Origin of the sequence: Paenibacillus sp. tmac-D7 (assembly GCF_006519665.1) — a bacterium.
Classification (GTDB): domain Bacteria; phylum Bacillota; class Bacilli; order Paenibacillales; family NBRC-103111; genus Paenibacillus_G; species Paenibacillus_G validus.
The window spans coordinates 173,015-230,685 of record NZ_VIDW01000003.1 but is presented as its reverse complement, the minus strand read 5'-3'; the positions used below and the strand labels follow the sequence as shown (position 1 = coordinate 230,685).

At 52.5% G+C, this 57,671-nt stretch carries 49 protein-coding genes, 3 pseudogenes and 3 riboswitches (2 of these 55 running past the window's edge); of the genes and pseudogenes, 14 read left to right on the top strand and 38 right to left on the bottom strand.

The genetic code is table 11. From position 1 onward, the window contains the following. On the bottom strand, nt 1–301 hold the 5' end (the start) of the coding sequence (locus FKP33_RS03820; RefSeq protein WP_141333974.1) for an acyl-CoA dehydrogenase family protein. Its footprint begins 920 nt before the window's first position; 301 of the gene's 1,221 nt are visible here — the first part of the coding sequence; it begins with the start codon at nt 299–301; its stop codon lies beyond the left edge, outside the window. A 281-nt stretch (nt 302–582) separates the two neighbouring features. Between FKP33_RS03820 and FKP33_RS03815 the strand changes: the two genes are divergently transcribed. Next, on the top strand, nt 583–1,365 hold the full coding sequence (locus tag FKP33_RS03815; RefSeq protein WP_141333957.1) for a hypothetical protein: 783 nt from the start codon (nt 583–585) through the stop codon (nt 1,363–1,365). 112 nt (nt 1,366–1,477) lie between these two features. Beyond that, on the top strand, nt 1,478–2,008 hold the full coding sequence (locus FKP33_RS03810; RefSeq protein ID WP_141333956.1) for a hypothetical protein: 531 nt from the start codon (nt 1,478–1,480) through the stop codon (nt 2,006–2,008). A 175-nt stretch (nt 2,009–2,183) separates the two neighbouring features. On the opposite strand, the gene FKP33_RS03805 is transcribed toward FKP33_RS03810, so the two are convergent. The 4 genes and pseudogenes from FKP33_RS03805 to FKP33_RS03790 form a co-directional block, all read right to left on the bottom strand. Next, nucleotides 2,184–2,645 carry a hypothetical protein gene (locus tag FKP33_RS03805; protein ID WP_155614145.1) on the bottom strand — a complete coding sequence of 154 codons (462 nt, stop codon included), beginning with the start codon at nt 2,643–2,645 and terminating at the stop codon, nt 2,184–2,186. A 204-nt stretch (nt 2,646–2,849) separates the two neighbouring features. Continuing rightward, nucleotides 2,850–3,155 carry a hypothetical protein gene (locus FKP33_RS03800; protein ID WP_127604265.1) on the bottom strand — a complete coding sequence of 102 codons (306 nt, stop codon included), beginning with the start codon at nt 3,153–3,155 and terminating at the stop codon, nt 2,850–2,852. Between the two features lie 159 nt (nt 3,156–3,314). Then, nucleotides 3,315–3,500, bottom strand: a pseudogene (locus FKP33_RS27580) (DinB family protein); the annotation flags it as partial. Between the two features lie 27 nt (nt 3,501–3,527). Then, nucleotides 3,528–4,538 carry a linear amide C-N hydrolase gene (locus FKP33_RS03790; protein ID WP_181410036.1) on the bottom strand — a complete coding sequence of 337 codons (1,011 nt, stop codon included), beginning with the start codon at nt 4,536–4,538 and terminating at the stop codon, nt 3,528–3,530. Nucleotides 4,539–4,720: 182 nt separating this feature from the next. Here FKP33_RS03790 and FKP33_RS27575 point away from each other — a divergent pair. Both FKP33_RS27575 and csaA read left to right on the top strand, forming a co-directional pair. After that, a pseudogene (locus FKP33_RS27575) lies at nt 4,721–5,273 on the top strand (IS1595 family transposase); the annotation flags it as partial. A gap of 33 nt (nt 5,274–5,306) precedes the next feature. Beyond that, nucleotides 5,307–5,636 (top strand): chaperone CsaA, encoded by a 330-nt coding sequence (gene csaA, locus FKP33_RS03780; RefSeq protein ID WP_127604269.1) that lies wholly within the window; start codon nt 5,307–5,309, stop codon nt 5,634–5,636. Between the two features lie 148 nt (nt 5,637–5,784). Here the strand turns inward: csaA and FKP33_RS03775 are convergent, their stop codons facing one another. Both FKP33_RS03775 and FKP33_RS03770 read right to left on the bottom strand, forming a co-directional pair. After that, nucleotides 5,785–6,648 carry an AraC family transcriptional regulator gene (locus FKP33_RS03775; RefSeq protein WP_141333953.1) on the bottom strand — a complete coding sequence of 288 codons (864 nt, stop codon included), beginning with the start codon at nt 6,646–6,648 and terminating at the stop codon, nt 5,785–5,787. 178 nt (nt 6,649–6,826) lie between these two features. After that, a complete protein-coding gene (locus tag FKP33_RS03770; RefSeq protein WP_127604273.1) occupies nt 6,827–7,654 on the bottom strand; it encodes a methyl-accepting chemotaxis protein in 828 nt (275 codons plus the stop codon). Nucleotides 7,655–7,955: 301 nt separating this feature from the next. On the opposite strand from FKP33_RS03770, the gene thrC reads away from it, so the two are divergent. The 4 genes from thrC to FKP33_RS03750 all read left to right on the top strand — a co-directional run bounded on the left by thrC (nt 7,956) and on the right by FKP33_RS03750 (nt 11,982). Further along, entirely contained in the window at nt 7,956–9,347 is a 1,392-nt protein-coding gene (gene thrC, locus FKP33_RS03765; RefSeq protein WP_141333952.1) for a threonine synthase, read from the top strand. 360 nt (nt 9,348–9,707) lie between these two features. Then, a complete protein-coding gene (locus FKP33_RS03760) occupies nt 9,708–10,487 on the top strand; it encodes an amino acid ABC transporter substrate-binding protein (protein WP_054799497.1) in 780 nt (259 codons plus the stop codon). A gap of 74 nt (nt 10,488–10,561) precedes the next feature. Continuing rightward, complete coding sequence (locus FKP33_RS03755; RefSeq protein WP_054799498.1) at nt 10,562–11,221, top strand: amino acid ABC transporter permease; 660 nt, start codon at nt 10,562–10,564, stop codon at nt 11,219–11,221. A gap of 14 nt (nt 11,222–11,235) precedes the next feature. Further along, a complete protein-coding gene (locus tag FKP33_RS03750) occupies nt 11,236–11,982 on the top strand; it encodes an amino acid ABC transporter ATP-binding protein (protein ID WP_141333973.1) in 747 nt (248 codons plus the stop codon). A 60-nt stretch (nt 11,983–12,042) separates the two neighbouring features. On the opposite strand, the gene FKP33_RS03745 is transcribed toward FKP33_RS03750, so the two are convergent. The 18 genes from FKP33_RS03745 to FKP33_RS27420 form a co-directional block, all read right to left on the bottom strand. After that, nucleotides 12,043–13,668, bottom strand: a complete 1,626-nt coding sequence (locus FKP33_RS03745; RefSeq protein ID WP_127604280.1) for a PucR family transcriptional regulator — start codon at nt 13,666–13,668, stop codon at nt 12,043–12,045. 51 nt (nt 13,669–13,719) lie between these two features. After that, nucleotides 13,720–14,406, bottom strand: coding sequence for a cysteine hydrolase family protein (locus FKP33_RS03740; protein ID WP_219996636.1), 687 nt, complete (start codon nt 14,404–14,406; stop codon nt 13,720–13,722). Nucleotides 14,407–14,454: 48 nt separating this feature from the next. Further along, nucleotides 14,455–15,192, bottom strand: coding sequence for a biuret amidohydrolase (biuH, locus tag FKP33_RS03735; RefSeq protein ID WP_236595873.1), 738 nt, complete (start codon nt 15,190–15,192; stop codon nt 14,455–14,457). 52 nt (nt 15,193–15,244) lie between these two features. After that, a complete protein-coding gene (locus FKP33_RS03730; protein WP_141333951.1) occupies nt 15,245–16,411 on the bottom strand; it encodes a BMP family ABC transporter substrate-binding protein in 1,167 nt (388 codons plus the stop codon). Between the two features lie 42 nt (nt 16,412–16,453). Then, on the bottom strand, nt 16,454–17,368 hold the full coding sequence (locus FKP33_RS03725; RefSeq protein WP_127604284.1) for an ABC transporter permease: 915 nt from the start codon (nt 17,366–17,368) through the stop codon (nt 16,454–16,456). Continuing rightward, nucleotides 17,365–18,426, bottom strand: a complete 1,062-nt coding sequence (locus FKP33_RS03720; RefSeq protein ID WP_141333950.1) for an ABC transporter permease — start codon at nt 18,424–18,426, stop codon at nt 17,365–17,367. Before FKP33_RS03720 ends, FKP33_RS03725 begins: the two co-directional genes overlap by 4 nt. Next, a complete protein-coding gene (locus tag FKP33_RS03715; RefSeq protein ID WP_164751688.1) occupies nt 18,423–19,961 on the bottom strand; it encodes an ABC transporter ATP-binding protein in 1,539 nt (512 codons plus the stop codon). Before FKP33_RS03715 ends, FKP33_RS03720 begins: the two co-directional genes overlap by 4 nt. 317 nt (nt 19,962–20,278) lie before the next feature. After that, complete coding sequence (gene atzF, locus FKP33_RS03710; protein ID WP_181410035.1) at nt 20,279–22,063, bottom strand: allophanate hydrolase; 1,785 nt, start codon at nt 22,061–22,063, stop codon at nt 20,279–20,281. Continuing rightward, nucleotides 22,060–22,500: a cupin domain-containing protein gene (locus FKP33_RS03705; protein WP_141333949.1), complete on the bottom strand. Its 441-nt coding sequence runs from the start codon at nt 22,498–22,500 to the stop codon at nt 22,060–22,062. Before FKP33_RS03705 ends, atzF begins: the two co-directional genes overlap by 4 nt. Nucleotides 22,501–22,539: 39 nt before the next feature. Further along, nucleotides 22,540–23,223, bottom strand: a complete 684-nt coding sequence (biuH, locus tag FKP33_RS03700) for a biuret amidohydrolase (protein ID WP_127604291.1) — start codon at nt 23,221–23,223, stop codon at nt 22,540–22,542. A 329-nt stretch (nt 23,224–23,552) separates the two neighbouring features. Beyond that, entirely contained in the window at nt 23,553–23,885 is a 333-nt protein-coding gene (locus FKP33_RS03695; protein ID WP_127604293.1) for a hypothetical protein, read from the bottom strand. 14 nt (nt 23,886–23,899) lie between these two features. After that, on the bottom strand, nt 23,900–24,121 hold the full coding sequence (locus FKP33_RS03690; RefSeq protein ID WP_054796705.1) for a hypothetical protein: 222 nt from the start codon (nt 24,119–24,121) through the stop codon (nt 23,900–23,902). A 154-nt stretch (nt 24,122–24,275) separates the two neighbouring features. Further along, entirely contained in the window at nt 24,276–25,379 is a 1,104-nt protein-coding gene (locus tag FKP33_RS03685) for a 5-methyltetrahydropteroyltriglutamate--homocysteine S-methyltransferase (RefSeq protein WP_141333948.1), read from the bottom strand. A gap of 187 nt (nt 25,380–25,566) precedes the next feature. Continuing rightward, a riboswitch (cobalamin riboswitch) is annotated at nt 25,567–25,764 on the bottom strand. A 93-nt stretch (nt 25,765–25,857) separates the two neighbouring features. Then, a complete protein-coding gene (locus FKP33_RS03680; protein WP_141333947.1) occupies nt 25,858–27,024 on the bottom strand; it encodes a KamA family radical SAM protein in 1,167 nt (388 codons plus the stop codon). A gap of 218 nt (nt 27,025–27,242) precedes the next feature. Further along, nucleotides 27,243–27,379, bottom strand: a riboswitch (cyclic di-AMP (ydaO/yuaA leader). A 36-nt stretch (nt 27,380–27,415) separates the two neighbouring features. Further along, complete coding sequence (rpmG, locus tag FKP33_RS03675; RefSeq protein ID WP_127604297.1) at nt 27,416–27,565, bottom strand: 50S ribosomal protein L33; 150 nt, start codon at nt 27,563–27,565, stop codon at nt 27,416–27,418. A 27-nt stretch (nt 27,566–27,592) separates the two neighbouring features. After that, the gene (locus tag FKP33_RS03670; RefSeq protein ID WP_372813713.1) at nt 27,593–28,078 is read right to left on the bottom strand and encodes a hypothetical protein; all 486 of its coding nucleotides are present in this window, start codon (nt 28,076–28,078) and stop codon (nt 27,593–27,595) included. Nucleotides 28,079–28,418: 340 nt separating this feature from the next. Then, nucleotides 28,419–28,895, bottom strand: a complete 477-nt coding sequence (gene fur / locus FKP33_RS03660) for a ferric iron uptake transcriptional regulator (RefSeq protein WP_054796706.1) — start codon at nt 28,893–28,895, stop codon at nt 28,419–28,421. Nucleotides 28,896–29,294: 399 nt separating this feature from the next. Beyond that, entirely contained in the window at nt 29,295–29,348 is a 54-nt protein-coding gene (locus FKP33_RS27420; RefSeq protein ID WP_230876015.1) for a putative holin-like toxin, read from the bottom strand. Nucleotides 29,349–29,590: 242 nt separating this feature from the next. Here FKP33_RS27420 and FKP33_RS03655 point away from each other — a divergent pair, with 242 nt between their 5' ends. After that, nucleotides 29,591–30,679 carry an NAD(P)-dependent alcohol dehydrogenase gene (locus FKP33_RS03655; RefSeq protein WP_141333946.1) on the top strand — a complete coding sequence of 363 codons (1,089 nt, stop codon included), beginning with the start codon at nt 29,591–29,593 and terminating at the stop codon, nt 30,677–30,679. A gap of 112 nt (nt 30,680–30,791) precedes the next feature. Here the strand turns inward: FKP33_RS03655 and FKP33_RS03650 are convergent, their stop codons facing one another. The 7 genes from FKP33_RS03650 to FKP33_RS03620 all read right to left on the bottom strand — a co-directional run bounded on the left by FKP33_RS03650 (nt 30,792) and on the right by FKP33_RS03620 (nt 44,461). Beyond that, nucleotides 30,792–33,485, bottom strand: coding sequence for a GAP1-N2 domain-containing protein (locus FKP33_RS03650; protein WP_141333945.1), 2,694 nt, complete (start codon nt 33,483–33,485; stop codon nt 30,792–30,794). Further along, entirely contained in the window at nt 33,482–34,747 is a 1,266-nt protein-coding gene (locus FKP33_RS03645) for a TRAFAC clade GTPase domain-containing protein (protein ID WP_127604306.1), read from the bottom strand. Before FKP33_RS03645 ends, FKP33_RS03650 begins: the two co-directional genes overlap by 4 nt. 66 nt (nt 34,748–34,813) lie before the next feature. Beyond that, nucleotides 34,814–35,449: a hypothetical protein gene (locus FKP33_RS03640; RefSeq protein ID WP_127604308.1), complete on the bottom strand. Its 636-nt coding sequence runs from the start codon at nt 35,447–35,449 to the stop codon at nt 34,814–34,816. A 23-nt stretch (nt 35,450–35,472) separates the two neighbouring features. Continuing rightward, nucleotides 35,473–36,759 carry a vWA domain-containing protein gene (locus FKP33_RS03635; protein ID WP_141333944.1) on the bottom strand — a complete coding sequence of 429 codons (1,287 nt, stop codon included), beginning with the start codon at nt 36,757–36,759 and terminating at the stop codon, nt 35,473–35,475. Next, nucleotides 36,756–39,164, bottom strand: a complete 2,409-nt coding sequence (locus tag FKP33_RS03630; protein WP_141333943.1) for a hypothetical protein — start codon at nt 39,162–39,164, stop codon at nt 36,756–36,758. The genes FKP33_RS03635 and FKP33_RS03630 overlap by 4 nt, the downstream gene beginning before the upstream one ends. A gap of 54 nt (nt 39,165–39,218) precedes the next feature. Further along, nucleotides 39,219–42,608, bottom strand: a complete 3,390-nt coding sequence (locus FKP33_RS03625) for a tubulin-like doman-containing protein (protein ID WP_141333942.1) — start codon at nt 42,606–42,608, stop codon at nt 39,219–39,221. Nucleotides 42,609–42,679: 71 nt separating this feature from the next. After that, complete coding sequence (locus tag FKP33_RS03620) at nt 42,680–44,461, bottom strand: vWA domain-containing protein (protein ID WP_258313362.1); 1,782 nt, start codon at nt 44,459–44,461, stop codon at nt 42,680–42,682. Nucleotides 44,462–44,651: 190 nt separating this feature from the next. Here FKP33_RS03620 and FKP33_RS26955 point away from each other — a divergent pair, with 190 nt between their 5' ends. Genes FKP33_RS26955 through FKP33_RS03610 form a run of 3 tightly spaced genes read left to right on the top strand, consistent with a single transcriptional unit; the run spans nt 44,652 to nt 47,453 of the window. Continuing rightward, complete coding sequence (locus FKP33_RS26955; protein ID WP_164751690.1) at nt 44,652–44,822, top strand: hypothetical protein; 171 nt, start codon at nt 44,652–44,654, stop codon at nt 44,820–44,822. Further along, on the top strand, nt 44,791–45,765 hold the full coding sequence (locus FKP33_RS03615; protein WP_127604316.1) for a hypothetical protein: 975 nt from the start codon (nt 44,791–44,793) through the stop codon (nt 45,763–45,765). Before FKP33_RS26955 ends, FKP33_RS03615 begins: the two co-directional genes overlap by 32 nt. A 14-nt stretch (nt 45,766–45,779) precedes the next feature. After that, the gene (locus FKP33_RS03610; protein ID WP_141333941.1) at nt 45,780–47,453 is read left to right on the top strand and encodes a hypothetical protein; all 1,674 of its coding nucleotides are present in this window, start codon (nt 45,780–45,782) and stop codon (nt 47,451–47,453) included. A 142-nt stretch (nt 47,454–47,595) separates the two neighbouring features. Here the strand turns inward: FKP33_RS03610 and FKP33_RS03605 are convergent, their stop codons facing one another. From FKP33_RS03605 to FKP33_RS03585, 5 genes and pseudogenes are all read right to left on the bottom strand, one after another. Further along, nucleotides 47,596–48,381 carry a glucosamine-6-phosphate deaminase gene (locus tag FKP33_RS03605; protein WP_141333940.1) on the bottom strand — a complete coding sequence of 262 codons (786 nt, stop codon included), beginning with the start codon at nt 48,379–48,381 and terminating at the stop codon, nt 47,596–47,598. A 22-nt stretch (nt 48,382–48,403) separates the two neighbouring features. After that, nucleotides 48,404–49,555 (bottom strand): N-acetylglucosamine-6-phosphate deacetylase, encoded by a 1,152-nt coding sequence (locus tag FKP33_RS03600; protein ID WP_141333939.1) that lies wholly within the window; start codon nt 49,553–49,555, stop codon nt 48,404–48,406. A gap of 20 nt (nt 49,556–49,575) precedes the next feature. Further along, nucleotides 49,576–50,601, bottom strand: a complete 1,026-nt coding sequence (locus FKP33_RS03595; RefSeq protein ID WP_127604324.1) for a Gfo/Idh/MocA family protein — start codon at nt 50,599–50,601, stop codon at nt 49,576–49,578. Further along, the gene (locus tag FKP33_RS03590) at nt 50,598–51,620 is read right to left on the bottom strand and encodes a Gfo/Idh/MocA family protein (RefSeq protein ID WP_141333938.1); all 1,023 of its coding nucleotides are present in this window, start codon (nt 51,618–51,620) and stop codon (nt 50,598–50,600) included. Before FKP33_RS03590 ends, FKP33_RS03595 begins: the two co-directional genes overlap by 4 nt. A 135-nt stretch (nt 51,621–51,755) precedes the next feature. Next, nucleotides 51,756–53,322, bottom strand: a pseudogene (locus FKP33_RS03585) (ABC transporter substrate-binding protein). Between the two features lie 256 nt (nt 53,323–53,578). Beyond that, a riboswitch (cobalamin riboswitch) is annotated at nt 53,579–53,783 on the top strand. A gap of 152 nt (nt 53,784–53,935) precedes the next feature. Here FKP33_RS03585 and metE point away from each other — a divergent pair. Beyond that, nucleotides 53,936–56,230, top strand: a complete 2,295-nt coding sequence (gene metE / locus FKP33_RS03580; RefSeq protein ID WP_141333937.1) for a 5-methyltetrahydropteroyltriglutamate--homocysteine S-methyltransferase — start codon at nt 53,936–53,938, stop codon at nt 56,228–56,230. Between the two features lie 144 nt (nt 56,231–56,374). Here the strand turns inward: metE and FKP33_RS26950 are convergent, their stop codons facing one another. Continuing rightward, a complete protein-coding gene (locus FKP33_RS26950; RefSeq protein WP_181410034.1) occupies nt 56,375–56,542 on the bottom strand; it encodes a hypothetical protein in 168 nt (55 codons plus the stop codon). Nucleotides 56,543–56,790: 248 nt separating this feature from the next. On the opposite strand from FKP33_RS26950, the gene FKP33_RS03575 reads away from it, so the two are divergent. Then, nucleotides 56,791–57,671, top strand: partial view of a benzoate/H(+) symporter BenE family transporter gene (locus FKP33_RS03575; protein ID WP_230876008.1) — the 5' portion only. The gene runs 298 nt beyond the window's last position; 881 of the gene's 1,179 nt are visible here — the first part of the coding sequence; its start codon is at nt 56,791–56,793; the stop codon falls past the right edge of the window.

Sequence of the window (57,671 nt, the reverse complement as noted above, 5' to 3'; positions counted from 1 at the left end):
TCGTAGTTGAACCGCAGTACTGGGCGAAAGTTTCGGCCAATACCGCAAATCCGCTGCAACCGGCCCCAAGTCCGCCATATTCTTCCGGTACGGTAACGGCGCCAAACCCTGCATCGGCAATGGCTTGCAGGCTGACTCTGGGATAGACCCCTTCCCGATCGGAGATGTCGGCATTGGGCCGAAGAACTTGTTCGCCGATCAGCTTGGCTTCGGCATGCATTTGCTCAAAACCGGGCAAACAGTTCCACCATGCAGGAATTTTCATCAGCAGACTATCATCGATTGCTTTATCGACCGCCACACCATCCACTCCCTCATCAAAGTTATTTTTTGTCATCTTACATGACATTATTATTTCATGAATTTGAGTTTGTAGATATCTTCCTTTCCCAACTATTGATAATATCGTAACTTTTTTCGCAGATTCACCTTTTTATGTTACTATCCATTACATATACATAACTCATTTCCCGAACCATTGATTTTTTCCATGTTTCTCATTTATTCGTAAAACGGCCTACCGCAAGTCAAACCATCCGGATAAAATAACTGCAAGATGGGATAAAAAGGAGCGATCGCCGCATGCATACTACCGATATGATCAGTTCTGCCGATTTTGATTTCGTCATTGACGGTCAGCCTGCAACCCTTGAGGACATCTTCCCCGGGATGAAGCCCCATGATCGTGTAGGCATCGTGGTTCGCGAGTCCGGAGGAGGTATTGGCGCCAGCGCTTTGATCATGGCGGCGATGGCCAAAGTCTATGACTTTTATCGGCCTAAGCTTGGCAATACCCCCGGTAAGTTAAGGATTTATCCGGAGTTCTACGTGTTTCATGTCGGTCAGAGGCATATGGATCATTATTGGATGGATATATGGCCGCCGCACAAGGAAGTCGAGGTTATCGACGATCCCGAGCAAATTCTGGAAGCGATTAACGATCGCGCAATAACCCGTCTGCTCGTTCCGGACACCCCGCCCGTAACAGCCGTTACCCTGTATGAGGCCATTCGTGAGGATCAAATAAATCCGTCGGCGGCAACGTTTCTTCAAGAAACGGTGAGCAGCGCCGAACAGCGCATCCTATCCGCTGTGGCGTATTCTTCGACCGGCCGAACCCGCCGGGCCGATGTCCTCATACGAAGCTGTTTGGCTGCCGAACAGGTTGTCATCGCCTCGATCAACAGTTCCGAAAGCTTGACCACCGAGCAGCGCGAGCAGCTGTGCGCGAAACGTGATGCGTTAATGGAGGGCGGACGTGCAGCCGAGACTTATCGCCGTATTCCCTTCGACGAGGCCATCCGTATGCTAACAACTTCCACTTTGGCAAGCGGGGTTACCCTTCGTTATATAGCCCTCATGTAGCCGGCAAAGATAAACTGCGTTTCGTTTCCCGTTGCTTGATTCGGTAGAAAATGCAATTCTTGCCTCTTTCTATCCAATTCATATATAATTGGGTTGAAGGAGCGATCATATATTGTTAGTTAAAATGAGGCAAGAGGCATTCAACGCATTAGACGATGAGGCACTCGGGACTGCTTGTGTCGATCCGCTCATCAAAGCTTATAAGGAAATCCAGACTCGAGGAGACGATTTCAGCACAGGGCTTTTTAAAGAACTATCAAGAGGACAAAAAGCGTTATTCGTGTTTCGTGCTTATTACAATCACGTCATGAAATCTGATGCTAATTTTTATTGGTGGAGTGCTTATTTTATGGCGCAACCCGAGAGATGGTCAGGGCTAAAAAGCGGGTTGCGTTTTTTCGGTGATCGCAACACCCTGCATGTCTTAGAGAGTTTGGAAGAGATTCTTAAAAAAAGGAATCACCCCAGGAGTTTAGAAAATTTCGATGTTTCAGCTAATGATCTACATCATGATCCTGAATTGATGTCTCTTGTAAAACCTCTTTTCGATAACCTTCACGAGACCGTATGGATAACACATAAAATCATAGGTACATGTATACGAAGTAACCCCAATGACTTTGTGCAATTCGAGATAGATTAGGGTAGCATGAATAAAACCGGCTGCGATTGAACCGGTATTATCCCCTTCAAGTAGACAGTAAGAAGAATCATTTCTTACCGTTATACTTAAAGGGGATTTTTCATGGGCGAAATGTGTTGTGGGCATTACAAAAGGGCCGAAAGTAAACCCATCCGACAAATATGTAATCATCGAGTTATTTATTGTTTGGTGGATGGTTAAGATTTAATTCTGGATCATAAATATTATTCGTTTTCAAAAATATTTCTAAATCACAATGGATATTTACTGCGATTGCGTTATTCTCCTTTGTGAATATGAATAGAGTTGGATAGTACGTCTCCGTCCGACTAACAAACAATACTACCTGAGTAACTGTCCCAATTATCCATTGATTGCTTATTTTCAAAGGGGGAGCGAGTTCAATCTTTATCCCGATCCCGTTATCTGGCTCAATTTTGAATGATCCAACGGGTCCAGTAATAGAAGATAACCATTTCTCAACTTCACTTTGCAAATTTGTAGGGTTGTTTATTGTTTGGACAACCTCACCTTTCTCAATATCAAACACCTCAGCTCCATCAAAAGCGCGGACAGTTTGTACGTTAAAGCAAGTTAACGCAACAATAATGGCAATCATGTACATTAGGTGTTTCAAGCTAGTACCCCCGCCAATACTATTAGAGCATTACACTTCATCCACACCTATGATACCCCATGTTTTAACATTTGATGTTGCAGTTACTTTTTACTACGCTCCTGCTCTACTGCCCCTGTTTAATATAAATAAGCAGGCTGCCGCGGCAACCTGCTCGAAATGAATGATTCAGCTATAGTTCTTCGATAGTGTAATCATTTTACATTAACCTGGGTTTGGTTCAATTGAAATTAGACTTGGTTGTCCCCATCTTCGTTTCTCATATTGAATAAAATACTCTTCATTCTCATTAATTAACTTACTGACACCCTTTGGTAATGAAACCACCGTGCTGCGACCTTCAAGATTCCTTATTTCAATATTTTTTTCGTTTACCTTTACTACAGTTGCTACTTCTCCAGTGTGTGTTGTACGTGAATACCAGGCAAAAAAACTAAAAATCATTAAAGCAAAAATAAAAACCAGCAAACGTTTCCTCCACCTGTTGCCTTTCACTGCAAGTGTGTTCATAACCCCTCCAGTATTGATTTTTCGTAACTCTAATTTAGACTTTGTAAACTCATGGAAATTGTGCAGCCTGCCCGGTTGGATCCGCGGCAGGCTGCATCGTTAATTGAGCTATTGTTCTCCGTTACTTACCGTCCAGTAACTTATTTTTCTGTCTTATACTTAATTTTTACTGAACAGCTGATCTTTGTCAATCGCAAGAAACTGCCTGGGACATGAGGTCCAGGCTGTTTCTTGCCTCAACGCTTTACAACCCGTACCAGGATGTCCTAGCTGCCTGAGCATGGCGGTGACATTCCCTCGATGGTACGTCCCGTGATTCACGAGATGCTGGATGAAATCTATATAGCGGGCTTGACTCCTTTAATTCCTCCCCTATATTTTCTTGAAAGCGTCCGGATAGGTCGCGATAAAGTCGATCATCTCTTCCGTGATGCTCCAGCCGAACACCTCCGTCAGAATCGGATCTTTAAAAAAGCCGCTGACCGCCTGCTTGTTAGCCGCTGCACTGTAACGGTCGAAGTGAGCGATTCGGCTTCCACGGTCGTGAACAAGCTGCATGTTAAGTATATGGCCCGGCAAACTGGCGCTATAGTCGAAATCCGTCACTCTTACGGTTGTACATACCGGATTACGGCTTGTCGTAAAATGAATCTCCATTCGGTTCAAATCGTACACGAGACTAAACACCGTATCCGGTCTGCGCATCTCCCGCAGCCCTTCGAATGCGTCCTCGATGCTGATCGACGGAAGCTCAAACTTATTGGCAATCCATTGGTCTGCCTTACGGAACCGGTGCATGGAGTTGGCTTCGTAATCCCCGGTCGCTTCCTCCTGCTCGGCCGGCTCATGCCTGGTACGAATCGTTTCCTGGTACAGGGAATTAGCCATAACGGGACATGGAAGCGAGGCATCCTTGTACACAGCCATTTCGCCATTCAGAAATTCGATGATCGCCCGGTCTCCCCGCTTGTCGCACACCATATAGTGCAGATGCGATTGGTTCTGGGCAATGCGAACCCGGGAGGCTGCCTCCAGCACTTCGCCAACTGTCGCACACGTATCGAGCATATATTGAATCCATTGAAGGTCCGATACCGCCGGCCTCTCATCCGGGGCCGGATACGCGGCTTGCCATAGAGTCGTTTGTTCGACAACGAGTCCCTCCTCATTCATGCCGCCGTTCGGGCACTCCTTCCCGATTTGGGATACGGTCAAGTTTCCATATATGGACACCCAAGATGCCGGCTGATCCGGCGGCAGGATGAATGCTGTTTTGGCGAGCCCTCTCTGGTTGGTGTACATATACACCCCGTCATAAATAACATCTTGATTTTTGCCTACGAAGTTTGTTTCGCCTTTACAGATATGCCAAGCAGTACTCATGTTTACTCTCCTTTTCTTCCAAAGCCAATTTGATTTGACTTCAGTATACCGTTCCGTTTTCCCCGCTTCTTGACATTCTTTACAGCAATTCATTCCTTTCAAAAGAAAAGGCTATGTTAATTCTCAATGTTGATTTTTGATATACACGAACAATTGTTCTGCAATAATGGGTATAATCATATAGGAATATCTCTGACCGCAAGCCTCGTAAACGTGGTGGCAAAGCTAAGTATCGTGGCATCAGTAATGACCAAATATGTGTGTTGGTTGCTCGTGACCGTCAGAAGATGACTTTTTCTGGCGTACTTGGGCGTGAACGAATTCGGACAATGAAATTGGATGAGGCTATTGGCAGTCATTTAACTGAGTCAAATGTACTTTGTACTGATTCGTGGAGGGCATTTAGTTCCTATGTGAATTCGAAAGGCTTAGACCATTACCGCTTTAAGTCCGATGGAAAACAACGTGTTAAAGGAGTTTACCGCATTCAGAATGTAAACCAGCTATCATAATCGTTTGAAACGTTGGATCGACCGTTTTAATGGTGTTGTAACCAAGTATTTGCAACATTATTTGGCTTGGTTCCGCTACTTAGACAGCAAGGAATATGAGAACACAACGTCGAATAAGAAAAATATGTTGGTCACCTCTTGCCTGCTTACTGTAAAAGAGACAAACACCAAACTTCGACAAACTTCTTTTGTCTCAATTAAACGGGTAAGAAAGTTAAAGTAAAGTAATCTATAAAAGGTGGAGTGAATACACGTCGTGGCAACAATTGAGGATTTTTTAAAGTTAGATATCCGTATAGGTACTGTGACTAAAGCAGAACCTTTTCCAGAAGCACGAAAACCTGCAATAAAATTAGAAATTGATTTTGGTGAAATCGGTATCAAACGCTCTTCTGCCCAAATAACGAGAAGATATGAACCAGAACAACTTATAGGTAATCAAGTGGTCGCAATAGTAAATTTTCCAGTAAGGCGAATTGCTGGTTTTGAATCTGAAGTGTTGGTAATTGGAGGTGTTCCAGAGGAAGGTGATGTTGTACTATTAAAACCAGATGAACCAGTTAAAAATGGTACACCGATTGCCTAATAGAACATTCGGTAATGGATTTTCATTCAACAAACGGATATCTATAGTTGATTAACCGCCTTTTCAGTGGGCGGTTTTCTTATTGGTCCCCAAAATCAACAACAAAATTTAACATAGCCAAAGAAAAAGCCCGGCCAGCGCCGGGCATTTAAACAATCGGAACATAAATGTAAAAGGCCCCGGTTTCTGCATAATCGCTCTCATAAACCTCCATAAAGTCCATGCCGACCGGGTTCAGCATCAGTTTGGACACGCTGATCGATTTATACAAGTCATGAATGGCGGTCTGAAATACGCTGGCCATGCCTTCTTTATAGTGGAAAACCGCATATTGGGACGCGGGGAGCTCCAGTAAAGCCAGCTCGCCGCTTTCCCGCTCGTTCGAAGAGCCTGCCGAAAAACCGGAAAAGTAACGGATGTCCTCCTCCGGAAATCTGGAGTTGTTGAGCGTCACGTTATACAAGCGGTCCACTCCGTTCGGCGTTATCCAATTTCCCACAAATCCGGCTACAAATGCAGACACCCTCCCGAGCCCTTCCTCGGTTTCGGGGTTAAACCGGATCTCCTGTCCGGTCAATGTAACTGCCGGTAAAGAAGCATACGTAAAGTCCACGATGACATCTTTGTTCACATTTTTAAATTCGCGCTCGACGATATGCGGCCTCTCATAGTAGGGCAGCGCCCGACTGCTCCTTTTAAAGCCGGAGGGCGACATGCCGTACATGTTGGAAAAGCTGCGCGTAAACGATTCATGGGAAAGAAAGCCATACTGAAAGGCGATATCGATAATTTTACGGTCGGTTTGCCTGATTGCCTTCGCGGCTTCCGTCAGTCTGCGCGCATCGATGTAAGACTTGACGGTTTTGTTGGTCACCGCGCGGAATATGCGATAGAAGTGCATCGTGGACAGATGATGCCGACCGGCAAGGTCCTCCAGGGTAAGGTCTTGATCAAGATGCTCTTCTATGAAGGCAATCGCCTGGTTTACAATATCGATGTATGTCATCCGCATCCGAACCTTCCTATCCGAGCCAACCGACTTTGTATTCAACCTTTGCAAACAAGCGTACTATCCAAATCATAGCAGATCCCTCCAGCAGCAACAATCTATTCACGGAAACCTGGACTGCCGCTGTTATTGAGCTATCGTTCTTCGTTAGCAAAAAGGTTTGTCTACTATGAAAATTCACTTATAACAGCCTGGATAATTCTTCTATATCTTCAGCTGAAGTGACCAACCCATGAATTGCGGAGGAAATTTCTCCTGTCGCAGCCGACTGCTTGTGTGAGATTTCAGTTGCTTTTTTCACTGAATTAGCGATAAATTCTACTTTTTGATTGAGTAAACGGAGTATACCACGGATTTCATCTACAGATCTGGCACTATCTTCAGCAAGGCTTCTAATTTCTTTGGCAACAACGGCAAAGCCTCTTCCATGTTCCCCTGCTCTGGCTGCTTCAATACCTGCGTTTAAACCAAGAATTTTAGACTTCCCTGCGACTGAGTTGATGAATGTTAAGATCTTTGCCGTTTTATCAACTTGTTCGCTCATTTCTTTTTGCGCAGTGCCCAATAATTCCATAAAATTAGCTAACTCGAGAGCCGAGGAAGAAAGCTCTTGGGTAGATGCAGCAATTTCTTCCGAAGTAGAGGCGAAATGCTGAGCTACAGAACTTAGTTTTTGTTGATTTTCCAAGCTGATACCGATTCCAAAACCCCCAATAACTTTTCCATGCTCATCTGTGATGGGTACACTCTTTGCTTTAAAAGCAATGCCAAAAGCCTCTTTAGGCACACTAACCATTTGTGCTTTATTGGACTTCATAGCTAAATAAATAGCATCGCCTTCTGGAACAGCCATCCCGTCAATAGCACCAAGGTTCAGGTTTGAAGCAGGAAGATATAATAGAAACTTTTCGGTATCGGTTACTCCAATCATCACATCAAAAGGAATTCCCTCTTTTATTTTAGGCGCAAGTTTTACCCAATAATCGAGTAATTCATTCTTTTCATTCACCGTCCATCCCCCCCTAAAATAGTTTATATACTTAAATATAATCTATGATTGTATGCGCTTACATAATGGATAAAATTACTATATCGGATTTTTTTTTGACTGTCAATGTCAGTAGGATGCCTATATTTTCTGTCACATAATCTAAGGGAAATATACCCCCGAATATGCTAAGTTTAACCAATTCCTCTCGTTTACTGCGATTCGAATTCTCCTAACTGTCTGTAACGGCAAATTTTTTGTCGACCACTGGACCCCATATAAGTTACAATAATACTAACTCAATAGCAAAAGGGGATCATTTATGAAATATATCAGCACCCGGGGACAAGTATCCCCCACAGGATTTATCGACGCGATTCTGATGGGACTGGCCGACGACGGCGGCTTGCTCGTGCCTGAGCACATTCCGCAATTATCGGACGATACCCTTAAACAATGGCAGAAACTCACTTATCCGGAGCTCGCCCTAGAGGTGTTCTCCTTATATGTAAACAATGAAATTCCACGTGCGGATCTGAAGAAACTGGTCGACGACAGTTATGCGACATTCCGCCACGAGGATGTAACACCCGTACGCCGGCTCGACAACGGTCGATATGTGTTGGAACTGTTCCATGGCCCAACCTTCGCCTTCAAGGATGTCGCGTTACAATTTCTTGGCAATCTGTATTCCTACGTCTCCCGTAAAACGAACTCCATCATCCACATTCTTGGAGCGACGTCGGGTGACACAGGCGCTTCGGCGATCGAGGGCGTGCGCGGCAAAGAAGGAATCCGCATCTGTATCTTGCATCCACACCAGAAGGTGAGCAAGGTGCAGGAACTTCAGATGACCACGGTCAATGACGCCAACGTGCTTAACCTCGCCGTGGAAGGCACCTTTGATGACTGCCAACGAATCATTAAGGAACTATTCGCCGACGTTAGTTTCAAACACCGGTACCACCTGCGTGCCATCAATTCCATTAATATTGCCCGGATTCTCGCACAGACGGTGTACTACTTCTATGCTTACTTCCAGGTAGCGAACAAAGAGCATGCCGATAAGATCAGCTTCAGCGTACCGACAGGGAACTTCGGCGATATATTTGCCGGTTACCTGGCTCAAAGAATGGGACTTCCCATCCATAAACTGATCTTGGCGACGAACGAGAACAACATCTTGGCACGCTTTGTGAATGAAGGCGTATATCAACCGGGCGCTTTCCGAGGAACATACAGTCCGTCCATGGACATTCAAGTAGCAAGTAACTTCGAGCGATATTTGTTTTACCTGTATGCAGAGGACGCTGACACCGTGACCTCTCTCATGGCGCAGTTCAAAGCGGAAGGCCGCATCGTCATCACCGGAGACGTATTGAAGCGAGTGCAAGCCGACTTCTCGGCCTACAGCGTGGAGAACGAAGAATGCCTAAACACCATCAGTGCGTATTATGAGAAGTACAGTTATCTGCTGGATCCGCATACCGCCTGCGGCGCAGCAGCATCCGACAAGCCAGCGGCGGAGGGAGAGGTCACGGTTGTTCTGTCAACCGCCCACCCGGCGAAGTTCGACGAAGCCATCCGGCTGCGCAATATCAGTCAGACCTACCCCGAGCAAATCCAGGCGCTGTTCGACAAACCGCAAATCCAAACCGTTGTCGGCGGGTCCAACGAAGAAATAAAGAAACAGTTAGTGACGTTTTTTAATTAATCCTCAGCAAGCTGCGTGAGAAAGCCATCCTACGGGATGGCTTTTGTTGTTTGCTGCGTTGTCTTCGGCCATGTCAATTCCTCCAGTCAGCTACGGAATATTTACGCCCCTTAATATGACAATGTTTGATTAATTATTTTATTTAGTCTTTCAATCCGCCCCCATCCGATCCTTTTCCTATCTATATACTACTATTCGTTTTTCCGGTTCCCTACTCGTCCCCATTTAAACATTAGGAAATATATGACATTCATTATCAACTATCGACACTATTTATAAGAGTGTGATATCATATAATTCTTGATAAAGTGGTAACGCAATAAAGCAATGGATACTTAGTAAAAGGTGGTTTTTCATTCGATGAAACGTTTGGCAACTATGGTTATGGTTATCACAGCATCGCTCTCCCTCCTTGCAGGATGCTCCGGTTCGAAGGGCTCGGCAGGCGAGGACAACAAACTGGTGATTGGCATTGACGACAAATTTGCACCGATGGGGTTCCGGGATGAGAAGAATGAGATCGTCGGGTTTGATATCGACTATGCCAAAGCGGCTGCCGAGAAAATGGGCACCACGGTGGAATTTCAACCTATCGACTGGAAAACAAAAGAATCCGAGCTGAGCAGCGGGCGGATCGATCTGATCTGGAACGGATATACGATTACGGACGAGCGCAAAGAGAAAGTCCTCTTCACCAAGCCCTATCTCAAAAATGCACAGGTGGTTGTGACATTGGCAAAATCCAACCTGACCAAGCTCGATGATCTGGCAGGCAAGGTTGTAGGGCTTCAATCGCTTTCTTCCGCAGCAGATGCCTTGAATGACCACCCTATCAAATCCAGGATCAAAACCGTTACGGAGTTTTCGGATAACGTCCTCGCCCTGAGCGATCTGAAGATCGGCCGTGTCGATGCGGTGGTCATTGATGAGGTCGTGATTAAGTATTATATGGCCAAGGAAACGGGCACCTTCAAGCTGCTCAGTGAATCTCTTGCTCCGGAAGAGTACGGAATCGGCGTAAAGAAAGGCAACGACGCCCTGCTTCAGAAGCTGCAAAAAGCGCTTGACGAAATGAACCAGGACGGCACCGCGTCGAAAATCTCGCAAAAATGGTTTGGCGAAGACAAAGTATTAAAGTAAACAAAACCGAATGATGATCAGGCAAGCCGGATTTCTTCTCGGAAATCCTGTTTTGTTTTTGGGGGAATTTCTTCATGTCCGCAGATTACATCACCACCATGATCAAGCCGATGCTGCAAGGGGCCCAAATGACGGTCCTCTTGTTTCTAATCGCCATTGTGGTATCCATTCCGCTGGGCTTCGTGCTCACGCTAGCTGTAAAAAGCAGCATCAAGTCTATCGCTTGGCTCGCCCATTCCTATATCTACATCATGCGCGGGACGCCGCTGCTTCTGCAGCTGCTCTTTATCTGCTTCGGGCTGCCGATGCTGCCGCTGGTCGGCGAATATCTGGTGCTGGACCGGTTTACCGCTGCATGCCTGGGCTTTATCTTGAACTATGCGGCGTATTTTGCCGAGATCTTCCGCGGCGGTCTGCTGGCGATTGATAAAGGCCAATATGAGGCCTCACAGGTGCTGGGTTTGAACAAATGGCAGACCATGACACGAATTATTCTGCCTCAAATGTTCCGCGTTGCACTGCCTGCAGTGTCCAACGAGTCGATTACGCTGATCAAGGATACCGCGCTTCTGTATGCCGTTGCCGTTCCGGAACTGCTGCACTTTGCCCAGACGGCAGTGAACCGGGACTTTACGATCGTGCCTTTCTTTATAGCCGGTATGATTTATCTGCTCATGACGCTCTTGCTAACCGCACTCTTCAAATGGCTGGAACAAAGATTTAAATTTGAATAAAAGGAATGGCGAACGTGGCTATCATTGAAGTAACCAACCTCAAAAAATCATTCGGCACGCTGGATGTGCTGAAGCAGATTACATTTCAAGTAAATAAAAACGATGTGGTTGCGGTGATTGGCCCCTCCGGATCCGGGAAAAGCACGATGCTCCGAAGTCTGGTTCATCTCGAACAGATTAATGGCGGCAGCATCAACGTAGCCGGAGACTATCTTGTCAAGGACGGGGTCTACTCCAAGCCTCAGGAGATCAAGCGGATCACCTCCAAGATGGGCATGGTGTTCCAGCATTTCAATCTGTTCCCGCACCTCACGGTCCAGGAAAATCTGGAGCTCGCTCCCAAAATGGTCAAAAGAGAGCCGAGTGCGGAACTTCGCAGACGAAGCACCGGGCTGCTGGAAAAGGTAGGTCTCGCCGAACGGGCGTCGGCTTACCCGGCCAAGCTCTCAGGCGGCCAAAAGCAACGTGTCGCCATTGCCCGGGCGCTAATGATGAATCCCGAGATCCTGCTGTTCGATGAACCCACCTCCGCCCTCGATCCGGAATTGACCGGCGAGGTACTGCAGGTGATGAAGAGTCTCGCCGAAGAGCATATGACGATGATTGTCGTGACGCATGAAATGGGATTCGCCAAGGAAGTGGCCAATCAGGTGATGTTCATGGATCATGGAGAGATCATCGAAACCGGCCATCCGGAGCAGCTCTTTACAACTCCCCGGTTTGACCGAACGAAAGCCTTCCTGAACCGGAGTTGGCAATAGTTCCTCAGGCGCAGCTCTATCGAATGGATAGACTGCGCTTTTTTGCATGTCTGCTGCCCTCTATCCATTTAATCCGTCCAATTTGACGGCAATTTGCAGCTGCAGCCTCGTTTCCGGATCATCAAGATGAAATCCCAGCTCGTTGCGTATTCGTTCGATCCGGTAATTGACGGTATTATAGTGAATAAACAAACGCTCCGCAGTTTCTTTCACATTGCAATTACTAAGAAAATAAGTTCGCAATGTTTGTAAAAGCGAGCCTTGATGCTTACGGTCATATTCGATTAGCGGCTGTAAAAAAATTCGCTTATATTCCTCCAGTTCCTCGGTTCCTTGCAAGCGGTACAGCAAAAGATATATGCCTAAATCGCGATAATGAACAATCGCATCATTCACATGGCTTTCACGGCATACTTCCGCTGCGCGTTTGGCTTCGCGAAAGCTGGCCGGTACACCGCTTTGATCTTGAGCCTCCCGGCCCAAGCATAATGTCGCGCGCTTCTCCAGAAGTTTGGGGCGCAGCAGAGACCATACGTCTCCCAGCGCATCTTTTCTCCATTTCTGATCTTTCTCACCGCTGTTTATCAACGTGATAAGGACGACTAAGCTCTCTTCGAGAACCGTCCAAATCATATCTTTTTTACCGGCGGCATCCCAGTTTAATCTTCGGGCTATTTCCTGAAGGTCGCTCACCTCCGGCTTTCGTTCATGAAAGGTTACGACGCCTACCAAAAAGGACGATCCCTCGATGAACGGGCGTCCGCATGCTTCTGCCCTCATCCGCAAATCCGCGGGGGAAACGATGCGCCCGGCTATCCAATCCTGCAGAAATTGGTCGATATACTTGGCCTCAATTTTCTTCCTGACTTGCGAGTTGTTTATTTCAAAGCCGATTAGCTCGCTGGCCCAGTTCATCGTCAACGTATCGACAATTCCGTATTCGCTTTGCTGCTCCAGCATCAGCAAAAGAGACGGCTGCTGCACTTGTCCATCGGGCACCGATGTAATGTATACGCGAATCATTTGCTCCCCTGCCTGGATGAAACTGGTTTCAAGGGTTCGGTCCTCCCTGAGTCTCTCCCATCCGGCCTCGTCTACCTGCCTGCATAAATGCTCAGCTGAAGGTGAAGCCATCCAGCGATTTCCCGGGTCCAGCAATACAACCGGGTTTTGAATGAGAAGCTGCAGATGGTGTAAAAACGCATGAAGCCCATCCCCGTGCAATAGCACTTGGGACAGGCGTTGGACCCGGCTTTGAAGAAGCGTTAGCTGTCTTACTTCCGTGACGAGAACGCGTTCCATCACTTCGCGGACAACATCGGAAAATGCGGTATCCGGGGGAAGCTCGATTAAGGGGAGTCCATGAAACTCGGCGGCCTTCACAGCCGAGTCGGGCACGGTGTCTATAAATCGTTTCGTCTTGATGCCCAGAGCGACTACGCCCTTTTGCACAAGCTGCTCAATTAAGGTGACAAACAATTCCGGATTATGTTTTAAGGGATACCCCGTTGTCATTAAGAACTCGCCAGGCTTTACCCAATTAATCACATCGGGAACTTCCATCACATTGATTCTGCTTATCGTCTGCTCCAAGCCGGACCGTCCCCCAAGAAGAACAGCCTCCTTGAAATGAGGGATCGAGAAAAGATCTTTTACAGTAAAGCCGTACACAGCTTCCTTTTCCATCGTTTATTCCTCCCGGTGCACACTTCGTGTCTGTTTTCAATGCAGTCGTTGTCAAGCGTTTCGCAGGCTTTTTACAACCGGCTCCGACATCGACGTCCACCCGAAAATTCCGCCCTGCTGCCAAATCATCCGCAGTGCAGCCGCATGATCTTCAGGATCAAAGGCGGCTGTTGCATCTTCCAGCACAAGACATTCATACCCCCGGTCATTCGCTTCCCGAAGTGTGGTATGCACACAAACATGTGTCGTGACCCCGCATAAAATTAACGCTTCTATCCGGTTTTCTTCAAGAATCGCTTGTAAATCCGTTTGAAAAAACGCTCCTTTTCCAGGCTTGTCGATTATGATCTCCCCCGCTTCGGGGGTGAGTTCGGGAACGATAGCATGTCCCCTTTCTCCACGAATCAGAATTCGCCCCATCGGTCCCTCGTCTCCAATCCCGGCCCCCTGTCTCCGGCTCCGCCTAAGCTTGGACGGCGGACAATCGGACAAATCGGGCAGATGCCCCTCCCGGGTATGAACGATCATCATGCCGGCGAATCTGGCAGCGGCCATGACGCGCGAGATGACCGGGATAATGGACCGTGTGGACGAAATATCATTTCCAAGCCGTTCCCCAAAACCTCCCGGTGCGCAAAAATCATTCTGCATGTCAATGACGACAAGAGCTGTCCGGTCGGGACGAAACACAAACGGATACGGCAGGGACTCATTCAGCGTTAGGGTTGGTTTCATCATTTGACTTCCCTCGTCTCCGGCAATTTTTGAATGCAGGCGAACCAATGCTCAGTTCGAGTTATGCAGATGAAGCCTGAGGAGCGTGCCGATTAATTTATCCGAACTGGACACCGCCCCAAAAACACCGCCTTGCATCGTCGCCATTTTCAGCGCAGCCACATGGTTGCCTACATCGGTTGCGCCGGTACAATCCTCCAGTATCAAGCATTCATACCCGCGATCATTGGCTTCCCGCATCGTGGTATGAACGCCGACGTCCGTGGTGATTCCGGTGAGAATCAGATGCGTAATTCCGCGCGATCTCAGAATCAGATCAAGATCCGTGGCGAAAAAACCGCCCTTGCCGGGCTTATCCACAACAATCTCATCCGGCAAGGGGGTAAGTTCCGTCACAATCCGCCAACCGGGCTCGTCTCTTACCAAGATTCGGCCCGAGGGGCCGACGCTTCCGATCTCCGCACCCGCTCTCCGGCTGCGCCACCGTTTATTGTCCGGTAAATCGGAAAGGTCCGGCCGGTGTCCTTCCCTGGTAAAAACGACGGTGAATTCGGGGATGGACCGAACGACCTCAAGCAATCTGCGGATCGGATCAATCGTACGCGCCGTTAAATGCGGGTCGTACCCCATCCGTTCTACATAGCCGCCTCTTCCGCAAAAATCATTTTGCATATCAATGACTAGCAGCGCTGTTTTCCGGGGGACAAGCTCCCCGTCATAAGGCCATGAATAAGGATAAGACGGAACGGTTATTCTACCTGATTGTCCTTGTTGTCTATGCCATTTCAAATTCGCCGCACGCTCCTTACCCGGGCCTGACGGTACAAATGGTTTACGGTGCTCATTTCGGTATATTTCCGAGGACGCCCTTCACTAAATAATCGGCGGCTTCCAATTTTTCAACGGGCGGTATTTCTCCTTCCTTGATTTGAATTTTGCCCGATTGATCTTCAATAGGCCCTTTGAACGGCTGCAGCGTACCGTCAAGCAATTCCGTTTTTTTCGTTTCCACAAACTTTTTCACATCATCCGGAACCCCCGCACCGAGCGCTGTCATTTGAACGACGTTGTCTTTCAAGGTTCCGCGATATTTACCTTCGTACTTGCTGCCTTTAAATTTACCGTCGACAGCGGTTTTCACCATATCTACGAATAAATCCGGCCAGTTCCATACAGATCCGGTAATCCATCCTTTCGGCGCCAGAGAGGAAGCGTCCGCATGATAGCCAACCGACATGACGCCTCTGCGTTCGGCGGTTTCGATGATCGTTTTGGTACAATCTTGATGCTGCGTCAATACATCTACACCGTTGTCGATCAGCGAGTTGGCCGCATTCGCCTGCTGTCCCGGATCACACCAGCTTCCCGTAAAGACAACCGATGTCGTCGCATCCGGATTTACCGATTTGGCTCCAAGCTCAAAAGCATTTACGTTCAGCAGCACCTGAGGAATCGGAACAGAAACGATATAACCCAATTTCCCTGTTTTGGACATTTTGCCCGCTGCAACGCCGGCAAGATAAATCGGCTCCCAGATCGTACCGAAATAGGTACCCAAATTGTCCGCCGTTTTCAGACCCCCCTGATGAAAGAAAGCAACTTCGGGATGGCGCTTGGCCACGTTCAGCGCAGGATCAAGGTGTCCGTAAGAGGTCGGGAAAATAATTTTGGCCCCTTCCTGGATCATCTGCTCCATGACCCGCTCAGCCTCTGCCGTCTCAGGGACATTCTCGGCCCGCAGCACTTTTAAATCCGGGAACGCCTTTTGGACCGCTTCACTGCCCAGATAAGCCGCCTGGTTATACCCGTAATCATCACGCGCGCCTACGAAGATGAAACCGACAGCAGTCCCGCCTGTTCCCGGAGTGACGGAGCTGGCGCTTTTGGCGGCTTCCGCCCCGCTGCCGCTAGTTGGCGCTTGATTCGATCCGGGTTGGCTGCAGCCGGACAAAAGAATGACAGAAGCCAGCGTTAATGCCAAAAAGCTCTTCATTTTGTTCCATTTCATGTGTGATTCCCTCCATTTTTATATATAAATTCAAGTGAAACCTCATGACCCGGCCGAGTTTCCGGTAAATACTTTACCCAGAGCCTCAGGGGTTTGGCTTCGCTGTCGAAGCTCCACAACCAGCAGAGCCGCAAGGGTCAGCAGATAAGGCAGCATGAACAGGAAGAACGGAGAAATCGGCAGCTGCGTCTGCTGAACGGTAAGCTGCAGAGCTTGAGCGGCACCGAACAAATAAGCGCCGAGCATCGCCCTTGCCGGCTTCCAGGAAGCGAAGATCACAAGCGCGACCGCTACAACGCCCCGCCCTTGCACCATATTCTCCACCCAACTGTGGGTATATGCTACCGAAAGCTGAGCGCCGCCTATGCCGGCCAAAAAACCTCCGGCCAATACGGCTGCATACCGGACCAGCTTCGGATTGAATCCGTTGGCAAAGAGCACTTCCTCTCTTTCGCCGGCAGCTCTGAGAATGACTCCAAGCCGGGTACGAAACAACAAATACCATAACAAAGGCACTAGAACTATGGATAGATAAGTTAACGGATCATGATTGAATAAAATCTGGCCCAGAAACGGAATATCCGATAAGTAAGGGATAGGTATCGGATTAAAACCGACGATTTGCTTGCTGACAAATCCCCGTCCAAAAAACGAAGTAAGCCCCATACCGAAAAACATGATCGTTAGTCCGGTCGCCAGCTGATTGGCATGGCAGGTGAGAACCAGAAAGGCGTGGATTGCAGAGATGAGCAAGCCGCATAATCCGCCTGCCAGCGTACCGAGCCACGGGTTGCCGGTCCAAGCCGTAACCGCGAATCCTCCGAGTGCCCCTGCAAGCATGGAGCCTTCCGTCCCCAGATTGATCACGCCGGCACGTTCCGAGATCAATTCCCCTTGGCTTGCCAGCATGACAGATGTTCCCGAACGAAATGCCCCTGTCAAAATATCCGCTATCATTTATTCAACCTCCTTCCACTGCCGAGCAGAAAGAACAGAACCAGCGCCATCAAAATATAGACCGAAGAAGATGGAAGTCCGGAACCAATCTCAAGCGAGTTGCCGGCAACGCTGATCATCCCGAGCACAAACGCCGAAACGATAAGACGCAGCGGGTGATTCCAGGCCATCCAGGCGGCCAAGAAGCCAAGATACCCGTAATTGACCCCTGTCGCTGGGCGAAGGCGGCCTTCAATACCTGCAATTTCAATCATCCCGGCTATACCCGCCAAAGCGCCCCCGGCAATCAGCACCCAAAAAAACATCTTGTTCACCTTAAGGCCGGCGCGCTCCGCAGCAAAGATGTTACCGCCAAGCACCCGAATACGGAAGCCGAGCTGCGTCTTCGCCAAGACGAACCAAACGACTGCCGCCAGAACAAACGCGATTGCAATGCCTGCATGAAGCCTCGTGCCATCCATAACCGGCAGCCGCAAGGAAGGCGCAATCTCGGGGGAAAAGGGCCAATTGAACGATTTCGGATCTTTTAATAATCCGTGTACAAAGAATCCGACGGTAAAGGAGGCGACGTAATTCAACAGCAGGCTGGTGATCGTTTCATTAAGCTTACCCTTGACCTTAAGAATAGCCGTGACTCCAGCCCAGACCGCCCCTCCCAGAGCGCCGGCGGCGAGCATTAGCGTTAGGCCAGCCCAGGCCGGGAAATGGTCAAGATAAAACACGGCAAACCATGTGGAAAACAGAGCACCGATCGCAAGTTGTCCTTCTCCTCCCACATTAATCAAACCCGCTTTGGCCGGTAAGGCTGCGGCAAGGCCCGTCAAAATGAACGGCGTTGCCTTCAGCAATACTTCGCCAAAGCCATAGGCGCTCCCGAATGTGGAACGAACCATCGAAACGTACAATTGCACCGGGTTTACACCGAAAAACAACAGGAACGCACCAAAGATCATAAAAGGAACGATCAATACGCCGACCTGAAATGCGAACAGCTTTAATTTGCCGCCGAGCGAAAAGGACCGCCCGGGTAATGCAACCGTATCCGCTTGCTGCTTCATGCCAATTCTCCTTTCAACATGCGGGAGCCGATTTCTGATGCATCGGTTTCCGACGGACGATAAGGCCCTCGCAATTGTTTGCCGGAAAGAACAACCAGCCTGTCCGATAATTTGAACAATTCATCCAAATCCTCCGAAAACAGTAATACAGCCGTTCCTCTCTCCGCTAATGTGATCAACTGCTGTTGGATCGTACGCGTCGTTCCTATGTCCAGTCCCCGGCTGGGGTAACTGATGATCAGGATTTTGGGCTTTCTGATCAGGGCTCTGGAAAGCACCATTCGCTGCACATTTCCTCCGGAAAGCTGATCCGCACGCCGATCGGCAGCCGCCAACGCGAGGGCCCGGGCCTCCTCACTACCCTCCAGCAAGCTTCGGACATGCTGCCAATCGATACCGGCTCCTTTAGGCTTCATCGGAATTCCATCCAAGACCATATGCTCAAGTATAGTAAAACCCGGGATCACCGATTCCTTGAGCGGATCCTCAGAGACGAAGCTGACCCCGGCCTCCATAAACGCTTTTGTGCCGCCTTCTAACTCTTTCCCGTCAACCGTAAGCCTGCCGGACGTTAAATGACGCAGACCGAACAGCACTTCGGCCAATTCCCGTTGTCCGCTCCCGGAAATTCCTGCTACACCGGTAATTTCCCCCTGTCTTAAAGTCAATTGAATATCCTTAAGCACCGTTTCGCCATGGTTTCCCAGGATAGTCCCGCGTTCGATTTGAAGCACCACCGGGTTTTCCCGTGCGGCATCTTGGGTTTGCTTGTTCACTGGCTTCAGCGTCTTGGCCCCCATCATTGCCGCAATCAGCACATTCCCATCCAATCCGTCCTCGCGGCTCGCCGTATAGGTGATTTGACCGCTGCGCAGAACGCTTACCTGATCTGCGCAAGCCAGAACTTCATTAATCTTATGTGTAATGAGCAGAATGCCGTATCCGTCTTGTCTAAGCAAACCCAGCATCTGAAGGAAGGCTTCCACTTCTTGAGGCACAAGCACACTGGTCGGTTCGTCAAAAATAATCACGCGCGTTCCGGGAATCAGCAGCACCTTCACGATTTCAAGACGCTGGCGTTGACCTAAATCAAGCTGCCATACATGCGCATCGGGATCAACCGATAATCCGTACTTTTCGGAAATTCCCAGAATGCTGTCACGAAGCTGCTTTCTCCGAAGGCGCCAACCACCACTCGACATGGCAAGTGCGATATTATCCAATACAGTCATTGCCGGAATCAGACGAAAATCCTGAAACACCATGCCAATGCCTTTTGCCTTCGCCTTAAGGGGAGGATGCAATGAAACGGCTTCGCCATCCATATAAATGGCGCCTGCATCGGGGGCATATACCCCGTACAGCATTTTCATTAAAGTGCTTTTACCCGCGCCGTTCTCTCCAAGAATGGCGTGAATAGAGCCTTGTTTCACCTCCAGATTGATGTCTTTATTGACAACCAGCGAACCAAAACGTTTGGTTAAGCCTTCGGTCCGTAACAGATAGAAATCGGCGGTATCCCGAGAATGATTCATCTTCCACCCCACCTTAAATATGTTATATATCATAACATTATAATGAATGATTAATTTACATAGATTATTATAATACCTTTCGATCGCTTTATCTTTATGAATTTGTTACAAAATTAACATTTATTTTTTATTGTTTTTTTTATAAAGATAACATATATATAACATATAATTTCAATAAAATCCCATTTTAAATGTCAGGTTTGGGGCTTTGCCGTTAAAAAAAACTGTCTCTCCAGCTCCAAAGCTCACTTTTGAGACAGCCTTTCATGTTATGTTATACGGCAAAAACTGCCGCTCCTATCCATCCATTCCCGCAGCTATACCGCTTCAACGGCATTACGCCAACCTCCATAGCTCGTTATATCTACGGCCTCTGCCGCGGCATAAGCTTCGCAAATGAATCCTGGAACCTCCACTCCATCCAGCAGCTCGATTTTCCCGATCCCAAGCGGAGCAGGTATGGCTGCGGCAAAAGCACCGAAACGGTCCGTGGGCATTTCCCACAATTCCAATCGAATGGAAGCCCCTCCCTGCTCTTTCCTGATCAAACCCGGTTTGGCAGGATCCGTCGGCAGCTTGATCATTTGATATTTCGCCGCCGTTGCGGCATCACGTACAAAACGCGCACAGAACTCCTTCATTTGCTTTTCCAACGGATACCCGCGCATATGAAGGCCGCAAACGGCGACAGGAACCATATCCCGGGACACGGGTTTCAACTCCGTCGTCAAGTCAACTCCTGCCAGATTGGCAGAGGAATCGGCAAAACAAGCAGCGGCGCCGCATATCAGCGCTTCGTTCTCCGCGAGCGCAAACATTGTGATTCCAAACGGTGTATTCGGCGCGGCGTCTTCCGCCGGCACAGCAACCGCACAAAGATCAAGCAAGTTACAATGATTGGTATAAAGCCCCATAGCACTGTTTGCCGTAATCGGGTTGTTCCTCACTTCTTGAAGAGTCCATGTCCCTGCGCAAGTCGGCAAGATCAGAACGGCGTCTGCCAACCATCTTCTTACTTCAAGCTTATGGGCTTGCAGCGTATGCCAGGCTTTAAACAACGAAGCGGCACTGTAATCCGTTGTCGCACCTGAGCGCAAAATTCGTTCCGTCACCGGCAGAGCGCTGCCCGGATGCGCTTCGACGAAATCGCCTAATCCGGCCCACCGCTCAGCGACAAACGGTCCGTCGTACAACAGCGCCGACGTTTGAGATAGCTTGCTTGTATCCGTATATTCGACGGGGATGCCCAGCTTCTTCAATCTTTCTACAGCCAAATCCCAAGCTTGGCTGTACTCGTTCGCAAAGGTTCCGAAAAAATTCAGCGGCTCTTTAGGCAAATAAATTTTTCGAGGGAGCGCAGGCGTCGGAGCCGGAAAGCTTCGTGACCAAGGATTGGCATGATCAACGCCCCGCGCTACAGCATCTACCGCGAGCGCGTCTTCCAAACTGTGCGCAAGCACCGAAACACAGTCCAAGCCGGCGCAGGCCGGAACAACGCCTTTTGTCGACCACGCTCCCAGCGTCGGCTTATAACCGACAAGCCTGTTCAAGGCAGCCGGTACACGTCCCGACCCCGCAGTATCCGTCCCCAGAGCGAAAGCTGCATGACCGCGCGCTACAGCAACTGCGGAACCTGAGCTTGAACCCCCACTGATCAGTTCTCCACGCAAGGCGTTTTTTGTCTCGCCGTAAGGACTTCTTACTCCCACCAAACCGGTTGCGAATTGATCCAGGTTCGCTTTGCCGACGGGAATAGCTCCAGCTTCAATTAATCGTTCTACAACGGTCGCATGTTCTGTCGGCGTATATTCAAAATCCGGGCAACCCGCCGTTGTCGGAACATGCGCCAAGTCAATATTGTCTTTGATCGCAAAAGGAATCCCCCACAGCGGCGCTTGTCCCTTGTCCAAAAGCTTCAGACGGTCCAAGTAAGGCTGAATCATCTTCATGCTGGGCGGCGTAATCCATATATTCATTTCCGCATCTTCGGCGGCCCGGTTTATAATTTCATTCACAACTTCTTCAGGACTCCAAACATTGTTTTGATACATTTCCCGTAACCAAGAAATCGACAATTCTCTCGGAAGCATGCGGGTGTTCATCCATTATCACCATCCTTTTTTGTAACATCCTTTACCAAGTGCGTGTTAAAAAATTGATTCGACGGCACAGCTTCCTCAACCGGCAGGAAGATACTGATTTGCTCCGACGGAACGATATCGTCGTTAAGTACGGAGTGTACGGTTCCTGCCGGAACGTGAAAGGTATCCCCGGCCTGATAGTTTTTCCACTCCCCATTACACAGCAGCTTTACTTTCCCAACCGTAATATGGATGATTTCCGCTACATCATGATAATGCGGGAGCACCTGTCCGCCCGGACCGATTTTTTCCCAGAGGATGGAGCTGGTCCTTATTCCCAGCCCATCCGCCTGCTGTGCATTCAAGATTTCCCGGTGATACAGCTCTCTGTGGTTGGGCATTAGCTCCCATTCCATCTCATCGCCAACAATAACTTTGGTTTCATTTCCCGTGATCATGTGATGTCCTCCTCAACGATAGCTAGCCGGATTGTCCGTTTAGAAATGCTCCAACGCTTTCAGCACCCGGGAAGAGTCGGATACACTGCCGAAAACCCCACCCTGCATCGTTACCATTTTGAGAGCCGCCTGATGATTGCCGATATCCGTCGCCCCGGTGCAATCTTCCAAAATCAAACATTCATAACCTCTGTCGTTCGCTTCCCGCATCGTCGTATGCACACATACATCTGTGGTAATGCCAGTTAAAATCAAATGTGTAATGCCTTTGTTTTTCAAAATCAAATCCAGGTCCGTCGCATAAAAACTTCCTTTGCCGGGCTTGTCGATCACCGGTTCCCCTTCCAAAGGCTTTAGTTCTTCAATAATGTTCCAGCCCGGCTCCCCCCGAACAAGAATACGGCCCGCGGGCCCGGGAGAACCGATCTCCGCACCAATCTGTTTACTTCGCCATCTTTTGTTCGCAGGAAGATCGGAAAGATCGGGCTTATGCCCTTCCCGCGTATGAATGACCGTAAAACCCGGAATTTTCCGTACCCTCTCCAACAGCGCTTGAATAGGCTGAATGGCTCTTGCCGTCAAGGAAATGTCATAGCCCATCCGATCCACATACCCCCCTTTTCCACAAAAATCGATTTGCATATCGATGATGACAAGCGCCGTTTTCTCCGGCACAATCTTCCCGTCAAACGGCCAGTTGTACGGGTTCGCTTCCACTTGCATAAAATCACATCCCTTTCTCCCTGCTTAAACGATGATATATAACTTAACAAATGTTTGGGAAAAGGTTGTTATTGTATGATCCCCGTCCCTTATTGTTATATTATATGACGTAAAAAACCTGATTTCATTATCATCATTCAACAATTAATGGGGATTTTTATTGTGTCTTTTTAACAAAAAACGATTGATTATAAATATTGTGTCATTTTTTATTACATTGAAATCGTTTGTAAAATCATATGTGCAAAAAAAATAGACCTTTTTCCGGATATTCCGGAATAGAGTCTACTGCTTGTTTTTAACGCTTTCCTGACTAAAAAAGAGGGACCCTAGTCCCTCTTTCCGGTTAAAGATTGATTCAAAATTTGCATTTTTTCAATTTGATCTTTCGTTTCCTTCGTCCCTAAAGCGTGAATTTTTCGATAGATTTCTTGTAAGGCCATATCGTATCCGACGTTGGCCTGGTCGTAATGATAAGGAATGCCTGCCGCATGCGCTCTCCAAAAAGTGTCTATCTCGAAATCTTCCTCGACTTCAAACAACTCCTGAAGCTGCTTAATTTCTTCGTCGGTTGCCTCGATTTCTAATTCATAGGCGGCATCGCCTTGATTAGACATGATCGACCTGGATTGAACCGATACATAATACTTATTTCTCTCCATGTTAGTCCTCCGCGTTAATAAAAATAATACATCCAAATAGCGGCTCCGATCGCAAGAACAATCGGAAACAGCACATAAGCTATCATCATGGGGTTAGCGATGAAGTAATGCTTGACTGAAGTGGGATTCACTCCTTTATCCATTTCTTTGGTTCGCTGCCTCCGGATCAATACAATGGAAGCGATCAAAGAAATAACGATGATCAAGTAAGCCAAAGAAAGCAAAATTTTCAACATCGCATTATCGGACTCCTTAATTTAAAATTATTGTTATTTATTTTTCGTTAAAGAGATAAAAATTATGATTGACGGTTGACTCCTCAATCGGACTATTATTTGGAAAAAAATAAAAAACCTTGATTTCTCAAGGTTTTGTCACACCATTCCCGTATTAATTCCAAACGTCTTGTGCAATATTAACGACAAGACGTATTTTGTCCCACTGCTCCTCTTCCGTGAGAAGATTGCCTTCTTCCGTTGAAGCAAAACCGCATTGGGGGCTTAAGCAGAGCTGATCCAAGCTTACATACTGGGCAGCTTCATGAATTCTTGCTTTGATACGCTCCGGATTTTCCAGTTCACCGAATTTGGACGTGATTAATCCTAATACAAGTTGGATATCCTTTCTATTTACATGACGTAAAGGTTCAAATCCGCCGGATCGCTCATCATCAAATTCTAAAAACAGTCCGTCTACCTTGAGTTTGCCAAAAATAAATTCGGATACGCGATCATACCCGCCACTGGCCACATAAGTAGATTTAAAATTGCCCCTGCATATGTGCATCGTAATCTTCATATCTTCCGGCTTATTGGCTATCGATTCGTTAATAGCCCTGGTGAACAGCTGTGCTAATTGTTCCGCAGAAAAGCCTCTTGCCGCAATTTGTTCCTGACCTTTCTCGGAGAAAAATACGGACCACGAGGTATCATCCAATTGTAAATAGCGGCAACCAGCATCGTAGAAAGCCTGAATCGCTTTTTGATAAGCTGCGATCAAATCATTAAAAAATTCATCATAATTCGGATAAACGTCTTCTTCAATATGCCCTCTAAAAAATAACATGTTCGGACTAGGAATTGTAAATTTAGCAACATGCTTGCCTGCAATTTGATGAAGGAATTTATAATCCTCGATCATAGGATGGTTATGAAAATCTACTTTACCTGTTACTTTCACTCCGTGAGCTTTGGTTTGAACACCCTGAAATTGAATCCCTTGCTCCGTTTCATAGAGCTCAACACCAACAAGCTGCGATAGAAAATCGAAATGCCACCAAGCGCGTCGAAACTCACCGTCCGTCACAGCGGCCAAGCCCAATTTTTTTTGCATGTCAACAAGCCGGACGATTTCTTCATCTTCAATGATACGCAATTGCTCTGCTGTAATTTCCCCATTTTGCTTTTGTAAACGCGCCTGTTTAAGTCGCTCCGGTCTTAAAAAACTACCTACATGATCTGCCCGGAATGGTCCTTTAGCCAGTACTGCCGTCATTTTGCACATCTCCTCTTCTAAAATAGGATGTAGTGAAGCCGGATTCACTCCACATAGGATGATCCAAATGAAAAACCATGCAAAAAAGACATCTTCACCTCAACAAAAAGAAGGAAAAGATGCCTATGATTGCATGTGAACAAGCAGCGGCTCGTCTTTAACACTTTCCTATCTTCCGTAGGTTAAAGCAGTGTTGTCAGAACAGGCAGGTCTCCTGGCTCCGGAATTCACATCATCAGCGGCCTTCCCGATCCACGTTTATCAAGATCAGTGGCAGTATAGCTGAGACTCCTCCGTTACAGTGGCGGGACCGCGTCGGCTTTGCACCGGACTTCCCTATTAAGCTTTAGCTATGGCTAGAGCACCTTGTTCCCACAGGTTTTCAGTTGTAATTAATTAAGATCTTATCCTATTATCCTGTTAATATCAAGTTAGAATATAGCACAGCGATGCTTTATTACATGACTTATGTGGTTGTTCATCTAGCATGCGCTTGCGGCAGATCAGGGAGCTCATTCACCGAAATAACTTCATCGGTTTTCTTTTGGGGCTTCTGCCAATATTGATCGCTACCTGGCAGATCATCGAACCATGCCGCATCTTCAGGGCAATCCAACACTATGAACTTGCCGTATTCGTTATCCCGCGACTGGTGATATTTCAGATAGGCCTTTCCGTTATCAATAGCCAGAATTTCGATTTTGCCGGAGGTGTGACTCATGGATAGACGCACCCTTTTACCTAAGCCTGAAGTGCGCGCCTTGGCTTCTTCCACGATTCGGTACACTTGCTGCAGCGGCAGAACGAACTCGCGATTGCCGGCCACCGGACGATTGACGAAGAAATAATAGGGGGTTACGCCGGCCCATGACAGCTTATCCAGCAGCTCTGCCAATCGTTCGGGGTTATCGTTGATCCCTCTAAGAATAGGCGTCTGATTGACAACAATAGCGCCGGCTTGATGAAGAGCTTCAAAGCCTTTCTTGGCTTCGGCGGTAATCTCGCGAGGATGATTGATATGCGCCATCACATAAATCCGCTGGTTTACGTTTGAATGACGGCGGATGACTTCCAGCAATCGTTCGTCTTCATAAATCCGCATCGGATTAAAAACAGGTATTTTCGAACCGAGCCTTATAATTTTAACATGGTCGATTTCTCTTAACCGGCTCAGGATGCTTTCCAATTTGGCTGTTGCCAGAATCAAGCTATCTCCTCCGGTAAGCAGCACGTTGTTAATTTCCGGATGACTCGCAATGTAGGCTAGACCGGGATCCATATCTTTCGTCGCTTCATGAACGTCATTGCGAAAGAGTCGCTTCCGGAAACAATATCGGCAGTATGCACCGCATACTTCAGAAACCAGCAAGAGAGCCGTAGTCCGATATTTGTGCTGGCAGCCCGGCACTACGTAATTGGTATCCTCATCGGAGGCATCCCAACGCCCATATTCGGATAACTCCCCTTCATTAGGGATGACCAGCTTTCGGATCGGATCTTCAGGATCGTCCCAATCAATCAGGTTCAAATAATAGTCGTTCACCCGAAATACAAACTTATCTGTAATCGGTTTAAGCTTCTTTCTTTCATCCTCAGGAATTTCCAGTATCTTATCAATATCCGTTATATATTTCGGCTGTGTCATATTTGCTCCTCCTACTACGAGTTTTTTCAAACCACAGACCTGATCTGGTTCCCTCCTTTTCCTGGAATAAACGATTTGTGCTTTCTTTTAACAAGTAAAACAAAAAAGACCCGATCGAGACGAACGATATCGCAGCATGGCGATAACCGATCGTCATTCGAAGGGTCTTCAAACAAACAAAAAGACCCTGATCTCGGGTCAATAGATGCAGGTTAATGCAGACCCATCTCCTGCTGACGAGGTTAGCTGCCGGGCTCGGGAAAGATGGTTCCCTACATCGTTACATGATTCGCCCCAATTACATTGGTTCCCCCGCTTTCCGATTCGAAAACCGGAAATTAAGCGTACGTTTATGATATACAAACATTTTTGATAAGTCAAGGAAATATGTTTATCTGGTTTCCCGATGTAAGGTGTGTCTTTGGAGACGCGGACAATATTTGCGCATTTCCAATCGTCCGGTTTGATTCTTTTTGTTTTTTGTCGTCGTATAGTTACGATCTCCCGTTTCCGTGCAAGCCAATGTTACGATTACCCTCATCCTGTTCACCTCCTCTACAGTTGCCAATTACCTTGATTGCTCGTCCTCAAGCTCAGCGAATATTTCCGCGCATCGTTGCATCAGCAAGCAGAAAGAACGGTTGTGTCCGATAAAAAATGAAGAAAGATCGTACCGGTTCCGGCGCGGCTCCCATGTTACAAGCAGACGGTGTCTCATCCGTGTCAGGGCCAGCTGTACGAATCGATCCGCTGTCGCCGAGCCGGTGATGGTTATATACGCATAGAGCGAATGATCTTCAGGTTCATCCAATAAACTTACGCCTGCGCAAGAAAATTCCGTCTGGATGCGCGTCCGCTTAAGGAGGGTAAGAGCCATAAGCAGTTCGGCATCGACCGGGGTGTTCCCCAAAATAACGGTTTGTTTGGGACGCTTTCTTGGCTTCGCCCGCTGCACCCAACAGGCCAATTCCTGTTCCCGGCGTTGCCATTGTGTCTGGGAGTGATGACTAATGATCGTCTCATCATCGTTTTGTGTGCTCTTCTTCAATATCACACCCCCCCATGTAAACCGCTATAAACCCAGCACGCAGGGTTAGGGCACAATTCCCTGACCGGATGTTAGCATTTTTGTCACTGCAACTTGGACCGGGGCCGTTCACGACAATAATATTTGTAATTTTTACGATTACTTCACATCATACCTTAACCTTAACGGCCAGTCAACTGCGAAGCTTGAAGTTTTTACCTCGCCGACGAGTTTAGGCTGATTTTGCCAGCTCCATAGATCCTCTCGGTCTTCCGGTAACTTCGCAACGGTTATGCAGGCGGGTCTTCTCCTGCACAACAAAAAGAAGTCTTTCCAAGATCGAAAGACTCCCCGTCAGCAAGGCATTTTAAGATATTGCCTTGCTTGCTCTTTTACATTCGCTACTTTTGCAGGTGTGATAGGTGCCCATGAAGTCGAGACGATGATCCGTTACTTTAAAGCCATATTCTTGTTGAAGTCGATTCTCCAATTCAAGCAGCCAATCGTCTTTGATTTCCTTGAGCGCCCCGCATACCGTGCAAATCAAATGATGGTGCATATGCGTATGTTCTTCGCTGCGGAGGTCGAAGCGGGCAACCCCGTCTCCGAAGTTCATCTTCTCCACGATATGAAGCTCGGCCAGCAGCTCCAACGTCCGGTATACAGTAGCCAGGCCGATATCGGGATATTTGTCTTTCACGAGCATATACACATCCTCGGCGCTCAGATGTTCCTGCTCATTCTCCAATAAAACCCGAACCGTCGCTTCGCGCTGGGGGGTTAATTTATAGTTGCTGCTCCTCAACTGCCGATTGATTTTGTCGAGTTGTTCCAATACCATCATGGATGCACTCTCCTTTAGTCTCGACGCGCGTAAATTTTTTTATTGTCCGCGAAATGAATCTCACTATTTATAATTATTCTAATCTTATCGCAATTCTAAGTAAGAAGCAATGGAATTGATTATTCAATTGTCCGCATGAGGCGGAAGATGACAAACACATCGGTCGAACATCATCGCAGCGAGAGCCCCGATTCAGTCCGCTGCATCATCTACAATAATCCGTTGTTCGGTCATGGTAACTAATAATTGCTGGGATGCTCATCATATGTTATGATTTATTTAATAAAGACCAAGTGCTGCTAACACTTGGCCTCGTACAATTGGCTTGGATGGGATTCCCTTCTGAGCTCTCGTAAGACAAAGACCCACCTTCCGCGTTGCCAAACTTGGGGTGGGTTTTTACTTTTTCTTGTTGTTATTACTGATGTATGTTAAAAGAGCAATAATAAACATGCCAAACAGAAACATGATCGTTATGGGTCACAGAACATTTCGAGTTTTCATAGAATCCTTGGAAATACCGGGTAGGTCTCTGCTATGAGAGATTTTCAAGATCGCTTAAGAAAAAAGCTGGTTCAATAAGTATCAAACAACTTTAAGAAGGACATAATCATTTTTGAATGAAATCTTGAATGCCGGTTTTGGTTACCCTATGTTCCTTATTTAATGAAATATGAATTTCAGGAGGGAAAAAAATGAAAATAAAAGCTGCAGTTACTCATAGTATGGGAGAAGAATTTAAAATTGAAGAAGTGGAATTATCCGATCCTAAGGCAAATGAGGTACTAATTAAAGTTGTTGCTTCTGGTGTATGTCATACGGATGCAGTTGCTCGCGATATAGGGTTATCCCCATTTCCAGCCGTATTTGGACATGAGGGTTCCGGGATTGTAGAAAAAGTAGGGGAAGGTGTCAGAACCGTCCAACCAGGAGATCATGTTGTATTATCTTATGCATCTTGCGGGCACTGTGAAAATTGTTTGACAGGCCATCCATCTGTTTGTGTGGATTTTAACGCATTAAACTTTGGCGGCAAAATGGAAGATGGTACACACCGTTTACATCAACATCATCATGAACTTTCTACTTTTTTTGGACAGTCTTCATTCGGTACTTATGCCATAGCAAATGAGAGAAACGTAGTAAAAGTGGACAAAGATGTTGATATAGCCTTATTAGGCCCATTAGGCTGCGGTATTCAAACAGGTAGTGGAACCGTGTTAAACAAACTAAGACCGCCTTTTGGCAGTTCTATTGCTATTTATGGTACGGGTGCGGTAGGTTTGAGTGCTATCATGGCAGCTAAAATAGTTGGATGTAAACATATAATTGCCATTGATATCCATGAAAGCCGCTTGGAGCTTGCTAAAGAATTGGGAGCTACCTATGTAATCAACAGTAAACATGCGGACGTTGTTAAAGAGATTAAGGAAGTTACCAAAGGTGGAACCCACTATGGCATTGACACTACAGGTGTTCCTATTGTGGTGCGTCAAGGTCTGCAAGCACTGCGTCCGCTTGGTCAACTAGCGATTGTAGGGGTCACCCCTGAGATGAATATCAATGTTCATGAAGAAATTATGGCAGAAGGAAAAACAATGGTAGGAGTCATTGAAGGCGACGCTGTACCTCAATTGTTCATTCCTGAATTGGTTGAGTACTTCAAAAAAGGAATGTTTCCGTTTGATAAATTGGTCAAATTCTATGATTTCACTCAAATTAATGATGCATTTGAAGATTCAAAAAAAGGGGTAGCTATCAAACCCATTTTGAAAATTAGCTGAAGCAGGAACTCAGCTATTACTTGACACCGTCACATAAAAAGACGGTGTTTAACAGGACCGATAGCAGTGACAAGAAGGGGCCGCTCGCGCAGCCCCTTCTTGTCATACCGTCCTACCGGCCGCCGCTGTTGATGCCGCTCGGCGGAGCGGCAGGCAGCTTAGGACCGATCGGCGACTCCAGCACGATCGTCTTCTGAACCGGCTCGCTGCTGCCGCCGTACTTGTTTTCCGCCCTCACGGTAATGACGTTCGAGCCGGACGAGAGCACAATGTCTCGACTGACGCTGCTCTTGCCGGCCAGCTCGCCATTGATATAAATGCCCGGCGAGCGGTCGTAACCATCCGTGGCTTGCGCCTTCAGCGTCACAATGCCTGATGTCGTCCGCTCCGGCAGCTCATCGACTTGAAGCTCCGGAATCGGCTCGATGAAGAACGCCACGACCGGCTTCCAGGCGAGAAGCAGCGTGATCAACGCTGCCGTCCCGACAATCGCCGCAAGCAGCGTCGATTTCTTCCTGCGCAGCGCAAAACGCTGCCACGCGGGAGCCTGCCGCTGCCGGATATCGCGGAACAGCGCGGCAAATGCAGCATTCGGCACGGCCATCAGCCGCTGCCGGACCTGCTTCTGACGCATCGCCCCCTTGTCGTACCGATCGAAATAGCGGTTCAGCGCAGCCCGGTAATGCGGATCGATTCCGCCCCGCGCTCCCGGGAAGCGTTCTTCCGCAGCGCTCCACTCGATGAAATCGTACACCGTCTCTTTGCCGCCTTGTGCCGCCAAGTAATCGAGCAAGGAATCGAAATCGTACGATCCGCGGCTTCCGGACACCCCGTCTCCGCCCTGATAGAAGCCGAAGGCGATGCGTGAAAATACGGAGCGAGACAGGCCGTCGTCCCACGCGCTGCGAAGGAAGGCTTGCGCCCGTTCCAATTCCAGCGGTCCAAGCTTGGCAAGCCAGGCCTCCGCTTGGGCCTCACCGCCGCGTTCCAGGGTCAGCACGCGGTACACCGCCGCCCACAATTCAAGCGTCAGCCGATGGCCCTTCGTCAGGTGAGGCAGAAGCTCAGGAGCCGGCGGGTCCAGCATGAAGCCCAATCGGACCAAATCGTCCGCCCCCAGCTCGCTTAGTGGCACCTCTTCCAGCAACCCCAGCTGAATTTCCAGCTTCATCAGCTCTCCGTAATCCACGTAACGCTGCAGGCCTTCCCGTTCGGCCAGTTCGTCGAAGAAGCGGAACAGCGCCGAGGCCGTCTCGGTCTTCCGTGCCGGCGATTCCTTGCCGAGCAGCCGCTTGACGGCTGTCAGCGTCTCGCCGGCGAGGAAAGTCACCGGCAGCGCACCCGCATAGGCCAGCCAGAATGTCAGCACCGTCTGCAAGGCGCGAGCCCCCTCGGCCCGTTCCAGCGCGAACGTTGCGCAGCGCTCGGCCGTTCGCGGAGACAGTCCGCAGAGCTCGCGGAATACGGCCCGGAACGTCTCCGGCCGCTGCTGCACCGGCTCCAACAGCGGAGCGGCAGCGCGAATATCCCCGCCTGCCGCCGCCCGCAGCACGTATAACGCCAGCGCGCGGCAAAGCAGGGCCCGCTCGCCGCGTTCCAAGCAGGCTTCGCAGCCCAGCATCGCTTCGATCTGCGCCCGGTCGGCGATGCGCTTGACGTCGGCAGTCTCCAGGCGCAGCAGCCGGACGAGCAGCTCGCGGAGCCGCGGCTTGCCGCGTCCGGCTCCCGGCCCGCTGCTATATACGCCGAGCGCCTTCCACACGCCAACACGGTCGGCGTCGTACAAGGCGTCTTCGCCCTGCTCGATGCCGAACAGCACGGACAGCTCGTCGTACGCCGGCAAGGAAAGCGACTGCACCGCGTCCTGCCCGAGCAGCGCCTCCTCGCAGAACGCGAACAGCTCCTGCAAACGCTCCGGCTCCTTGCGCAGCGTCCATATCGTATCGAGCAGTCTGCGCGCCGTCCCTGCCGACTCGGCCCCCGTCGTCTTCCCGGCCGGCAGCTCGAACAGCATGTCCCGTTCGAGCTGCCGGTCTGCTTGGCGCAGCGCCCCTTTCTCCAGAAACGTCACATGAATATGCTGTTTCCCTTCCGGTTCTCCCGCAAAGGTCAACACGCCCAGTCGTCGCCGGAACGCGTAAGGCAGACAATCGAACAGGAGCCTCATCAACTGCCGGGCGTCCGGTTCCGCCTGCCCCGCCTCGGCGTCCAGCACGACGTACACCTTCCGCCGGTTCGTTACGGATACCATCAGCGACGCGAGCAGCTGTTCGAACACCTCTTGCGTGAGGCCGAAACGGGCCAGCAGCCGATCCGTCTCCACCCGCTTCCCCGCTTCCGAATGGCCGTAAACGGCGGATGGATCGTGAATCTCCGACAAGCTTTTGCCCTGCGCGATATCGTAGGAAGTCGCAAAGCCCCCTAACGCAAACAGGCGTTCGGGATGGCGCAGCCATTCATCCTTCCGTTCGGAAGGCACGACGTATTGATGGGTGAAAAACGCGCTCCGCTGTCCGGTGAAATCGTAGGACGTATAGACCGTTTGCCCGATCACCAGGTCGCCGTTGTCCGCATGATACACGGACAGCGCCGCCGGGTACGCCGCTTCCGATGGCCCGTCCCCCGATTCCGGCAGGTCGCGAGGACCCTTGTAGAAGCAGTACGGATGCAGCGCGTTTTTGATGAAGGCCGGGTCAAGACCGGGCGACACGGCTACCGTATCGAAGCCTTCGTTCGTTCGAAAGACGCCTTCCCGCTCCCGCGTAAAATAATGCTGTTGAATGCTGCGATGCGGATTTGCATTCACGGGGCATCTCTCCTGTCGATATAATCGAGCTGGTTCAACAGCCAGATGAACGGCTCGTCCACCCGTATCGGGCTAATCACGCCATGCACGCGCCGGTTCACCGGGTTCGAACCGAGCGCCGATACGGCAAAGTATGCCGTATTGCGGAAATAAACGTCGACCGCATCCTTGAACGGCCGGTCCACCTTTTCGAGGAAACGCCGGATTTCGCCGTTAATATTCTCGAATTCCGTACGGTCGAGATAGCCCCGGTGCCTCACATCGCGGAACACGTTGCTGTTCGGCCGGATGTAGTCGCTGTCCTCCTCCTGCAAATACTGCAGCATATCGCTCTTGGTCAGCACGATGGCCGTCGGAATGTCCGTCTTGCCGCTTTGCTGGTGCGAGATGAAGTTTTCGTACAGGGAAATGACGACTTCCCGGGGCTCGTCGTATCGTCCCGCGAACTCCCCTTCCTCCCCGCCGAGGTTCAGGCGGATTTTGTCGCGGATCGTGCGTACCTGCAGCGGGTCCACGAGAAACAAAATACCCGACGAGTTCTGGATATGCGCCGCATAAATGTCCAGGTAGTCGCGCTCGACCATGCCTTCGCCCGCCACATCGAAAAAAACAAGCAGCAGCGGAGGCTTCGATTCGTCCTTGAACACGAATTGAAAAATAAACGGCTCCTGCTGCTCGTTCGGGTTGGTCGACGCTAGCATGCTGCCGCGCTCAAAGATCGGCTCGTGGTAATTGTGCCGGAACTTGCGGGAGATGTCTGCGCTCAGCGGCATGCAGGCTGCCTGAAAGTGCGCCGCTGTCTCCGTTTGCAGCGTATGGATCAGCGACGTCATATAGACCGACTTGCCCACCTGCGACGCGCCTACGATCGAGATGATGTTGCTCGGCACCTGCCCGGCCGTAATCGGCAGCTCGTTGTGGCAGCTCGGACACAGCCGTCGGCGCGTCGTCACGCCGTAACGGTCCGTCACCGCGACCAGCACCTGCCCGGCATAGATCCGGTTTTCCTCCGGAATCAACTCGGGATCGACGATCGCTTCCATGTCGGGCAGGGCGAGCCGGAACTTGCGGCGCCATGCGTTGAGGCGCTCGTCCTCCTGCAGGGCGAACTCGTCATCGTTCTCCTTGACGTGCGCAGCGCGGAACACCACATCCGACGGCTCGCATTTGGCAAAGCAGTACGGACACACGATGCTGTAATACGGCGGCCGTTCCTTCACGGGCGCTTTCTTATCGAATATGCTCTTGAAAAAGTCCAGCATGCACGTTCCTCCTTAACTCCTTCTCCCCGGTTTGCTTACACGCAAAGCCTGCTGAGCTTCGTGTACTTACTCCGGGACGACCTCGAATTGGTCCCCATACGTTCTTCCGTCGGTCAAAAAAATCCGCACCTGATCGCGGCGTCCGACCTCGATCTCCGGCAGCTCCGACCTTCCCGCCGGCAAATCGCGAAGCAGCGGGTACCTTGTGCCGTCATCCGCGTGCAGCGGCACGGCATCCTGCTTCTTGACATAACAGAGCGCTTCCTTCGGAACCGGTATTTCACAGTGCAGCCGGATGCGCACGGAACGGTGCTTGGCAAACCAGCCCAGTCCGTACTGAATCGAGTAGCGGACTTTGGCGCGCCCCCCGCTGACGCGGGCGAGATTGTCCCCGTCCGCTTGGCGCAGCGCCACCAGTTGTCCTTCCTCCATCAAGCAAGGATAGATGCGGAAATACCGGGCTCCAATGAAATCGGCGGGCAGCCGGTACCCGCCGCGAACTTTGTATTCTTCACGCGTATACAGCTTCATGCGGCGCTCGTCCGGCTGCTCGCCGGACTCTTCTTCCCCGGGACCGAAGCTGTAAATTTGCACATATTGAATGTCTGCCGGCCACTGCCAGGTCACCAGACATTCCCCTTCTGCAAGCCGCGAGGCGGCCTTCATGATGCGATGCCGCTCTTCCGCCGTTGTCCACAACATCGGCCGTCTCCTCCTTTAGCCCGTTACCGGAATCGTTTGCCGGTCCGCTCGCCCTGCGTTCCGGTTCGCTCCGGCAGTCTGCCGTAGCCGGATGCCGGCCGGAACGGGCGCAAGCCCGCTCCGACGCCGCTTTCCTTCACCGCAAACAGGACGGTGGACAGCGACAGCACCACGGCCAATATGAGATCAGCGGCCGCACGAGTCAAAGCCGGGTGGTCCGTCGGCAGCCCGCCTTCCAGCACGAGTCCCGCCAGCAAACCGGCCGCCGACCCGCCGAGCAGGAAGCTTCTCGCCAAGTAACGGTTGTCGAACACGATGCCGAGCGAAAGCCCGAGCAGCCCGCCGACAACCAGCATGATCGCAACGCGGAGCGACGCGCGATATACGCTGTCGGCCTCCGGTCCGGATCGCTCCTCCAGCAAGTGCCCGTTCTGCTGGGCCGCATAAATATGGCCGATCGCTTCCGGAATCCGTTCGGCTTGCTCCGCGTGCCGGTACGTCCCTCCGGTCGCCTCCGCCAGCTGCAAGAGCAGACGTTTGCCCTCTTCGTTCCCCGGCGATTCGATGCCGACGGTGTGAATCGCAAAGCCCCGCGACACATAGGGCGCGGTGACGTCAGCGACATTCGTCTCGCTGTACCCGTCCGAAATCAGAATGACCGCTCCGCGGTTCGCCGGTGTTCCCGATACGTTCATCTGCTCGATCGCTTGCCCGAGCGCTTTGCCGATATCGGTCTGTCCAACCGGCTCGGGCGCGCCCTCCAATTTGCCCGCAATATCCCGTCTGACCGCCTCGTCCTTCAAGCCGACGAGCGGTTGAAGCCATGTCGTATTTTCATTGAAAATCGCGACGCCGACCCGCTTGTCCGCCGACATCTCGGCCACGAGCGAAGCCGCCGCCATCCGGCTCTGCATGTTCGGGTCGTTCTCCTTCATGCTCTCGGACATGTCGAGAAGCAGCACGTAATCCTTCGGCGCCGCCTTGCGTCCGAAATCAAGCCCGTATACCCACTGGAACAGCGCGCCGCCGGCAAACAGCAGGACGAAGGAAGCGGGCACCAGCCACTTCCATCCTTCGGCAGCGTAACGCAGCCGCCAATTTGCGCCGTTCAGCTTGGGCGATATCGTTTCCGCCAGCAGACAGCCGGCCGTCACGAGAAGGGCGAACAGCCCGAAGTACAATCCCATCAGCAGCGTTTCGTGCAGCGAGCCCGACAGGCGGCTCAGCAGCCATTCTCCTGCGATAAAGCCTGCCAGTCCGCCCGCCAGGGCGAAGCCGACGAGCAAACCATTCCATTTGCGCCGTTTCAACGGCTATCCCCTCTTTCCTTGGCGTCCGCCCCGGAAGCCGCTTCCGGCTCCGAAGCTTCCCATCCGGGCCTATGGAACCGGTAACCGTTCTGCAGGTACGTTTCGTAAAATCGCCTGCCGCCCCGGTAAACCATCAAGTCCTCCCGGCGGAAACCGCCCATAATCCGCAGCTTCTCGACTCCGCTGCGCCGCTGCTCGTGCATGCAGCCCAGCTTCGTTTGCGCCTGTTCCCCGGACGCCAGCGCATAACGGAGCAGCTCGCTGTCGGCATCGCCGAACAAGTAGCTCTCCTCATAGCGGTGACGATGCGTAAACCGGTACACGTCCACCCGAACGGCAGACTCTTCGTCCAGCGCCCGGCATAAATCCCGGTACAGCTCCTCCTTGGTCAGCGCCTGCCGGTTCTCGTAGCTGACGGTCACGTTGGCCCGCTCGAGCAGCTCCTGTTCGAAAGGCTGCGCGAACAGCGAATGAGTGAACCAATCGCTCCGGGCTACCTGCATCAGCCGCTCCGCATAAGCCTCGTCCCCTTGTTCCAGGAGCTTCGCCACGGAACCCATACGCCGCTCGTCGAACTCGAATCGGGCTCCCCAACGCGTCTCCAGCTCGGCCGCGATGACCTCCACCGCCTGCGCATAGTATTCCTCGACGTTGCGGCCCATCTCGTCGTTCGCCTCGGAGATGCACAGACGGCACGCTTCCTGCAGCCGCTTGTCGATCGCCTCAAGGCGCTCCGTGTACCGCTTGAGCCGTTCGTGCGTCTCCTCCAGCAGCTGCTCGTAACGCAGCAATAGCTCGCGCTTCAGCTCCAACCGCAGCAGCTCGCGCTTCAGGCCGTACACGCGGTCCAGCAGCGCGCCGACCGTCGCCTTCACATTCGGCTTGGCGCCGAACAGGCCGAGCATGCCGCCGCGGGCGGCGGGCAGCCTGTCCGCGCTCTCTTCGTAGAGCGCATCCAGCTCCGCGCGCCCCGCCGTAAGGCGCCTGTCGTTCTCCAGCCGCCATTCGCGCACCGCGCCGGTCAACCCGTGGCGCTCATCCGCCGACGTCCAGCGGTATACGGCCCACAGCCCGTACCGCGGATCGCTCACCAGCCGCTGCTCTACGGCTTGGCGAAGCCGTTCCGCATGGCTGGCCGCGGACAAGGCTCCCCGCAGCCGCTCGCTCTGCCGCTCGAAGAAATCACGGGCGTTGCTCCCGAAGAGCGCGCTCTCCGCCTGACGCAGCGTCATGCGCCGCAGCTCCGGGACGGACATCGGCTCGTAGAGCAAGCCGTGCATCTCTTCAACCGGGTCGGGCAGCTGAGCCATGGCGGCTTGCACGACCGTATCGGCTTGCCCCGCATCGAGTCCGAGCGCTTCCAGCAGCTCGCGCTGTCCGGCTTCGCCCCTCTCCTGCATCAGCCTGAGCAGGCGGCGGTGCAGGGCGAGCAGCACCGTGAGCGCGATCGCCCGGTCCGGGCGGGTCGCCTTGGCGAGCCCCGCCGAGGCATAGTGCGCTTCGGCCGCCCCGGGCGGCATCATATTTTGCCGGAACAGCTGATGATTGTACGGGTTGTGCCGGATTTCGGCGTCCGCCGTCTGGCGGCAGCGCAAGAAACTTAACCGGCAGACAATTTCTGCGCAAACCGCCGTATCGTCTTCGGCGAACCGTCCGCGCTCGTCCTTGTCCCCGAGCATGTAAGCCGTATCGAACAAGGGCGAAGGCGGATGGACCGCCGGCAGCTTGAGGCCGTCGGCCGTCACTTGCAGCCCGGCCTCGAACCGGAACGAGCGGCTTTGCATGCGGTCCAGCTCGTGCAGGAAGCTGACGCCAAGCGCCGCATCGTAGGCGTAATCGCCGTGCGCCTGCTTCTCCCGCAGCAGCGCGAACAGATCGGCCGAAACCGTGCGGAAGCTTTCGGCGAAGACCGATTTCAGCAGCACCGTCAATTCGGGAAGCAGGGCGTTCCAAGGATCGTCCGCGCGCGTGATCACGGCGACGTGCACCTGCATCAAGGACGCGTACAAGCGTCCGCTTTCCCCGATCCGGCCCACGAGCCGCCGCAGCAGCCCGTTCAACTCCTGCAGCTTCTCCTCGCTGCCGTACAGCGTTTGGGGCAGCCGGGACCTCAGGGAGCGCTTGTCGTCCGCATCCGCAGGCACCGGCGGCTGCCACTGGAAAGCATGGCCGGCCACCGGCCCCGTCAGCTCCTCAGCCCCCGCATATACATACATCACGCCTTCCGGATGCGTCCACTGTGTGCGATTCAGCTCGAACAGGCGTTCGAGCGCCTGCTTCGACCGGTCGCCGACGACGAGATAAACGAGCGGATGGCGGAGGCTCCGCCGCTCGTCCCCGCCCGATTCCGTCCTGTCCTTTCGTTCGGCGTAGTGATCTGTAAACGCCGCGAGTCGTTCCTTCATGTGCGCTCTCTCCCCCAGCCGGACGAACCGTTCCGGCTTTCTATCTTGTCAGCCCTATTTCAGGCTGCGCACCATCTCGTTCACTTTGCCGGCCATCTCTTTGTAGAACCGGTACAGCTCTTCCCCGTTCACATAATCGCCGCGGTCGTAATCGAGCGCCGCCTTGGCGTCTTGATAAACGCCGGCCATTTCCTGCAGCTTGCCGAGCAGGTCAGAGATGTCTTCGGATGCGGTCATTTGCCTGCTCCGTTCGGACGATTTGCGCTGCAGCTGGGCCATCTGCTTCGGCTGGAGTCCGCGCAGCTTGGCGTATATTTCGAAATCCAGGAACCGTCCGGCCTGCATGACGTTGGCGAACGGCTCCCACGGGTCTTCGTCGGGCCCGTGATCGTACACATAGAGCGCGCCTCTGCGGGCAATCGTTCCCGTATACATCGCCTCGATGAACTGCTTCATCAGCCGCTCCTCGTCCTGATGGGCGGCGATCACCTTATCGAGCTCCTCGACGCGTTCGCGAATCTGTTCGTATTTGCGGATTTCTTCCTTGACCAGCCGCAGCAGCTCCGGCGAACGGATCAGGTTTTCTTTCGCCATCTCTTCGCTGACGCTGCCGAAAATATCCTTCACGCTCACCGGCTCGAGCCCCTGCTCAAGCAGCGTCCGCAGCTCCGTCGCGCAGCGCTTGACCTCGCTCAAGTTCGGACGCGCTTCCTGCAGCTGCATCGCGTAGGACGCGACCTTGCGTTCCAGGTCAAGCGGTCCCGACAGCACGCACTCATAGCGGTGGATCGCTCCGGAATCGGCCGCTTTCTCACGGATGCAGCCGAGCGCAAGCGCCCGGTCGAACAGCGCGCGGACCTCCGCGTTGTAACTGCGCACCCGTCCGTTCACATAGGTGTCGCCCCAGGAACGCTCGGGAATCGGCGACGGCAAGTACGTCCAGTTTACTTTGTCGGTCTGCACGAGATGCCGGCCGATCCCTTCCGGCTCCAGAATCGAGCGCTCGTAGCTTTCCTCGTATACCTTAAGCGGCGTATACAGGAACAACGGCACGCCGTTCTGCGTGTTCAGCCAGAAGATGCGGTTCTTCACCTCGCTCTCCTTGATCGTGAACCGCGAATTGGCGATCGCGTTGTCTTGAAAATTGCGGATGCCCTTGAAGATGTTCGGCGCCTTCACCGGAACCGAAACGAAACCCCACGACGGAAAATTGAAGTGTCCCGACGAATTGGTCAGATGAAACACGGGCTTCGCCTCTTCGTACAGCCTTCCGGCGATGCGCTGCTCCACCAGCTTCTCGATCGAATCCTCATGGCCGTATTGGATGATCAAATATTCTTCCATCGACTTCGTGATGAGTTCGCCGAACTGCTCGGTGAGGAAGTCCGAAATCGAGCCGACGATATCGACCTCCTGCTCCTTCACCCAATGGTTGGCCTTCGCCAGCAGCTCCTGCGTAAAATCACGGATCAGCTCCTGCGAGTTGCGGTCCTCCGTCAATCGGCCGATCATCTTCGCCATATCCGGCACGCTGACGACGTTCCAGTAGTACGTTTTATTCCCCTTGTGGTCGACCTGCTCGTCGCCGTTCATCAAGATTTGGCCGTTTTTCTCGAAAATCCGGTTCAGCTCGTTCAGCAGCTCGGTGAACACCTGATAGATCCGGGAGTTGTCCTGGTTGATCAGCGTGTACAAATCCTCGTAAAACTCGATCATCTGCTCCATCCGCTCACGATCCGCGTGCAGCAGGTACTCCTGAATTTTGGCCTCGATGTAAGCATCCTTCTTGCGGTCCTTGGAGATGAACGCGCTCTTGGCTTCGCCGAGCTTTTGCAGCGCGCTTTCCTGAGCCGCTTCGAGATCGCGCGGAAGCCGCGCCAAATTTTCCTTCAAGGCTTCGATGTAGGAGGAGATCAGCTTCAGCAGGCAGAAGCCCTTGTCCTGCAAGATCATGCGCGACGCATAGAACGGCCCCTGCTCCGGATGCAGGAACACCCGCGTAATCTGCTCGGTGAACCGCTCCTTGATCTCGCCCGGCAGCTGCTTCCGGCATTTGATATATTCCTCGCGCGCGCGGGATAAATAGCTTTGCTCCAGCTCCGTGTCGACGTGCACGACCTGCTGCTTCACGACGTTCGCGTAACTGAGCCGCTCGCTGTTCTTGTAGCCGGGCAGCGGCTCCGGCACGCGTTTGTCGAATTCGCGGTGGATCGAATCGGGATCGAGCCCGAGCTTATGGGCAAGCTTCTCGACGTCCTCCTGGGACGGACCGGCATTGAACATGTTCTCCATGCGCTGGAACACTTTATAAGCCAAGTAAGTCGTCATCTCTTCAATCGGCAGCACCGCCGACGAAGCGCCCAGGATGTTGTATTGATAGTTGGCCGCATACGCCTTCGGCATCTGGTTAATATTCGTGCGGATGTTGCTGATGTAGTCGTGAATGGCGAACTCCTCGCCGGATTGCTTCTGCTCGCTGGCCATAAAATTCGTGATATTCTCGGCCGTTACGTTCATGCAGTAATCGTAGGCGTTCTCAAGCAGCTTGCCCTCGAGATTCGTCGCCGAAATCAAGTGGGCGAGGTTGAAGGGCGGCATCGGCGATTGGACGTTCAGAATGTTCGCATACTGCTGCCGGAACCGCTCCCCACGCTCGTCGACGTTCATCCAGTAGTCGAGCTCCTTGAGGGCGGCATAGCCGTTCTTCTTGATATATTCGCGCGAATGCTCGGTCAGGCTTTTGTTCGCCAAATTGACGTCCGGCGTAAACAGGTAGCCGAGAATGCTCACCTTGTCCACCCCGGCCGCACCGTAATCACGCTCGAGAATGCCGCGGACGATGTACGAGATGTCGAGGAAGCAGCCGCTGCCGGTGCCTCCGGACAAGCCGGTCAGCACGAACACCATCAGCTTCTTGTTCGTGCCGACCATCAGCGATTTGATTTTGCGCTCGATCGTCTGCACGACCTGCACGATCTTGGTAAACAGCAGCAGACGCCCCGCCTGGCGGACGCCGGATGCGCCGTTAATGCCGTCGGTAATCGTCAGCTCCGGCGACAGCCATTCCTTGATGTACGGCTCGAGGATGCTGCGGTTTTGCAGCACGCTGCCGATTTCGGCGTTGGCAAGCAGCACAAACTCGGTCATCGGGTCGAGGCCGATGCCTTTGTACCTTTTGCCCCGGTCGTGTTCGTTCGTCTCAAAGGCGAGAAACTCGATATTGTCAGGCTTTTCGCGCTTTTTCTTGGTGTACGGGTCCTCGGGCAGCTTAAACCGGCGGTTGACCTGATACTTTAAGCGGAGCAGCGCATCGATGCCGGTTCCTCCGAGACCGATGACCAGCATCGGGTTGTCGATCGTGTCGACCCGTATTTTCTCGCTGACGATGCCACCGCCGAGCGACACGTCGAGCTGCTGAATATGTTCTCTTACGACTGCTTTCATGTTTGACCCTCCTATGGGATAACGATGAACGGTTAGAATGCTCAAGCTTGCTTGTCTCTTTCATGAAGCTGCTATTTGATGTATTCGAGCGTCACCGAGCGGTGGACCCCGCTGAGCATAATGCGGATGCGGTCTCCCGCCCGCAGCTCTTTGCCGCCTGCCGCGTCCAGTACCCGTCCGCCCTTCTCGATGACGCAGGCCGACCCGTTATACAGCAGCAGGCTGTCGTTCGGCCCGGGGCGGAACGTCAAATCCTTCGTCTCGGCAAATTCGGGAGCGAGCTGGAGCAGCTGGTGAAGCGTGACCTTGCCTTTGAAGGCGTCCAGCTTGCGGTACTGCGGGGTTGTCCGCTCTCCCGTATCTTCGTCGCGCACCTCGATCACCATCTGCCCGACGAAGCCTTTGTTCGCTTTGCGCCACAGCGCCAAGCCGTACAGCCCCGCAGCCGCAGCGGCCAAAACGCCGGCGGCGATCGCCGCCCACGCCCCGGCCCCGAGACCCGGCTCCGCCGCTTCCGGCCCCGATTGCGGTGACGGCGCCCTGCCGGCGGCACCCGCCGCCGACAGCTTGACCGGGTCGGTCTCTCTGATGTAGCCCGCATCTTCCGCCCTTACCTTCAGCTCGTATTCGTGCGCTTCGGGCAGCTTGTAGCTGCCGGCAATTCCCTGCGCGCTGGAGACGAGCGGCTTTTCCTCCGTCCTGCCGGTTTGCAGATCCTTGACGATCAGCGTCGCTTTCAAGCTTTTGTACAGATCCGCATCTCCGGCTTTCCGGCCGCCCGATTCCAAATACGCTTGAACTGCAACATCATCCCCCACCTTCCACGTCTGAGTAGGCAAAGGCTCCATTTGCAGCTTCAGATCGTAGTTGTAAATGAGGTTGATCTTGATCTTATCCTTCGGCGCGCCCTTCACCTGCAGCTTCCAGGTCCCTTGTGCGGGCTGCAAAATTTTGAGAAGCGAATAAGCCCTTGACGACGAAAAGAGAATCTTGTCCGAAGGTATAGGCACCTCCGTGCCCTTCGGATCGGAGAGCTTCAGCTCCACCGGGGAACCGGACATGATCGAGATGTTCGCCTCCTTGACGCTGGCGTTCGGAATGTCGAGCGCCACCTCCTGGAAGGCCCCGCTCCCGTTCAGCTCTTGAATCGGCAGCACCTTCAGCTTCAAATGGCGGGCATAGATTTCGCTCAGGATGGCCGGCAGATCGTCGGCCGAGCTGGTCACGAACGATTTGGCGTCCGTTTCACCCGCAATCCGTTCGAGCGCCGATTGGTTCAGCTGACCGTCGGCATTCAGTCCGATCGTATAGATCGGAATGCCTTCGGTCTTGGCCCGCTCGACCGCTCCGGCCAGTTCCTTGTCCGACTGCTCCTGCGTCCTGCCGGCAGGCAGCGAGTTGTTGCCGTCCGTCAGAAGGACGACCAACGGGGTATGAGCGGGATCGGCTCCGTTCTCCAGCACCTTCAACGCCTCATTCACACCGACGGCCAGATCGGTGTAAGGCCCGCGGTCGAGCTGGTCGATGAAAGTCTTCACGCTCTGCTTGTCCGACGCGTCCTTCATCAGGAGCATCGCTTTCTCGCGCATAATGCGGTCCGTATAGGCGACGACGCCGATTTTGTCGCCCTGTACCGAAGCCATGTCGACAAAAAGCTTGACGGCTTCGAAGCTTACCTTATTCACGTCGCTTTCGTTCATGGATGTGCTGACATCCACCGCAAGCACGGCGTCCATTCTCGCATCGCCGGCCGGCCCGGCCGGCCCGGCCGTCTGTGCCGCAGCCGTCTGCAGCGGGAGCACGGCCAGCAGCAGCGGCAGCAGCGTGCGCGGCCATAGGTTTCTTTTTCTCACAGCGGGTCATTCCTCCAAACAAGCGCCTGCGCCCGAAGGCTGTCGCTCTTGTAGTATTTTGTCGGATAGGGTTGTACAATGTTCATTACAGTCGCTAGTAATTTAATATAATATCTGGTCCTAAATAAAAATGCTACTCAGCGAATTCTTATCATTTTCTTAAGATTCTCGCTGTCCTGGGGAGAGTGCCATGCTAACCTTGATCGTTTTGCTTGTCGCCGCATTGTATGCAGGGGTCCGATTGCTGACGTTCGTCTATTATAAAAAACACGACATTTCGCTCGCACAAATCGACGAAGCTTTGGCCGGACGCTTCAAGGAGGTGTCACATGAGTCCAAAAAAACCCATCCAATTGACTAAGACGATGCGAACGGCCTATTTGTTTCAACGTCTGCGCCAATGCAAGCGCTGCGGCGCCTACACCTGCCTGGACGCCGAGAGCTGCCCGGATTGCGGCGCGGTGCAGACGTGGATGCCGCTTCCGAAGCCCGCGGAGGCGGTGAGCCGGCAGCGCGCCTATACGGACATGCTCGTTCTCGGCATCTTCGCGGCGGCGGGCTTTCTTGTGGCGCGCAGCTTTGCCGAGATGGCGGCTGCCTTAGGGACCGGCGCGGTGCTGATCGCGGTTTACGCCAGAATCCGCCAAACCTATGAGCCTTATCTCCTTAGACGTATATTGAGCCGTCTACTCCTGCAAGAACATGAAAAAATTCGTCGAGGTCTGCTGCAGGATATCGACAAGGCGGAAGCCGACCTGAAGGCCGAAGACTACAAATCGGCGTACGAGAAATTCCGCGAAATCGGATTTTTCATCAAAGACAACCCGATCCGGCTGCTCAAGCTCATGTGCCTCAACCGCTTCATTCTGCGCAGCGATATGGAGCTTGAGCTGACCTCGCTCATTCCGGACCGGTTCGACGGCGATTTTGTGGCCTATCTGCTGGAGGTCGGCCGGGTCAAGCCACAGCTCATTGACCGGCCGACGATCCAATATGTCGTGAAGCACCGCGAACAGATCGAACGACTTCCGCACGGTTCGGAAGTGCTGACGGCAGCAGCCGCAGCGGCGCTGCGCATCCGGTCGCATCTGCCCCTCTACCGCAGCCTTGTGCTGGATTATGCCGACGCGCTGCCGGAGGACCGGCTGCGCCGGCTTCAACAGCTTGCGGCAGAACGCGCGGACGAGGATCCCGAGCTGTTCGAACGCGTGCGGCAAACGGTGAACCGCCGCTTCGGCGGCGACGCGTCTAAGCCGCAAGCCGTACCGGTACTGTCCGGTGAAGATGCTCATTCCAAATCGTAAAGGCGGGAAAGTTTGTGAAGGGGTTTACCTATCAACGTGCGAACCGCGTCAGAACGGCAGCTGCCGTGATGCTCGCGATCATGCTCGCCCTGGCGGGCTGGAAAACGTATGCGGCGCTGCAGACGGTTCGCGCGTACAAGCAGGCCGAAGCACATAAAGCCGCAGGGCGGCTGATGGAAGCGGAGGCGCAGTACCTGAAAGCGAGCTCGGTTCCCGGCTTCGACTACCGCAAGGAGGAAATATCCGCCTCCCTCGCCGAGCTGCAGCCGGTTGTTCACACGATGCGAACCGTGGCCTCGCTCTCCGCTTCGATTGCCGAAGCGGCTGCTTCCGGCAGCGTGGCCGGATTGGCAAAGGCGCACGCCGACTACCAGGAAGCCAAGCAGCAGCACGCCGCGCGGGGGGCAGCCGACGCCGAGCGGTTCGCACAGGCCGCAAGCGAAGCGCACCTCGAAACGGCGCTCGCGGACGCCTTCTCCGCTGCCCGCAAAGCGGCGGAGAAACGGCTTGCGGGCAGCAAGCCCGCGGACGACACCGGCAGCGCGGCTTCCGAGCTGATCCTGATTCCCGCGGCGTATTACGGCGGCGACGCCGCCAAGCGCAAAGCGGTGAACGCGCTGCTCCAGAGTCGCGATACGGCGAGGCTGGATGCGCTCGCCAGAACGAAGCCTTACAAGGAAGTATGGAAGCTCGGCGAAGAATTGAGGATCTCTTATGAACGGCTGGGCTGGGAGGCGGCATGGATCGCGCCGAAGCTGGAGAAGCTCGCACTCGGTTCGCTCAGCATCGTCGAGAAGCAGGATTTGGGGAAATTTCTGGACGCTGCGCAGCAGCTCAAATCGTATGAGGCCTGGGCCGGGCCGGGCAGCAAAATCGACGCGTATGTCGACTCGGTTATCCGCAATCGGCTGGTAAAAGCGGCTGCGCTTGCCGACAGCGGCAAGTACGACGAAGCCATCGCCCTGTATCGGACGATCGGCGATTACCGCGACACGTCGAAGGAGCTGCTGGCGGTTGAGCAGCGGAAGCTGGCGAACGACCCTCAGCAGCTGCTGCAAGCAGCCGGCGCCCCGGGCAAGCTGGCAGCGGTGACGAGGCTCAAAGGACGGGACGGATCCGCGCAGGCGGCAGCTTTGAGCGAGACAGGCACGCGGCTTTTCTTTGCGCAGCTGCAAGCGGACGGCAGCCCCGGGCTGCTTGAAACCGAACTGAGCCCCGGCGTGAAGCCCAAGTCGGTGCGCTACTCGGAGCCGGCAAGTCCGGGCGGCGACAAGCTGCTGCTGATCGAAGGCGTTTCTGCGCAGCGCAAAGCGCGGTATGTGCTCGTGCAAATCGGCAATACCGGGCTGCATCCGGTTCTTGACGTGGAAGCGGACGCGATAATGTCCGGTCAGGACGGCGAGCTGACGGTTGCCCGTCCGCTGTCGGCGGTAACCGGCGCGTCGGACGCGGGAGCCTTGCTGCGCGGCTATTACCGCTACGAGCAGGACCATTATGTGCTTGTTCGAGCGGAAAGCGCTGAGCCGGATCGGGCTAAGAACGAGCCCGCTCAACCAGAGGAAACAAAGCCCGACCTTGGCAAGCCCCATCCGCCGGAGCCCGACGCGGGTAAGCCCGAAGGTTCCGGCAGCGAGACGCAGCCGGAAATACCTAAGAAACCGGCGGAAAACGGGACTCAAAAACAGTAATTCATTGAAGCCATTGCAGGACTTTGGAAAACGAGGATGCGTCGTACTGTTTTTCTCAAGTGCCTCCCTTTGATCACGACAACAATAAAGCCACAGAGATCAAAGTCGTCTGTGGCTCATGATTAAGAATGAAGCTGGCGGGCTATCCATATGAAGTCATATCAAACGAATCGTTATCCACATACAAGGTGCAATTCAGGTGGGTGCGAAGGACCGTCGCCGGACATGCTGTCGTAATGGAAAGCTTTAACGTATTCCTAACGGCTTCGCGTTTGGTCGGACCCGGCACCATGCAGAATAGTCGGTAAGCGGACATAAGTACAGGGATCGTTAAGGTTAGGGCGTGTGTAGGCACCGCATTCAGATCCGGAAAGCACCCGTCGTTGACTTGCTGTTGTCTGCATGCGGTCTCCAGCGGGATCGCTTTAACGGCATAAGGATCAGCGAAATCAGCTACAGGCGGATCATTGAATGCAAGGTGCCCGTTCTCGCCGATCCCGAGAAATACGAAGTCGATCGGCGCTTCCTGCAGCAATTCCGCATACCTGCGGCACTCCGCCTCCACTCCGTCGCTGCCATCGATCAGATGAACCACTCCGGGCTGTACTTTGTTGAAGATGCTCCTCTTGAGAAATTCCGAAAACCGTTGCGGCGAGCCTTGCGGTAAGCCGATGTACTCATCCATATGAAATGCGGTTATTCGATTCCAGTCGATGCCATCCTCCAGAGCTAACTGCTCCAAGAACTCATTCTGGGAAGGCGCGGCTGCAAATACAATACGAACTTGCTCCTTCTCCTTCAGCCGGTTACGGACGGCTTCCGCCGCCTCGCTTCCCGCTGCCCTACCCAGCTCGCGTCGGTCGGCATACACCCCGACCTTTAAATGGTCTGCCGTCAAACTTCGCTCAGGCTTGATGCTGATTGTCATACGGCTCCTCCTCCTTATGCCATTAAGGCTTCAAGTATTGGGTTTCCCCGCCTACGATGGTCTCTCTAATTTCCAGGGAACCCCGTTCATCAGGTCCTGTAAAGAGCGTGAAGTTGGCAGCACTACCCGGCCGCAGCCAATCTCCGCCTGGAAAGCCGAGGACACGTTCCGGACGAAGCGTGACCGCTTGAATCGCCTCATTCAGCGTAATTCCGGCAAGCTGTATGGCGCCTGCAATGCCCACATCCAGAGCTTGGGCAGAACCTGCCAATATCAGCGGTTGGTCTACGGGCGTGAGCTTGCCGTCGGCATGAAGCTCAACTTCCGCTCCGATTACGCTTGAATACCGGCCTGGCTTCATGCCTCCGAATTTCACACAATCGCTCACCAGAATGAATTGATCGCGCTTCGCTCGAAGCATCGCCTTTAACACAGCCTTACTCAGATGATGGCCATCTGCAATAAAAGTAGCGCACAGCCGGTCTTCCGCCAATTGATTCCATATGTAATGGGGATGCCTCGGTAATACAGGATGTGCACCGTTTCCCAGATGCGTCGACAAGGCAGCTCCTGCGGCTACCGCTTGTTCAAGCTGCTCCAGACTAGCGCAGGTGTGGCCTATGCTAACCGCAATACCGGCTGCCTTCAGTTTTTCAATAAAAGGGATAGCCCCTTCTCTTTCCGGTGCCACGGTAACCAGGCGGATCCGATTGCCCGACGCCTCTTGCCACTGGGCAAACTCATGCCAATCGGGATCCCTCACGAACGTCTTGTCGTGAGCCCCGCGTGGACCATCTTCGCCGGAGACATAGGGCCCCTCCAAATGGATGCCAATTACCGACTTGTTGACATTCGGATATTGCTCACAAGCCTCAGAGATGGCCGTCATGGCTTGCTTGATTCTCTCGAAGCTTCCCGTTATGACCGTCGGCAAGTAACGGGTAACGCCCTTTTCATACAGCGATTCCGTGACACCGGCCACATCCTGAACCGTTGTGATTTCACCGTTGAAGTCAAATCCGTTATAGCCGTTGACCTGCAAGTCAATCCAGCCCGGCGAAATCCAAGGAAGCCCTTCCTCTTCAGCAATGGAGCGGACCGAGACGATCAAACCGTTGCTGATTTCTACTTCAACCGCTTCATTTGTATCAAATCTTATCCCACGGGATCTCATTGATGATCACCCGCCCTTTGTCAGGATCGATCCGAATGGTCCAGAACGACTTCACGTTGTCGTTTAGAAGATTCGTAGGTGCCGAGAATAATGTCCAATGCATGAATTCCTTCTTCGCCTGGCACGATCGGGGCGCGTTTTTCTTGTACGGCGAGGGCCATGTCACGAATTTGGATGCGGTGTCCGTCCGGAATAACACGGAAAGGCTCGAACGTTGGGATTTGAATATCTTCTCCATCGACCTGTAACAATTCAATTTCATCTTCTTTATAAATGATGGAACCTTTCTCGCCGTGTATTTCCAATCGCTGACCCAAATCAGGGTATACCGTCGTCGTGATCTCCATCACTCCCATAGCCCCGTTCTGAAAGCTTAGCAGCGACACGGCCGTATCCTCTACCTCGATGTTTCTAAGCATCGTATGGGCGCGACCGTAAATCGACTTCACAGGACCGACGAGCCATTGCAGCAGATCAACCGTATGAATCCCCTGATTCATCATCGATCCGCCGCCATCGATCTCCCAAGTCCCCCTCCAGCCGGCGCTGTCATAATACTGCTGACTGCGGAAAATTTTCACATAAGCGTCGCACAAGCTTAATTTCCCAAGCTTACCGTCCGCGATCCATTTCTTTACAAATTGGGCGGCAGGCGACATTCTTCTTGGGAAAATAGTGGCCAGCAGCACACCTTGCTCCTTGCATTCCCGAATCATCCGGTGTGCGTCTTCCAAGTGAATCGCCATCGGTTTTTCCACCAGTACATGCTTACCGGCCCGTGCCGCAAGTATGGTTTGCTCCGCATGATACCCGCTTGGCGTGCATATGCAAACCACATCGATATCATCGTTGCGCAGCATATCTTCAAGCTGCGTATAAAGCTTGCCACCGTGTTTATCCGCGAACTTCTGTCCTTTCTCTGCTTCCGTTTCACAAACCGCAATCAGCTCGGCCTCCTCAACTTCTTGAATCGCATTGGCATGAATCTCGGCAATAACACCGCATCCCACGATCGCAAACTTCGTCGTTGTTCTTTCCTTCTTCATCGCTGAATCTTCCTCTCGTGCAAATCTAAAATGGTTGCAAGCCCATCGGCCTTGATGGTCGCTTCCGTTGTCTTAAGAATATCGTTGTGGGTCAGGAGGGAATCCAAGCCTTGTATACGCCGGATGAAATCTTCCGTAATCGTGCATGGTGGCGATAGGAGAGGGACCAAGACAGCAGGCTCTCCATTCGTCAGTTGAATCATGATGCTCTCTTCTCGAACAAATGGATCCCCTTGCAGCCTTAGCTCGGCGAATCCTTCCGTTCCTGTTACGAAAATCCGTCCGTCCCCCCACGTCCAGCTCTTGCCCGGGGTATGCCAATCGGCATAAAGCTGGGCCACGATACAATCCTCCATGACAACTTGAACGCTTGCCGTATTATAAAAGGTCGGGTGCTCAGGCAAAATCGTTTTGCCCACGCAGCCATCGAACTTTTCAATTTCTTTTCCCGTAAACCAGCGGAGAAGATCGAAATCATGAACAAGCAGATCAATCAGAATTCCGCCTGAAAGCTGCTTGGAGAAAAACCAGGCAGGCCGTTTCGATGCATCCAAGCGGTGAGGCTTTCGCATGCCGATCGTGACGATATCGCCTAAAGCACCTTGCTCGAGCTGCTGCTTCAACGTATAGATGGCAGGATGAAACCGTTCGGTGAGCAGCATGCCGATTTGAATGCGCCCCCTGTCAAGCACAGCCTTCAATCGCTCCAGTCCTTCCCTGCTTGTGACTGCCGGTTTGTCCAGCATCACATGCTTCCCGCGGCTTTCGCATAGCTCGATGACATCTATTTTATGTGCATTGATCGAAGCACAGCCAATGACAGCAATGTCGTCCCCCAGCAAGCTTTCTTTATCTTCCGCAAGAGGGATGCCGAATTGGTCAGCAAAGCCTTGGGCCAGCTCATCATTATCATCCTCAAATATTCCTGCGCAAGTGTAACCTAATTCCAGCATTTCGCTGATAAATATTCCAATATGCGCATGCTGACAGCCTATAATGGCAAACCGGCGTGAATTCATGCGGGGAATACTGCACGAGCGTAAAGGAGACGGCGCTGACAGCGAGCAGCAGCGCGATGAGCTTGACCCCTTTGTTTAGTACAAACCGGCCTGCCGCCAGAACGGCGTTCCCCCCTGCCCTTGACTTTCGTCGCGTCAGGAGTTCCATCGCCATTCCTCAATGTTGTCGGTTACCGGCCATCCGTGTCCGTGCGGATGAATCTTCTGCTTGCCGATATCGAGGCCCAGCTTCACCAGATACAAGTGGTCCAGGTTCACGAGCCAGGCCCAAGGCGCATCCCCCTGCGCGCTCAAGCCGGTTTGGCCGTCCCACTGGGCTTTTTTCCACAGATTCCAGGCGTCTTTCTCATGGATCGCCTTCAAAGCCTGATTCATGTAAGCCTCAACGGCCGGATTGTGGTAAAATCCGGGATTGTAATAATCGACGCCGCTGAACTTGCTGCTGTACACATTGTACATTTCCACCGGATCGTGGCTTCCCCAGCCGAAGAGAACCGCATTCGCATGCATTTGCTTGCCAATGTCATCCCAGCTTTTCCCTTCCACCTTGACTTGAATGCCAAGCGGCTTGAGCGAATCGGCTGCGGCGAGAGCAAGTGACTGGCGGGTGACGTCGCTTGACGGGTAGATGAGGGTAAACTCGGCCTTCAGAGCGCCTTTCTCCACGATGCCGTCGCCGTTCGTATCCTTCCATCCGTCGTCCGCAAGCAGCTGCTTCGCCGCATTCATATCGCCGTCTTGAATGACGGCCTCGGCATTAAACCAGGGCAGCCCGTCATTAATCGAATACGCGGGCGTGCCGTGTCCCTCCAAGACGCCTTGAACCAGCGCCTTGCGGTCCAGCGCCAGATTGATCGCCTTGCGGATCGACAATTCCGCGGTGACATCGTTGCCGACCGGATATCCTTCTTTCGTTTGGCCGCCCGATTTTACGTAGGGAAACATGATTCCGCGGTTGTCCACCGTATGTATAGCTTGAAGCTGCATGCCGCTCACCTGCTGTTTGCTGAACGCCGCAGGGATGGCCGCCATATCGACCGTTCCGGCTTTGGCGGCGGCGAAAGCCGCATCCTCGGCAAGAAACAGGAATGTGATTTTCTTGAAGTAGGGCTTCGTCCCGTAATATTCGGGATTCGGCTCGACGATCAGCTGCTGCCCTTGATCCCATTGCACTAGCTTATAAGGGCCGGAGCCGACCGGTTTTTTGGCATAATCGCTGCCGTGCGCATGCTTCGGAACAATACCTGTGCTCACAAGCATCTGGGCGAAGGTCGATTGCGGTTCCTTCAATGAAAACTTGACCGTATGCTCGTCCGCCGCCGCCACATCCTTGACATTGCTTAAATCGATGGCAGAGCCGCTGCGGCTGCGGTTTGGAACGTATACTGAACGTCGGCGGCCGTTAACGGATGCCCGTCGGAAAATTTGACATCCTTCCGCAGCTTCACCGTCCAGTCCAGACCGTCCCCGCTGACCTCATAGCCCGTTGCAAGATCGTTGACGATATTCAAGCTGCTGTCGCGCTTGAGCAGCGTGCTTTGAAACAACGGAGATCCGTAGCGCCCCCATCCCGTTGTCGGATCGAAGCCTCCCTCGGCTCGCCGCCTATCGCAAGAACAAGCTCCTCCTTCGGGGCGGCCGCCTGCTCGGTCTTGGCCCGGGTGCAGCCGCTGATGCAAAGCGCTGCCACTAACAGCATCATTAGCGTCCATCGTAAACACATTTTTAAACTCAAACACTCCTTCGAATTAAGTTGTTAACGTGTGCAGTAGCACGTTTCATGTATATAGTAGCACTTGCATAGCGTAGCACATGAAACCAATTTCTGTCACTACAATTGTGCTATTATTTTTAAACTTTGTGTTACAACAACCGCTGCTCTGCCTCTTCTCCGCTTGTTCATAAAAAAGGTTTGAATAAACCTAAGAAATATTGTACTATTACTCGGTATTCGATAATTGAATCATGTGGAAATAGGTGCTCCGGACCGGTCGTTATGCCGGGCGGAGCTTAAAAGGGAAGTTCGGTGAAATGCCGACGCGGTCCCGCCACTGTAACAGAGGAGTCGAACGTCACCCGGCGCCACTAATCCTTCGGATTGGGAAGGCCGACGCAAGACGATGATTCTGGAGCCAGGAGACCTGCCTATTTTGACAGCACTGCTTTTACCTACGGGAGATAGGGAGGTGTTAAAGATGGCAGCCGCCGTACAAACAATCGGGAGGCATCTTTACCCTTGACTTTTACTGGGTAAAGATGCCTTTTTTGCATGGGAAAGCACCGCTTATGAAAACAAATGAACTGGAGGAATACCTATGAACCGAGCATTAAGCAGCAACCTGGGATATCCGCGAATCGGCGGCGGGCGCGAATGGAAAAAAGCGCTTGAGGCCTTCTGGGCCGGAAAGCTGCAGGAGACGGAGCTGGTCAGCCGCATGGAAGAAATACGGCTCAACCATCTTCGCACCCAGCAGGCGAGCGGCATCGACTTGATCCCTGTCAACGATTTCACCTTCTACGACCACATGCTGGATACGGCAGCGATGTTCGGGCTCGTGCCCGGCCGCTTCGGTTACGAAGGCGGCGAAGTGCCGCTGAGCACCTATTTCGCGATGGCCCGCGGCAGCGAGGGCGCCCCGGCCTGCGAGATGACCAAATGGTTTAACACCAACTACCACTACATTGTGCCGGAGCTGAACGGCGCCGAGCCGCAGCTGACCGTGAACAAACCGCTCCTGGCCTACCGGGAAGCCAAACTCCGTCTCGGCATTGAAGGCAAGCCCGTCCTGATCGGGCCATACACGTTCCTGAAGCTGTCCAAGGGCTACAAGACCGAGCACTTCGATAAGCTGCTGGAGCGGTTCGTGCCTTTGTATGCCCGCATATTGAGCGAGCTTGAGCAGGAAGGCGCGCAATGGGTGCAGATCGATGAGCCGATTCTTGCGACCTCATTAACGGAAGCCGATATGGAGCGGCTCGCATTCGTTTACAAGAAGCTGAACGAAGCGGCCCCACGTCTTAAGCTGATGCTGCAAACGTACTTCGACGCCGTCGATCTGTATGAACAAATCGTTACGCTGCCGGTTCAAGGCATTGGCCTCGACTTCGCTCACGGGCTGGACAAAAACAGCGAGCATTTGCTGCAATATGGATTTCCTGCAGATAAGAGGCTTGGCGTCGGCTTGATCGACGGACGAGGCATTTGGCGTTCCGATCTGGACGCGCGGCTCCGGCTGCTCCACACGTTGTCCCCGATCGTCCCGTATGAGAGAATGATGATCCAGCCAAGCTGCAGCCTGCTTCATGTTCCGGTCACGGCCGCACATGAAACGAAGCTGGAGCCTACGCTGCGGAACGCACTTGCGTTCGCAAACGAGAAGCTCGAGGAGCTCGTACTATTGACCCGAGCCGTGAACGAAGGTCCCGCGGCAATCGCAGCCGAGCTGGAACAAAGCCGTCAAGCGGTTCAGGAGCTCAACGCCTCCCCTTCCCGAAACAACGAACGGGTGCAGTCCGAAACGAGCCGGATCGCCCTCCAGCCGTCCGAGCGAAGCCGGCCCTTTGCGGAGCGGCGTGCCGTTCAGCAGAGCAAGTGGAACTTGCCGTTCCTGCCCACGACTACGATCGGCAGCTTCCCGCAGACGCTCGAAGTGAGACAGGCCCGGAAACATTGGAGAAGCGGCGAATGGAGCCAGGAGCAGTATGAAGCCTTTATCCGGGAACAAATTCGGACCTGGATCGCTTTGCAGGAGGAATTGGATCTGGATGTGCTCGTTCACGGTGAATTTGAACGGACGGATATGGTGGAATTTTTCGGCGAGAAACTGGACGGTTTTGCGTTCACGTCGAACGGCTGGGTACAGTCCTACGGCTCCCGCTGCGTGAAGCCGCCTGTCATATACGGCGACGTGGAATTCACAAAGCCGATGACGGTCGATGAAACCGTCTATGCGCAGAGCTTGACCGCTAAACCGGTCAAAGGCATGCTGACGGGCCCGATTACCATTCTGAACTGGTCCTTCGTCCGGGACGATATCCCGCGGGAGACGGTGGCCTATCAGATCGCTTTGGCGCTTCGCCGCGAAGTGGAAGCGCTCGAACGCGCCGGTGTGGAAATGATCCAGATGGACGAGCCTGCACTTCGCGAGGGGCTGCCGCTGAAGCGGGAAGATTGGCAGAAGTATCTGGAGTGGTCGGTGCTTGCCTTCCGGCTGGCTACATCGACGGTCAAGGATACGACGCAAATCCATACGCATATGTGCTACTGCGAGTTTCACGATATTATCGATTCGATCCGTGCCCTGGATGCGGACGTCATCTCCATCGAGACGTCCCGCAGCCACGGCGAATTGATGCACAGCTTCGAGGAGCACACCTACGATCACGGCATCGGTCTTGGCGTGTACGACATTCACAGTCCGAGAGTGCCTTCCGTGGATGAGATGGTGCGAATGATCGACCGCGCGCTTGCCGTGCTGGACCCCGAATTGTTCTGGATCAATCCGGACTGCGGACTCAAGACGAGAGGCGTTGACGAAACGATCGCAGCCCTCCGGAATATGGTCGCTGCCGCCAAACAGTACCGGGAACAAAGCTTAAAACCGGTCTGATACATGCTCCAGCGGGCATATCCGCCACACAACAACACAACGGCCGCTTTCCGATTATCGCCGGTAAAGCGGCCGCTCTATTCATTCGGGAAGCCGATGTTCACGACATCGGACAACCCGTCGGATGAAACGATAAAGACAGGTTTACGGCCGTATGCTGTACGGGCTCAGGGGCAGCAAATCCCCTGGAGCAAGCTGCCGATTGACCGTATTCGCTACAAACTTGTCCAACATTGTCCCGCTTCCGTCTGTCCTTGCTTCCGGTATACCGGGCAGGCCGCTGTTCCCCGACTTGCGAATCTCAAACTGCACGTTCGCTCCCTCCTCCTTCGCCATTCCTTAGATGGACCGCGTCCCTAATTACTTGTTGCGAAGAGACGGGAACGGGCCTCGTTCCTTTCCATGGCACATTTTTAATTTTACTTATTCCCCCAGAGATTCCTATGACTCGAACGGGCTATTATTATTACGGAAAATTGAACTCTTGCCATGCATGAAATGCGGGGGCTTGACAGGTAGGATTATAATAAAAGAATTAGATGAAGCTGGAGGTGCCACATTTGAACACGCAGAACGTATCCAGCGGTATCATATCCGCTCTAATGGCTTATACAGGGGGCCTCATTCTTGTGATTGATACGGCGAACGCCGCAGGCTTCAGCAGGCCTGTGCTCATTTCCTGGATTTGTGCCGTTTACATCATCGGCGGCCTATTGAATCTTGCTTTGGCGCTGATGTACAAAATTCCAATCGCCGGCTGCCATTCCATTACAGCGATAGCCTTTTTAAGCACGGCTGTTTCCGGGTTCTCCTTATCCGAACTGGCAGGGAGCTACATATTGGCGGGAGTCGTCGTTGCGCTGGTCGGGTTGTCCGGCCTGTTCGACAAGTGGCTCCGTTACATTCCGAAACCGATGCTGGACGCCATGCTGGCGGGATTGGTCCTGAACTATATCGTCAAAATGGTTCCCGCCCTCAAGCAAGCTCCGCTTATTGGCGGGTTAGCCGTATTCGGATTTTTGATCATGCCGAAAATATCCAAGAAAATCCCGCCGATCATCGGGGTACTGGTTTTCGGCATCATAGGACTTGCGGTCAGCGGCTCCTTGCCGCCGATGAAAGAAGCGGTATTCGCATGGCCGCAAACCGTAATGCCTACCTTTACCGCGCATGCTTTTATATCGATCACGATACCGGTCGCCGTACTGATTCTAAGCAACGATATTGCCGTAGCCCTTGCCGCGCTCCGAAAAAATGGCTTCGAGCTGCCCGTCAACAGGATCTTGGTCATTTCGGGCTTGGCCACTTCCTTCGTCGGTTTATTCGGCGGACATGCTGCCACCGTTGGAGGGATGATGAGCGCCATCTGCAGCCAGGACGAATCGGGCCCCAAACACAAACGTTACTGGGCGGGTGTCGTTTCAGGAAGCCTGGTGCTTGT

Coding starts and splice junctions, on each gene's coding strand:
- FKP33_RS03615 (WP_127604316.1), top strand. CDS start 44,791: ATGAGTCCAAAAAAACCCATCCAATTGACTAAGACGATGCGAACGGCC.
- FKP33_RS03655 (WP_141333946.1), top strand. CDS start 29,591: ATGAAAATAAAAGCTGCAGTTACTCATAGTATGGGAGAAGAATTTAAA.
- FKP33_RS03645 (WP_127604306.1), bottom strand. CDS start 34,747: ATGCTGGACTTTTTCAAGAGCATATTCGATAAGAAAGCGCCCGTGAAG.
- FKP33_RS03625 (WP_141333942.1), bottom strand. CDS start 42,608: ATGAAAGCAGTCGTAAGAGAACATATTCAGCAGCTCGACGTGTCGCTC.
- biuH (WP_127604291.1), bottom strand. CDS start 23,223: ATGCAAGTGGAAGCGAACCCGTACAACTGGCCGTTTGACGGGAAGATT.
- FKP33_RS03695 (WP_127604293.1), bottom strand. CDS start 23,885: ATGGAGAGAAATAAGTATTATGTATCGGTTCAATCCAGGTCGATCATG.
- thrC (WP_141333952.1), top strand. CDS start 7,956: ATGAAATATATCAGCACCCGGGGACAAGTATCCCCCACAGGATTTATC.
- fur (WP_054796706.1), bottom strand. CDS start 28,895: ATGATGGTATTGGAACAACTCGACAAAATCAATCGGCAGTTGAGGAGC.
- FKP33_RS03715 (WP_164751688.1), bottom strand. CDS start 19,961: ATGAATCATTCTCGGGATACCGCCGATTTCTATCTGTTACGGACCGAA.
- FKP33_RS03680 (WP_141333947.1), bottom strand. CDS start 27,024: ATGACACAGCCGAAATATATAACGGATATTGATAAGATACTGGAAATT.
- FKP33_RS03630 (WP_141333943.1), bottom strand. CDS start 39,164: ATGAAGGAACGACTCGCGGCGTTTACAGATCACTACGCCGAACGAAAG.
- FKP33_RS03740 (WP_219996636.1), bottom strand. CDS start 14,406: ATGATGAAACCAACCCTAACGCTGAATGAGTCCCTGCCGTATCCGTTT.
- FKP33_RS03800 (WP_127604265.1), bottom strand. CDS start 3,155: ATGAACACACTTGCAGTGAAAGGCAACAGGTGGAGGAAACGTTTGCTG.
- FKP33_RS03725 (WP_127604284.1), bottom strand. CDS start 17,368: ATGATAGCGGATATTTTGACAGGGGCATTTCGTTCGGGAACATCTGTC.
- FKP33_RS03640 (WP_127604308.1), bottom strand. CDS start 35,449: ATGTTGTGGACAACGGCGGAAGAGCGGCATCGCATCATGAAGGCCGCC.
- FKP33_RS03690 (WP_054796705.1), bottom strand. CDS start 24,121: ATGTTGAAAATTTTGCTTTCTTTGGCTTACTTGATCATCGTTATTTCT.
- FKP33_RS03685 (WP_141333948.1), bottom strand. CDS start 25,379: ATGACGGCAGTACTGGCTAAAGGACCATTCCGGGCAGATCATGTAGGT.
- FKP33_RS03600 (WP_141333939.1), bottom strand. CDS start 49,555: ATGAGATCCCGTGGGATAAGATTTGATACAAATGAAGCGGTTGAAGTA.
- FKP33_RS03815 (WP_141333957.1), top strand. CDS start 583: ATGCATACTACCGATATGATCAGTTCTGCCGATTTTGATTTCGTCATT.
- FKP33_RS03775 (WP_141333953.1), bottom strand. CDS start 6,648: ATGCGGATGACATACATCGATATTGTAAACCAGGCGATTGCCTTCATA.
- FKP33_RS03730 (WP_141333951.1), bottom strand. CDS start 16,411: ATGAAATGGAACAAAATGAAGAGCTTTTTGGCATTAACGCTGGCTTCT.
- FKP33_RS03745 (WP_127604280.1), bottom strand. CDS start 13,668: ATGGAAAAGGAAGCTGTGTACGGCTTTACTGTAAAAGATCTTTTCTCG.
- FKP33_RS26955 (WP_164751690.1), top strand. CDS start 44,652: ATGCTAACCTTGATCGTTTTGCTTGTCGCCGCATTGTATGCAGGGGTC.
- FKP33_RS03705 (WP_141333949.1), bottom strand. CDS start 22,500: ATGATCACGGGAAATGAAACCAAAGTTATTGTTGGCGATGAGATGGAA.
- metE (WP_141333937.1), top strand. CDS start 53,936: ATGAACCGAGCATTAAGCAGCAACCTGGGATATCCGCGAATCGGCGGC.
- atzF (WP_181410035.1), bottom strand. CDS start 22,063: ATGAACACCCGCATGCTTCCGAGAGAATTGTCGATTTCTTGGTTACGG.
- FKP33_RS03595 (WP_127604324.1), bottom strand. CDS start 50,601: ATGAAGAAGGAAAGAACAACGACGAAGTTTGCGATCGTGGGATGCGGT.
- FKP33_RS03790 (WP_181410036.1), bottom strand. CDS start 4,538: ATGAGTACTGCTTGGCATATCTGTAAAGGCGAAACAAACTTCGTAGGC.
- FKP33_RS03760 (WP_054799497.1), top strand. CDS start 9,708: ATGAAACGTTTGGCAACTATGGTTATGGTTATCACAGCATCGCTCTCC.
- FKP33_RS03720 (WP_141333950.1), bottom strand. CDS start 18,426: ATGAAGCAGCAAGCGGATACGGTTGCATTACCCGGGCGGTCCTTTTCG.
- FKP33_RS03755 (WP_054799498.1), top strand. CDS start 10,562: ATGTCCGCAGATTACATCACCACCATGATCAAGCCGATGCTGCAAGGG.
- FKP33_RS03590 (WP_141333938.1), bottom strand. CDS start 51,620: ATGAATTCACGCCGGTTTGCCATTATAGGCTGTCAGCATGCGCATATT.
- FKP33_RS03605 (WP_141333940.1), bottom strand. CDS start 48,381: ATGACAATCAGCATCAAGCCTGAGCGAAGTTTGACGGCAGACCATTTA.
- rpmG (WP_127604297.1), bottom strand. CDS start 27,565: ATGAGGGTAATCGTAACATTGGCTTGCACGGAAACGGGAGATCGTAAC.